Source organism: Halomonas sp. 707B3 (assembly GCF_024158645.1).
Classification (GTDB): Bacteria; Pseudomonadota; Gammaproteobacteria; order Pseudomonadales; family Halomonadaceae; genus Vreelandella; species Vreelandella lionensis.
This window is the reverse complement of record NZ_JAMZBE010000012.1, coordinates 1-43,162: the sequence shown is the minus strand read 5'-3', so window position 1 is coordinate 43,162 and position 43,162 is coordinate 1. Positions and strand designations below refer to the sequence as shown.

Here is a 43,162-nt window from a genome sequence, read left to right as displayed (position 1 = left end):
GCCTTTGCAGTTTGGCCGTTGTGGCTGGCCGCCGCTGGCTGGTTGCTGAACCTTTACTGGGTGACGCACTACCCGGAAAGCAGTCAGCAGTGGCAAGCCACTTCACGCCGTCTACTCATGGGCGTTTGGGTGCTGCTGCCGTGCTGGGTGGGTTTTAACGTGCTGCGTGATAGCGGGGTGGTGTGGCTGCTGTTTGTGATGCTGCTGGTATGGACGGCAGACATTGGCGCCTACTTTGCTGGTCGCCGCTGGGGTAAGCGAAAATTAGCCCCGCGGGTTAGTCCAGGCAAGTCCTGGGAGGGCGTGTATGGGGGGCTTGCTGCCACGATGCTGCTAGCCCTGCTGTTTGCCCTTTGGCAGCCCCTTGGAGTGATGGGGGGCGTGGCGCTGATCGTGATTACCGCAGTGGTGACGCTGACTTCAGTGCTTGGCGACCTGTTTGAAAGTATGTTGAAACGCTACCGTAATATTAAAGACTCCAGCCAGCTGCTGCCGGGTCATGGTGGTGTGCTGGACCGTATCGATAGTCTCACCGCAGCCATCCCCATCTTTGCGCTGTTGTATCTGCAGGTACTGTCACTTCAGGTGAGCGCGCTATGAGTCACGTCTCGGTTCAGTTGGTCACTGTGCTCGGTGCCACCGGCTCCATCGGTAAAAGCACCTTGGATGTCATCGCGCGCCATCCGGAGCGTTACCGCGTCTATGCCCTAACGGCGCATACCTCAAAAGAGGCGCTGCTTGACCAGTGTAAAGCGCACTCTCCCCGGTTTGCCGTGTTGGATGACGACGCCGATGCCCAGTGGTTGCAGCAAGGGCTCCTCCAAGCAGGCTCCAACACCGTGGCGCTGGCGGGGCAGGACGCGCTGTGCGAGGTCGCCCAAGCGCCTGAGGTCGACACCGTGATGGCGGCGATCGTCGGGGCGGCAGGCCTGTTGCCGTCGCTGGCGGCAGCCGAAGCCGGTAAGCGCGTGCTATTGGCCAATAAGGAGGCCCTGGTGATGAGCGGGTCGCTGTTTATGGATGCCGTTGCACGCTCCGGGGCGACGCTGTTGCCGATCGATTCTGAACATAATGCCATCTACCAGTGTCTACCCAGCGAGCATCGCGGCGGATTAGCCAAACACGGCGTGCGTCAGCTGCTTCTAACCGCATCGGGCGGGCCGTTTCGCGGCTGGTCGGCTGCCGATATTGCTAACGTAACACCAGAGCAGGCCTGCGCTCATCCTAACTGGTCCATGGGACGTAAAATCTCCGTAGATAGCGCCACGCTGATGAATAAAGGACTCGAATTAATCGAAGCGTGCTGGCTGTTTGATGCCACCCCCGAGCAGATTCAGGTCGTTGTTCACCCGCAAAGCGTGATCCACTCTATGGCAGCCTATGACGACGGTTCCGTGATTGCTCAGTTGGGTAATCCCGATATGCGCACACCGATTGCCTATGGGCTTGCTTGGCCAGAGCGCATTGATGCCGGCGTAGAAACGCTAGATCTGTTCCAAGTTGCGCGGCTCGATTTTGAAGCCCCGGATGAAACACGCTTTCCCTGCCTGCGACTAGCCCGAGAGGCGATGCAGGCAGGTGGGGCCGCTCCGGCGGTGCTTAACGCTGCTAATGAAGTTGCTGTTGAGGCATTTTTAGCGGAGAACATCGCGTTTGGTGCGATTCCGGACGTTGTCGCGAAGGTGATGGCCCTGCCGTATCCCGGTCAGGCGGATTCACTTGAACGCGTGCTTGCTGCGGACCGCTGGGCTCGAGAGCAAGCCGCGCACACCATACGCCAGTTAACCGCTTAGCCTCAGCTATTGTTGAGCAGCGTGTCGTGCAAAGGAGCAAAAAGTGGGCCTGATACAGAATATCTTAGCCGTCATCGTGGTGCTGGGGCTGCTGGTGACCTTTCACGAGTTTGGTCACTTTTGGGTTGCACGCCGCTGCGGCGTCAAGGTGTTGCGCTTCTCCGTAGGGTTTGGCAAGCCGCTGTGGTCAACGATTGATCGCCATGGCACCGAGTTCGCTGTGGCGGCCATTCCGCTGGGCGGCTACGTCAAAATGCTCGACGAGCGCGAAGCGCCGGTACCGGAAGAGCAGCTAGACCAAGCGTTTAATCGTAAAACCGTTTGGCAACGTATTGCTATTGTGGCCGCGGGCCCCATCGCTAATTTCCTGCTGGCTATTGTGGCCTACTGGGCGCTGTTTGTGGCGGGTACAACCACCGTAGCGCCAGTAGTTGGTGATATTACGCCTAACTCCCCAGCCGCAGAGGCAGGGTTGGAGCAGGGGAGTGAAATTACCGCGATTCAGGGCGATGCGATGCGCTCCTGGGAAGAGATCAATTTAAAACTGGTCTCCATGATTGGCTTCAGCGGTGATTTAACCATTGAGGTAGTGCCGGAAGGCGCTAGTGCCACCCGCAGCTATCAACTGCCGCTTAACAACTACATGGTTCGCCAGGATCCGCCACAGCCGCTGCAGAGCCTTGGCTTCTCGCCCTGGCGACCCGATGTGCCCGCCGTGCTTGGCCAAGTAGTGGATGGGCAAGCCGCCGCTGAAGCCGGGCTTCAAGCAGGGGATCGCATCGTCGCCCTTAACGGTGAGCCCATTAATGACTGGATGCAGTTTGTCGCGGTGATCCGCGATAGCGCAGGCGAGACACTGAGCGTTGGTTATCAGCGTAATGGCGAAGCAGGAACGCTTTCGCTCACGCCAAGACGTAATACGCTGGAGAGTGGTGCCGAGGTTGGGTACATTGGAGCTGGCGCGGAGCCATTTAGCTGGCCAGAAACGCTGCAACGGGAAATTCGTTACGGGCCGATTGAAGCGGTTGGACAAGCGCTGTCGCGCACTGGTGAAATGGTGCTGCTGACGGTCGACGCCATTCGCAAAATGTTAGTGGGGTTAATTTCTCCCTCTAATCTATCGGGGCCGATCACGATTGCGCAAATTTCCGGAGACTCTGCGCGTGCCGGGGTAGAAGCCTTTGTTGGTTTTTTAGCGTATCTTTCGATTAGTTTAGGTGTGCTGAATTTGCTGCCCATTCCCGTGCTCGACGGCGGTCATTTGCTTTACTATTTTGTCGAGGTCGTACGTGGGCGGCCGGTATCTGAGCAGACACAAGCGATAGGGCTGCGCATCGGACTTGCCATGGTTGGCACCCTGATGCTGATGGCGCTCTATTTCGATTTGATGCGCCTGTGGTAATAACGCGTGTAGCGCGCAGGATGCCTTGTCATCTGCCTGCACAAATGTATATGGTGCCTGTCTTAACCGACGGGCAGACCAACGCGAGCGAACTGACTGCATGAAAATCAAGACCCTTGGAATGGCGGCACTCTTGCTGGTAGGCGCCAGCGGCGCCCAAGCACAATCCTTTGATGTTTCAGACATTCGTGTGGAAGGACTGCAGCGGGTTTCCGCCGCCTCGGTCTTTAATGCGTTTCCCGTCAGCGCTAATGACCGCGTGGACGAGCAGCAGCTAGCCGCTGCCGCCCGCGATCTGTTCGCTACCGGACTGTTTGAAGATGTCTCGCTGGCCCGGGAAGGCGACGTGTTGGTGATCCAAGTGGTCGAGCGGCCAACCATCGCGCGCTTGAACATCGAAGGCAACGACCAGATTTCGGACGAAGACCTGCGCAACGGCCTGCGTGAGTCGGGCCTGTCGGAAGGTCAGGTACTGCAACTCTCTACCCTTGACGAGATTGAGCGCGAGCTTGAGGGCGTGTATCAGGCTCAGGGTCGCTACAGCGCTGGCATTAATGTTGAGGTGGAAGAGATTGATGAGGGCCGGGTCCAGGTCAACATCGATATCAATGAAGGTGAAGTCGCCAAGATCCGCCAGATCAATATCGTCGGTAACCAGGATTTCGACGATGAAACCCTGCGTGAAGTGTTCGAGCTAAACGACCGCCCTGGCCGTATCTTCGGCTGGTTCTCGAAAGATGAGTACTCCCGAGAAGCGCTCTCTGGTGATATCGAACGCCTACGCTCGTTCTATCTTGACCGTGGCTACGTCAACTTTGATGTTACTTCCACGCAAGTCTCTATCGGCCCTGAAAAGTCAGAAATCTTTATCACCCTGAATATTGATGAAGGCAACCAGTATCGCGTGGGCGATATTCGTTTCGCTGGCGACCTTCAAATCAGCGAGAACGAAGCTCGTAATCTGCTGGAAATCAACAGTGGTGATATTTTCTCTCGCGGAGAGGTGAACGCCTCCACAGAAGCATTGCGCCAGCGTTTAGGCGCCGAGGGCTTTGCCTTTGCCGATGTGCAGGGTGTCCCTGAAATGGCCGATGACGGTGAAACCGTCGATTTGGTCATTGCCGTTAATCCCGGCCAGCGGGCCTATGTTCGCCGCATCGAGTTCTACGGCAATACCACGACACAGGATGAAGTACTGCGTCGGGAAATGATTCAGCTAGAGGGCGCGCCCGCCTCCACCGAGTCTATTACCCAGTCGCGTCAGCGTTTGGAGCGGTTAGGCTTCTTCAGCCAGGTGGAAGTCGATACCCAGCCGGTTCCGGGTGAGCCGGATATGCTGGATGTGACCTATACCGTTGAGGAGCAGCCCTCTGGCTCGGTCTCAGCCAGCGTCGGTTTCTCTCAAAGTGCCGGGGTGATTTATGGGGTAGGTCTAGCCCAGAATAACTTCCTGGGTACTGGTAATCGTGTCAACGTTGGTGCCCAGCGCAGTGACACCTTTACCAGTGTCAACTTTGCCTTTACCGACCCTTACTGGACGCTAGATGGTATTTCCCGCGGATATAACCTGTTTTACCGGGAAACCGACTATGCCGACTCGGATATCTCGACCTTCTCTACCGATGCTTACGGTGCAGGTATCAACTTAGGCTACCCCATCAGCGAGCTGTCTCGCCTGAATTTTGGTGCCAGCGTTGAAGATGTGACGGTGAAAACCTACTTTGACACCGCCTCTGAGATTCGCCGCTATGTAGAAGACCAAGGTGAGAATGCGCAGAGTCTCAAGCTATCCGCTAGCTGGACGCGCAACAACCTGAACCGTGGCATTATGCCCACCGCCGGTAACTACCAGCGCGTATCGCTTGAAACCGGCGTGCCGGGCAGCGATGCGGAGTACTACAAGCTTCAGGCCCGTGCTCAGCAGCTATTCCCAATTAACGATGATGAAACCTGGGCGCTGAAGTTTAGCGGTAACTTAGGCTACGCCGACACCCTAGGCAGTAACGACCCTTATCCGTTCTATGAGAACTTCTACGCGGGTGGTTTAGGCTCGGTGCGTGGCTTTACCTCTAACACTTTGGGCGAGCGAACCACTCCTGCCCGCGAGGGTGGTCGTGACCGGACGATGGGCGGTAACGTTCTGGTAGAAGGTTCTGCGGAAGTGCTCTTCCCCATGCCGTTTGTGGAAAACCAGCGCTCGGTTCAGCCCTCGCTGTTCCTAGATGCGGGTAATACCTTCTTAAGCTCGTGCTACGACGTGCTGGAAGCAGACGCGGATCGTCAGCAGTGCAGCTCAGGCGTTGACTTTGGTGACTTGCGCTACAGTGTCGGTGTCGGTCTCTCTTGGCTGACGCCAGTTGGCCCGCTGACCTTCAGCGTGGCTGAGCCGCTGAACGACGAAAGTGGTGACGATACGCAGTTCTTCCAGTTCTCGCTGGGTCAAACGTTCTAATTTAAGGAGTATCACAATGATGCGTAAACTGACCGCCGCTGTGTGCCTGTTTGGGGCGATGACTCTACCTGCCTATGCTGCCGAAGTGGCCGTGTTGGATTGGCGCACTGCGTTGATGAATACCCAGTCGGCTCAGTCATCACTGAGCCAGTTGGAAGGACAAATTGGTAGCCAGCAGCGCGAAGCCGAAGCGTTGGGCGGCGAGCTGCAGCAACTGCAAACCCGCCTGCAGCAGGAAGGGGAGACTATGTCCCAGTCCGAGCGCGAATCGCTGATTGCCGAGCTTCAGCAGAAAGGCGGCCGCTTCGAACAGTTGCGCCGTGAAGTGCTACAGGCCCAGCAGACCTCAGAGCAACAGTTCCTAGAAGGGGCTGAAGCTAAGCTGGAACAGGCGGTAGAGCAGGTGTTAGAACGTCATAATATCGACGTGTTGGTTGAGCCTCAGGGCGTGCTGCACTCCTCGACGGACCTGCCCAACGTGACGAACGAAGTCACTCAGATTTTTGATTCGCTGAACTAATTTAATGATTACTGGTGCGGCTTAGCCGCACCACTGCTTCCTTGGGCTCTCATGACGCACGCTTCTCATCACCTCACCCTTGCGGATATCGCACGTCACCTGGACGTTGATTTCGAGGGCGACGCCGACCAGCCAATTCGTGGTTTGGCAACGCTCAAGGAAGCAGCGCCAGACCAAGTCGCATTTTTAGCCAACCGTGCGTACTTAAAAGATCTCGCTACCACCAAAGCGGCAGCGGTACTGCTGCACCCGGAGCACGGCAAGAACTGCCCTGTGCCGCGCCTAGAGATGGATAACCCCTACTTGGGCTACGCCAAGCTCTCCCAGCTATTTGATCCGCTGCCAGCGCGGGATGTACCGGGTATTCATCCCTCTGCAGTAGTCGCAGAGGGCGTGACGCTTGGGGCCGAGGTTTGCGTCCAAGCCAATGCGGTGATTGAGTCAGGCGTTGTCCTGGGCGACCGTGTAGTGGTTGGCGCCGGTAGCGTGATTGGCGCTGACTGTGTCATCGGTGACGACACGCGGCTGCATGCCAATGTCACCGTTTGCCACGGTGTGGTCGTGGGCAAGCGAGTGATTTTGCACAGCGGCTGTGTGATTGGTGGTGATGGCTTTGGGTTTGCCCATGATGGTGCGGGCTGGCACAAAATTGCTCAGCTTGGCGGCGTGGTGCTAGGTGATGATGTCGAAGTGGGCAGCTGCTCCAGTATTGACCGAGGCGCGTTAGGTGACACCGTCATTGGCAACGATGTCAAAATCGACAGCCAAGTGCAGATTGCCCACAACGTTACCATTGGGGACCACAGCGCGTTAGCAGGCTGTGTAGGGATTGCAGGCTCCACCAAAGTGGGCAAACACTGCATGTTGGGCGGTGGTGTGGGCCTATCTGGTCATCTCACAATTTGTGATGGCGTTCAGGTCACCGGCATGAGCCTAGTGACCAACTCAATTCATGAGCCGGGGGTTTATTCTTCGGGGACCGGGGCCATGAGCAACACCCAATGGCGTAAAAATGCGGTGCGCTTTAAACAGCTTGATGATATTGCCAAACGGTTGGCGCGGCTGGAAAAAAGCCAGCGCGACGGGTAAGGCGTCGGGTTGAGAAGGAAAGAATTACCGGGCAGATGGCTTGAGGCTTAATAGCAGCAGGTTATAATCCACTGCCTTTTTACCAGCAGGAATGCTGGTACGCGCCTGATACTGCTCAGGCCTTTTGTCATTTTAGAGGTCGTTACGATGGTTATGGATATCAACGAAATTCGCGAATACTTGCCCCACCGCTATCCATTTTTACTGGTGGATCGAGTCACGCAGTTAACCGTGGGCGAAACCATCGTTGCGTATAAAAACGTTAGCATCAACGAGCCGTTTTTCAATGGCCACTTTCCTCATCACCCGATTATGCCCGGGGTACTGGTTGTTGAAGCGCTGGCTCAGGTATGCGGTATTCTAGGCTTTAAAACGGTCAATAAGTTGCCCGCTGATGGCTATGTGTATTATCTCGTTGGCAGCGACAACGTGCGTTTTAAGCGCCCGGTCATGCCTGGCGATCAATTAACGCTTGAAGCGAATGTGATTCGCGGTAAACGCGGTATTTGGAAGTTTGCCTGCCGTGCCACGGTTGACGGCGAGCTGGCCTGCGAAGCGGAAATCATTTGTGCCGAGAGGAAGGTGGCTTGATACATCCTACTGCATTGGTCGACCCAGCGGCACAGCTTGCTGACGACGTTGAGGTCGGTCCGTTTAGCGTGATTGGACCAGATGTCACGATTGGCGCTGGCTCTGTCATTGGCCCCCATGTGGTGGTGAAAGGCCCCACGGTGCTAGGCGAGCGCACGCGTATTTTTCAGTTTGCCTCGGTGGGCGAAGATTGCCAGGACAAAAAGTACGCGGGCGAGCCAACGCGGCTGGTGATGGGTGACGATAACGTCATTCGTGAAGGGGTGACCCTCCATCGCGGCACTGTTCAGGATCGCAGCGAAACCACCATCGGTTCACGTAATCTGTTTATGGCCTACGTGCATGTAGGGCATGACTGTGTGATTGGCAATGACTGCATTTTAGCGAACCAAGTCACGCTGGCAGGCCATGTCACCCTAGGTGATCACGCTATTTTGGGCGGCCTGGCGGCAGTGCATCAGTTCTGTCACTTTGGCGATCACGCCATGGCGGGCGGCGGTTCGATTATCACTAAAGACACTCCTGCCTATGTGATGATTAACGGCAACCCGGCGGAAGCCCGTGGGCTTAACCTCGTGGGGTTGAAGCGCCGAGGGTTTAGCCGCGAAGCGATTGCTGCACTCAGCACGGCCTACAAGCTGGTTTATCGTCAAGGCTTAACCGTCGAGCAGGCAGTGAGCGAAATGCGTAATCGCTTTGATTTGCCTGAAGTGGCCCTGTTCGCTGACTCCATCGAGCGTTCAACACGCGGTATCGTTCGCTAATACTCATCTAACCGGCTCTCCCGTCACTATGACACTGCAGCGCGTATACCTTGTGGCAGGCGAACTCTCCGGCGATATCCTTGGTGCTGGGCTGATGCAGGCGCTGCGCGCCCGGCATCCCCAGGTGGAGTTTCGCGGTATGGGCGGCCCCCGCATGGAAGCCCAGGGGCTGGTTAGCCGCTTCCCTCTGGAAACCCTCTCGGTAATGGGACTGGTCGAGGTGCTTAAGCACCTGCCTGAACTGATCCGCGTACGCCGCACCCTGCGCGAAGAGGCGCTGGCCTGGCAGCCGGATATCATGATCGGCATCGACGCTCCCGACTTCAATATCGGCCTAGAGAAGCAGCTTCGCGCCGCTGGCGTCACCACTGCTCACTACGTGAGCCCCTCGGTATGGGCGTGGCGTCAGGGCCGGGTGAAGAATATCGCCAAAGCCGTGGATGCCATGCTCACGCTGCTGCCTTTTGAAGCCGATTTTTATCATCATCATCACGTGCCGGTTGCCTTTGTGGGTCACCCACTGGCCGACGAGCTGCCGCTGGAGAATGATCGTAACGCGGCTCGCCGTGAGCTGGGCTTAGCCTCAAACGCGCCGGTACTAGCGCTGCTACCCGGTTCCCGGGGTAACGAAATTCGCTTTATGGGCACCACTTTTTTGGACGCAGTCACGCTGCTGTGCCAGCGCCACGTGGGCTTACAGGTGGTGGTACCCGCGGCAACCGCTCAGCGCCATCAAGAGCTGCGCGAGCTGCTGGCAGGCTACCCCGCATTGGCCCAGCAGGTAACGCTTCTGGAGGGCCAAGCCCGTGAGGCGATGGTCGCCAGCGATGCGGTACTGCTGACCTCCGGTACGGCGGCGTTGGAAGCCATGCTGTGCCACCGCGCCATGCTCGTGGCGTACAAAATGGCGCCCGCGACCCATTGGCTCGCCAAACGGTTGGTGAAAACCCAGTGGATCTCGCTGCCAAATTTGATTGCCCAGGAGAGCGTGGTGCCAGAGCTGATTCAGCACGAGGCCACGCCGGAGGCGATTGCCGAGCAAATAGGCCAGCTACTTAGCGATGCCGAGATGCGTCACGGTCTGGAGGTGCGCTTTGCCGCAATGCATGCGACGCTGCAGCGTAATGCCAGCGAGCGTGCCGCGCAGGCCATTACCGCCCTGGTAGCAGGCGAGCTGCTGGAGGCTAAACCTGATGGCGGTTAAACCAGCGGACTTTCCACCGCTAGTCGTGGAGTATACCGGTGACTTCTTGGCCGGGGTCGATGAGGTTGGGCGTGGGCCGCTGGTGGGTAGTGTGGTGGCTGCCGCTGTGATTCTTGACCTCAAGGCCCCCATCGACGGTTTAACCGACTCCAAGAAGCTCACCGCTCGCAGGCGTGAGTCGCTGGATGTGCTGATTCGCGAGCGTGCGCTGGCCTTTGCAGTAGCGGAAGCGAGCGCAGAGGAGGTCGACTCGCTCAATATCTATCACGCGACGCATCTGGCCATGCGTCGTGCAGTGGATGCGCTAGCTCCCCAGGCGGAGTATCTGCTGGTGGATGGTAACCGGCTGCCGGGGCATGCGCTGCCGGGTCAGGCCGTAGTGAAGGGCGATGCCCGCCATCCGGCCATTGCCGCTGCGTCTATTTTGGCCAAAGTAGCGCGGGATGCACAAATGGCCGAGCTGGATCTGCGCTATCCTGAATACGGGTTTGCGCGGCACAAGGGCTACCCCACCAAAGAGCACCTGGCAGCGCTGGAAGCCCACGGGCCGCTGGCAGAGCACCGCAAAAGCTTCGCGCCGGTACAGCGCCAGTTAGCGCTGCTGTAGCCGTTCTATTTATTTTATTTAGCGTTTTATGCTGAGAGTCTCATGACGGTTCCGTTCGTTCATCTTCGTTTGCACAGTGAATACTCTCTGGTCGATGGCTTGGTCAAACTCAAGTCACTGGTCAGTACGACCGCTGAGCGCGGGATGCCGGCGCTGGCGCTCACCGATGAAGCCAACTTGTTTGGCTTAGTCAAATTCTACAAAGCCGCCCAGGGCGCCGGGCTGAAGCCGATTGTCGGCAGCGACCTCTGGCTGGCGAACCCCCACGACGAAGCCCACCCGTACCGCATTACGCTGCTGGCGATGAACGATGTGGGTTACCGCAATCTCACCGAGCTGATCTCCAAAGGGTGGACCGATGGGCAGCGCCAGGGGCGGGCGATTCTTGATAAGCAGTGGGTACTGGCACAAAGCGAAGGGCTCATCGCGCTGTCGGGTGGTCGAGAGGGCGAGATTGGCCGCCACTTGCTCTCTGAGCATGAGCGGGAAGCACGGCTGCTGCTGGAAGAGTGGCAGCAGGCGTTCCCTGATCGCTTCTACCTAGAGCTCATCCGTACCGGTCGCCCGCTGGAAGAGGCCTGTGTGCATGCCAGTGTCCAACTGGCTATCGAGACGAATACGCCGGTTGTCGCCACCAACGATGTGCGCTTTCTGGAACGGGAAGACTTCTGGGCCCACGAAACCCGCGTGTCGATTGGCGAGGGCAAGGCGTTGGACGACCCCCGCCGCGAGCGCCGCTATACCGAAGAGCAGTACCTAAAAAGCCCAGAAGAGATGGCGGCGCTATTTGCCGATATCCCTGAAGCACTGGAAAATAGCGTGATGATTGCCGAGCGCTGCAGCGTGAATGTGCGTTTGGGAGAGATCTTCCTGCCGGAGTTCGGCATCCCCGAGGGCATGACCCAGGATGAATTCTTCCGCAAGGTCTCCCATGATGGCCTAACGGAGCGGCTCGATTTTCTGTTCCCCGCCGAGCAGTATCCGCGCGATAGCGAGGCGTTCCGCGAGATTGATCAGCGCTACCGCGACCGTCTGGAGTTCGAGCTCAACGTCATCATTCAGATGGGCTTCCCTGGCTACTTCCTGATCGTGATGGACTTTATCCAGTGGGCTAAGGATAACAACGTGCCGGTAGGGCCGGGGCGTGGCTCCGGTGCCGGCTCTCTGGTGGCCTACGCGCAGAAAATCACCGACCTGGACCCTATCGGCTACGACCTGCTGTTCGAGCGTTTTCTTAACCCTGAGCGTGTCTCCATGCCCGACTTCGACGTCGATTTCTGTATGGAGAAGCGTGACAAGGTCATCGAGTACGTAGCCGACCGCTATGGCCGCAACGCGGTTTCTCAGATCGTCACCTTCGGCACCATGGCCGCCAAAGCGGTGGTGCGAGACGTGGCCCGTGCCCAGGGCAAACCCTACTCGCTGGGCGACAAGCTCTCCAAGCTGATTCCTTTTGAAGTGGGAATGACGCTAGCCAAGGCGATTGAGCAAGAGCCCGCGCTCAAGGACTTCATTGGCAACGACGAAGAGGCCGAAGAGATTTGGGAAATGGCCCTGAAGCTCGAAGGCACCACCCGCGGCACCGGTAAACACGCAGGCGGCGTGGTCATTGCCCCCACCAAGCTCACCGATTTTTCGCCGCTGCTGTGCGACGAAGATGGCTCTGGCTTGGTGGTGCAGTTTGATAAGAATGACATCGAAGACGCCGGGCTGGTGAAGTTCGACTTTTTGGGCCTGCGTACCCTTACCATCATCGACTGGGCGCTTGAGATGGTGGACAAGGTGCGTGACGTTAACGGCCAAGGGCCGTTGAATATTGACGCCATCCCATTGGATGACGGCAAAACATTCGAGATGCTCAAACGGGCAGAGACCACGGCAGTTTTCCAGCTCGAATCCCGCGGGATGAAGGAGCTTATTAAGCGCCTGCTGCCCGACTCCTTGGACGATATGATCGCCTTGGTGGCGCTGTTCCGCCCTGGCCCGCTGCAGTCGGGCATGGTGGATGACTTCATCAACCGTAAGCATGGCCGGGCAGAAGTCTCTTATCCACACCCTGATTACCAGCACGACCTGTTGAAACCGGTGCTGACGCCCACTTACGGGATTATTCTCTACCAAGAGCAGGTCATGCAGATTGCCCAGGTGATGGCGGGGTATACCCTCGGCCAAGCCGACATGCTGCGCCGTGCCATGGGTAAGAAAAAGCCCGAAGAGATGGCCAAGCAGCGGGCAGGCTTTATGGAAGGCTGTGCGGCCAACGGCATCGATAAAGACCTGGCGGGCAACATCTTCGACCTGGTAGAAAAGTTCGCCGGTTACGGCTTCAACAAATCACACTCGGCAGCCTACGCGCTGGTGTCGTATCAGACCGCATGGCTGAAGGCGCACTACCCAGGCCCCTTCATGGCGGCGGTGATGTCCACAGAGATGGACAACCTGGACAAAGTGGTGCCGCTGATCGAAGAGTGCCGCCACTTGAAGCTCACGGTGACACCGCCGGATGTCAACGTAGGTGGCTACAAGTTCACCGTGGATACGGAAGGCCGCGTGGTTTACGGCCTAGGGGCTATCCGTGGCGTTGGTGAAGGTCCGATTGGCGCGATTGTGGAAGCGCGACAAGCCGATGGCCCGTACAAAGATCTGTTCGACTTCTGCCGACGCATCGACCCAAAGCGGATGAACAAGCGTACGTTGGAAGCGCTTATTCGCTCTGGCGCATTGGACAACCTTGGGCCTAACCGGGCGGTGCTGTTTGCGGCGATGGAAGATGCGCTCAAAGCCGCCGCGCAGAATCACGCCAACCAGAACCTGGGTATGCAGGATATGTTTGGCGATGCCTTTGCTGCCGAGGAAGAAGCCAGCGATGTCTACGCCGAGTATCGCCATGTCCGTGAGTGGACCGATCGCGAGCGGCTCTCTGGTGAAAAAGACACTCTGGGGCTCTACCTGACCGGACACCCCATCGACGAGTACGAACGCGAACTCAAGCGCTTCGTGTCGACCCGTATCAGCGATTTGAAACCCTCTCGGGAGCCGCAGCGGGTGGCAGGCTTAGTGGTCGCCATGCGTACCATGAAGTCCAAGCGGGGTGACACCATGGCGTTTATCACCCTGGATGATCGCACTGGGCGCATTGAGGCATCGCTGTTTGGTGAACTCTTTGAGCAGCTACGTGGCCAAATTGAGTCAGACCAAGTCATTATCGTGGAGGGCGAAGTCTCCAGCGATGACTTCTCCGGCGGGCTGCGCCTGCGCGGTAAAGACGTGACGCCGATGGTGACCGCGCGGGTGCGCTACGGCCAGGCCGTTGAGCTGGCATTGGACGCCGGGCAGATTAACGGCCGGCTGGTCGAAAGCTTGCGGGATAGCTTGACACCCTACCGGGATAACACCGGCCTACCCGTGCGACTTCAATATCGCCACCCCGATGCTGTCGCTTGGCTGGAGCTGGCGGAGGAGTGGAAAGTCGCGCCTAGCGATGATCTGCTGCTCGCTCTGCGCGATGTGCAAGGGCAGGTGGGCGTCCAGTTACGCTACCGTTAATGAACAAGAGCGCAAGCGTCCTTGAAAGCGCTGGCGCTGAATTGAACGGGTAGTGCCTTGCGTGGCAGGGTCAGGGTGCGATAATGGCCCCATAGATGCTCGTTTCGACAAGGCTTATTTTTTATAGGCAGCTTACAGGCAGAGCCGATGAATCCTAACTATCTCGATTTTGAACAGCCCGTTGCCGAACTCCAGGCAAAAATTGAGGAGCTGCGTTTGGTGGGCTCCGACAGCCAGGTGAACCTCTCAGATGAGATTTCACGGCTGGAGGAGAAGAGCCGCAAGTTAACGGAATCAATCTTCAAAGATTTGACCCCTTGGCAGGTTTCCCAGCTATCGCGGCACCCCCAGCGCCCCTATACGCTGGATTATTTAGAACATATTTTTACCGATTTCGATGAGCTGCACGGTGACCGAAAATTTGCGGATGACGCTGCCCTCGTTGGCGGCGTTGCACGCCTAAACGATGCGCCGGTGATGGTAATTGGCCACCAAAAAGGCCGCGATGTTAAAGAGAAAGTGCGCCGTAATTTTGGCATGCCGCGCCCGGAAGGCTACCGCAAAGCGTGCCGCTTAATGGAAATGGCTGAGCGCTTTAAAATGCCCATTCTGACGTTTATCGATACTCCCGGCGCGTATCCCGGTATCGACGCGGAAGAGCGTGGTCAGTCGGAAGCGATTGCCTATAACCTGGCGGTGATGTCGCGCCTGAAGACGCCGATTATTTCCACCGTGGTGGGCGAGGGTGGCTCAGGCGGCGCGTTGGCGATTGGGGTGTGCGACGAACTGCATATGCTGCAGTACTCCACTTACTCGGTCATTTCGCCGGAAGGCTGCGCCTCCATTCTGTGGAAGAGCGCCGAAAAAGCCTCCGATGCGGCTCAGGCCATGGGAATCACCGCCGAGCGCTTAAAAGAGCTGGGCTTTGTAGATTCGCTGATCAAAGAGCCGTTGGGCGGCGCCCATCGTCACCCGATAGACACCGCAGCGCGGGTTAAAGACGCGCTCTCTGCCAGCCTTGAGCGCCTGCAAGCGCTGGATAGTGATGCCCTGCTTGAGCGCCGCTATGAGCGCCTGATGAGCTATGGCGCCCCAGCCGCCTAAACGGCTTTTGCGCTTGCTTCACGACGCCCTGGCGGAAACCCCGCCGGGGCGTTGCATTTGGGTCGCGCTCTCCGGTGGCTTGGACTCGTCGCTGCTGCTGATGCTAGCCGCGGAGGCCTGCCAAGACAGCGGCCAATTGCTACGCGCCCTACATGTTAATCACGGCCTACAGGCGGCGGCGGCCGACTTTGAAACCCACTGCCAACAGCTGTGTCAGCGCCTTGGCGTGCCGCTAACGGTTGAGCGTGTGGCGATTGAATCGCGAGGCGAAGGGGTAGAGGGCGCTGCTAGGCGCGCTCGCTACGCGGCCTTTGCGCAGCATGTGAAGCCGGGTGACGCGCTATGGCTTGGTCAGCATCAGGATGATCAAGCGGAAACCCTCTTACTGGCAGCGCTGCGGGGGAGCGGTATTCGTGGGTTGGCGGGCATGCCATATCAACGGGAGTGGCAAGGCATTACGCTTGTGCGCCCTTGGCTCAGCGTCAGCCGCCAAACTCTGGCCGATACGGCCCACGCTATGGCACTGACTTGGTGTGAAGACCCCACCAATCGCGATATTGAATTTGATCGCAACCGTTTGCGCCACGAAGTGCTGCCAACGCTGACTCAGCGCTGGCCTGATGCGGTACGTTCGTTGGCCAAGAGCGCTGGCTTGGCCGGTGAGGCCGACACGCTCCTTGCCAGCTACGCCGCCGAGGAGTTGGCCGTGCTTACGTTGGGAACGGGCTGTCTCGATGCGTCGGCATTGGCCGCGTTGCCGTTACCCCGTCAGCGGCTGCTCGTTCGTACGCTGTGTCAGCAGCTAAGGCTGCCAACGCCTCCACAGGCGCGTCTGGCCAGCCTGCTCGGCCAGCTTACCGCCGCCCAGGATGCCCAGGTGCTAGTAGAGTGGCCCGGAGCCCAGGCGCGGGTGTGGCGGCGCAGGCTTTATCTTATGACGCCGTTGGCTGCGTTGCCGGATTGGCAAGCGCCTTGGAACGGAGAGCCAGGGGTGAGTACTCCTTTTGGGCCGCTACAGCTTCGCCTGGAACGCGACACCTACTTAGCAGAACCGTTCATGCTGCGCTGGCGGCAGGGCGGGGAAGTGCTCGTATTGCCTGGGCGTGGCCGACGCGACCTCAAACGCTTGCTGCAAGAACGGGCGCTTCCGCCTTGGGAGCGGGAGCGGCTGATTGTTGTGATGGTCGGAGAGCGCTGTCTGGGCGTGCTCCAACCGCCTGCCAACGTTCTGTGGCAGGCGGAAGGGGCGACGTTTCATCGCGAGGGTTAGGAAGGCGTATTCAGGTTGAACGCAAACCCGGCGTTGGCCATAAATGCCTGCTCCTGCTCTAAATCGGTGCTGAGCAGCGTGGGTTCATCGCTGGGGGGCAGCGTAATGGTGAGCGCGTCGCCGTTGCTGTCAGCAGCAATTTTGGGCGGCATGGGCGCGCCTTCAGGCCGCGAATGATTAATCAGCACGGCGAGGCGTAGCAAGCGGGCAAGCTTAGCCGCGCTTGGCTGCTGTGAGGCAGGCAGCGCTTGCCACTCCTTAAGCGGGAATTTACGCCGGTGAGCACGCACTAAAAACGCCAACAAGCGCTGCTCGGGGCGAGAAAACCCGGCTAGGTCCGAATGCTCTAATAGATACGCGCCGTGGCGGTGGAACTGGCTATGGGAGATGGCTAGCCCAATTTCATGCACATGGCTTGCCCAGCTCAAATAGTGGCCCTGTTCGGCGGTTAAGCCCCACGGCTGCTTCACTACGGCAAACAAGTGCTTGGCGGTTTCCGCCACATTTTCTGCTTGCCGGGTATCTACGTCATACACTCGCTTGAGCATGTCGAGGGTTTTGGAGCGGGTATCTTCGGCGCTGTTGCGCCCCGCCATGTCATAGAGCACGCCTTCACGCAGTGCGCCGTCGGCAAAGCGCATTTGGTGAAGGTCGAAGGCTTCAAAAATGGCGCTCAAAATGGCAATGCCCGCCGGAAATACCCGAGCCCTATCGGGTTTGAGGCCGTCCAGCTCGACCTTTTCCAGATGTTTGCATTTCAACAGGCGCTCGCGCAGTTTTTTCAAGCCGCTGCGGGTAATCACCCCCTCTTGGGGCGTGTCGCCGTAAGCGTGCAGCACGCTGGCAGCGGCCTTAATCGTGCCGCTGGAGCCTACCGGATCATCCCATCCTAAGCGCTGGTAAGGGCGCTGGATGTTGGCCAGCTCTGAAAGCGCTGCCAGCTCGGCGCGGCGCATGCGCTTTTCGGTAAGTTCGCCATCGGCAAAAAAGCGTCCGGTAAACGTGACACAACCCATGCGCAGGCTTTCCAGCGCTTTGGGCTCAAAGGCTTCACCGATAATAAACTCGGTAGAGCCGCCGCCAATATCGACAATCAAGCGGCGGCCGCTTTCGGCCAGGGCGTGGGCGGCACCCAAATAAATTAGGCGGGCTTCTTCGCGCCCGGCAATAATCTCGATGGCGTGGCCAAGCTGGGCTTCCGCGCGCTCGATAAACGTTTGGCTGTTGTGGGCGTCGCGTAGGGCGTTAGTGCCCACCACGCGAAGGTTGGGACCTTCAATATCGGTTAAAAACGGCGCAAAACGGCCCAAGCAGTCGAGCGCGCGCTGCATGGCGGCTTCACTGAGGTAACCGTTCTCGTCAAGTCCTGCCGCCAGTTGGACCTTTTCACCTAGTCGTGCCACTACTTGTAAACGTTCATTTTGGTAGTTGGCAACCAGTAGGTGAAAGCTATTGGAGCCAAGGTCAATGGCGGCTAGGCGCTGCGGTTCACCGCTCTCAAATTCGGCAGTGGGTGCGGCGATGGGGAGCGAAATGTCCTTGGGCATGAGCTATCCTTCAAATTGGCTATGCCAAGGTTGCGGTGACCTCTGACTATTGTCAATTGCCAAAGGCTTGCGTTTGTCGCGGGCCTTGACTACCATCGAGCTACTGGCTTGATCCGAGTTGGCTTGTTCGTCTAACAAGCGCACTGACTCGGGCACCCCGAGCAGTACGTATCCAGATGGCATCAGCCAGATGTCCAAGTCGTCAGATAACCCGCTGAAACAGCATTTTTCTGTGCCAATCAGATTAACTAGTTTGTTTGCACCCTCACGCCAAGCAGTCATTGATGTCATTGTTATGCTTTAGGCATTGTTACAGCGACTGCCCAGCTTTCACCACTCGAGCGTGTGCCTAGATGGGGTTCTGAACGCATCACTCGGCGCTTAGCCCTATATTTAGGCCAAGCCTCCTGTCTTATTCCCGGCGCCTAGCGCCTAGCTTTCATGAGCAATTTTCTAACACACCGATGAATCTCACTGAACTCAAGCAAAAAACCGTTCCCGAGCTGCTCGATATCGCCCGCGAAATGGGTATCGACAACTTAGCCCGTTCGCGCAAGCAGGACATCATTTTCGCCATCCTCAAGAAACACGCCAAAAGCGGCGAGGATATCTATGGCGACGGTGTGCTGGAAATTCTTCAGGATGGCTTCGGCTTCCTGCGTAGCGCCGACAGCTCGTACCTCGCTGGACCGGACGATATCTACGTATCGCCCTCACAGATTCGTCGTTTCAATCTGCGCAAAGGCGACTCCATTTCCGGCAAAATCCGCCCGCCCAAAGAGGGCGAGCGCTACTTTGCCCTGCTCAAAGTTAGCCAGATCAACTTTGACCGCCCGGAAAACGCCAAGCATAAGATTCTCTTTGAGAACTTAACGCCGCTGTTCCCGGACGACCGTCTGCGCATGGAGATCGGTAACGGGTCTACTGAAGACCTCACTGCTCGGATCATTGATCTGACCGCGCCGATTGGTAAGGGTCAGCGTGGCCTGCTAGTGTCTCCGCCGAAAGCGGGTAAGACGCTGATGCTGCAGAACATCGCGACGTCTATCACGCGTAATAACCCCGAGTGCCATCTGATCGTGCTACTGATTGATGAGCGCCCGGAGGAAGTCACCGAGATGTCCCGCACCGTACGCGGTGAAGTGGTCGCCTCTACCTTCGACGAGCCGCCCGCCCGCCACGTTCAGGTGGCCGAAATGGTCATCGAGAAAGCCAAGCGTTTGGTTGAGCACAAAAAAGACGTGGTGATTCTGCTCGACTCCATCACCCGTTTGGCGCGTGCTTACAACACCGTGGTGCCTAGCTCTGGCAAAGTACTGACCGGTGGTGTGGATGCCCACGCCCTTGAGAAGCCGAAACGCTTCTTTGGTGCGGCGCGTAATATCGAAGAGGGCGGCAGCCTGACGATTATTGCCACTGCGCTGGTCGATACCGGCTCGAAAATGGACGAAGTCATCTTCGAAGAGTTCAAGGGCACCGGCAACATGGAAGCGCACCTTGACCGCAAGCTGGCTGAAAAACGCGTCTTCCCTGCGATCAACATTCGTCGCAGCGGCACTCGTCGTGAAGACCTGCTGGCCTCTGAAGAAGAAATGCAGCGCATGTGGATTCTACGCAAGCTGCTTAACCCGATGGAAGATACCGCAGCGACCGAGTTCCTGATTGATCGTCTGAAAGATACCAAGACCAATCTGGAATTCTTTGAAGCGATGAAGCGTCGTTAAGGCGCTGCATCTACTGCCATGCGTTTGCAAGAGCAGCGTCTGACAGCCGGGTTGAGGAGAGTGCTTTGAAGTATAACGACTTGCGCGATTTTATTGCGGCGCTTGAAGCCCAGGGTGAGCTAAAGCGAGTTAAAGCGGAAGTTGATCCTTACCTAGAAATTACTGAAATCTGCGACCGTACGCTGCGCGCCGGTGGCCCTGCACTGCTGTTTGAAAATGTAAAGGGCCACGATATGCCGCTACTGGGCAACCTGTTCGGCACCCCGAAGCGGGTAGCGCTGGGTATGGGCCAGGATTCAGTAGAAGCGTTGCGTGAAGTGGGGAAGCTGCTGGCATTTCTGAAAGAGCCAGACCCGCCCAAAGGCCTGAAAGATGCCTGGGATAAGCTGCCGATCTTTAAGCAGGTGCTCAGCATGGGGCCCAAAAGCGTTAAGCGCGCGCCTGTGCAGGAAGTCGTTTACGAAGGGGAGGAAGTGGATTTAGGTCGTTTGCCGATTCAGCACTGCTGGCCCGGCGATGCGGCACCGCTTGTCACTTGGCCGCTGGTCATTACCAAAGGCCCGCATAAAAAGCGCCAGAACCTGGGGATTTATCGCCAGCAGAAAATCGCCAAGAATCGCCTGATTATGCGCTGGCTCTCCCACCGCGGTGGAGCGCTGGACTTTCTTGAGTTTCAAAAAGCCCATCCCGGTGAGCCCTTTCCCGTTGCCGTGGCGCTAGGCGCTGACCCGGCGACTATTTTAGGCGCGGTCACACCGGTGCCCGATTCGCTCTCAGAATACGCCTTTGCTGGCCTACTGCGCGGTTCGCGTACCGAGTTGGTGAAATGTGGTCACGCAGATCTGGAAGTCCCTGCCTCCAGCGAAATTATTCTGGAAGGCTTTATTTACCCGGACGATATGGCACCGGAAGGGCCGTTTGGTGACCATACCGGTTACTATAACGAAGTGGATCATTTCCCTGTGTTTACCGTGACGCGGATGACCATGCGCCGTGATGCCATTTATCACTCTACCTATACCGGTCGTCCACCCGATGAGCCCGCCATTTTAGGCGTAGCGCTTAACGAAGTGTTCGTGCCCATTCTGTGCAAGCAGTTCCCCGAGATCGTCGACTTCTATTTACCGCCGGAAGGCTGCTCCTATCGTATGGCGGTTGTGACGATGAAGAAGCAGTACCCCGGCCACGCGAAGCGCGTGATGATGGGGGTTTGGAGCTTCCTGCGCCAGTTTATGTACACCAAGTTCGTCATCGTGCTGGATGATGATGTGGATGCGCGTAACTGGGAAGACGTGATGTGGGCGATTACCACGCGCATGGATCCTGCCCGCGACACGGTGATGGTGGAAAACACGCCTATCGACTACCTCGACTTCGCCTCACCGGTATCCGGACTTGGCTCCAAGATGGGGCTGGATGCAACGAACAAGTGGCCCGGCGAAACCGACCGGGAGTGGGGCACTCCCATCGTGATGGATGAGACGGTGAAAGCCCGCGTTGACGAGCGTTGGGATGAGCTGGGCATTGATATTCCGCTACCCACACCGCGCCACGGTTAATCGGCCGTATGGGCCGAACGATTTTCCATAAAGAGGCTTTCATGAGCGCTAGGACGTTAACGTGTAAAACGCTAACCTGCCAAGTCACCGCCGTCGAGGATCTTAATCCTGACGTATTTAAAGTCACGCTTGCCGGTCGCGCTGAAGCAATGCAGCACGCCCCTGGTCAGTACCTTGAACTAATGCTAGACGAGGCCACTTGGGTGCCTTTCTCGATTGCTAGCTGTGACCGTGGCGATGGCACGCTGGAGCTGCAAATTCAGCACTGGCCCGAGCGTGATAACTCCCAGCGGCTGCGCCAACTGTTGCAGGTAGCCAACCAGCTAACGGTGCGCCTGCCCAGCGGTGATTGCGTGCTGGATACGCAAAGTGAGCGCCCGCTGCTGTTGATTGCCGCAGGGACCGGCTTTGCCCAAATGAAGGCCATCGTCGAAGCCGCGCTTCGTGACCAGCCCGCACGGCCCATTTCACTATGGTGGGCGAACCGTGAGCACCGCGATTTGTATGCGGAAGACCTTGCCTGCGAGTGGGCGCAGCAGTATGAAAACGTTGCGTTTCATGCGGTCACCGAATTTCCGCTGACCGAGCCGCTGGCACCAGGCGAGCGCATTGCCCACCATCAGGGGCGCGTTGATTTGGTGTTAGAGGGCGAGCTGTCGAATGCGCCGATCACGCCCAGCGACTGCGATATCTATCTTTCAGGCTCGCCGGGCATGGTATATGCCTGCGTAGATGTTCTGGAGCGCCTTGGGGTCAGCAGTGAGCGAATGTTCTCGGATGTATTTGCCTACGCACCCCGCCCTCACTAAAATGGTCGGCCACTCTCTGACGTACGGCATACACCGTAGATACTACTGATCACTAGGAGGCTTTCATGGCCCATCACGACGATAATTTTAAAGACGATTCCGGCATTCTGCCGATTATTCTCGGTATCGTGGTATTGGTAGGTATGAGCGCACTGCCTGCCACTATTGGCTGGATTCAGGCGTTTAGCAGCTAATACTCGTCGCTAGGAAATTGAACGCTCTGCGGTAATTGCTAGTTGCCATTTAGCGCGCAGGCAGGCAGGATTAGGTCATTACGTAGTACACACGTCATATTGAGGAAGTAACCATGCCACATGGCAAGCCTTTACAGCGCACTCACACCAAACCGGAAACGGTGGTTGGGGCCTGGGCGAAGGTGGGTACTTCCTATAGCTTTAACTATGCAGCGTATTGGTTTAGCCACGGTGTGCCCCTGGCCGACGCCTAGCGTCGCGCCAACAGGCACACCGCCCCGGTTGCCTGCCGCATGCAAAGAAGCCTCGGTGGGTAACCCCACCGAGGCTTCTTTCGTTTTATTAACCCTCATTTTTCATAGGTAGATTATTAAGGAGCTGCACCATGTCTTATCGCGCCCACTCAATCGCTAGCCCCAACGCCATCCGTTATCTCGGCTATGGCTGGCGATTTAGCGACGCGCGTTCGGTGCAAGCTGCCACCTCCGATCGTGCCCACCTGGGTGGCAAGTTGATGATGCGATGTCACGCGTTATGTCATACGAATTCGGAGAGTTAACCCTATGAATGCCCCAATCAACACCGCTTGTTCCTCTACTGCCCAGGCCTCCACGCTTATGACTGCGACGGCGCTGCCGCTACCCGCTGAGCTGCGCCAGCGTGTGGCGGTGAATAGCACGCTTAGTGCACAAATCGACCAGCAGCGCCAAGCGGTACAGCATATCCTTAACGGGCAAGATAACCGCCTGCTGGTCGTAGTGGGTCCGTGCTCAATCCACGACCCGGATGCTGCCTTGGAGTATGCGGACCGGCTAGCAGCGCTCAGCGATGAGGTGAGCGAGCAGATTTTGCCAGTGATGCGAGTGTACGTTGAAAAGCCGCGCACCACGGTCGGTTGGAAGGGGTTGGTCTACGACCCTGATCTTGATGGCAGTGGCGACATGCCGCGGGGAATCGCGCTTTCCCGTGAGCTAATGCACGCCGTCGCCTCCCGCGGCCTGCCGGTGGCCACCGAGCTGTTACAGCCCATGTTAGCCCCGTACCTGGATGACCTGCTGAGCTGGGTAGCGATTGGGGCGCGCACGACGGAATCCCAGCTGCACCGTGAGCTGGCCAGCGACCTCAGCGCTGCCGTAGGATTCAAAAATGCCACCAGCGGCGATGTGCAGGTGGCCATTGATGCTATGCAGGCTGCCGCCCACTCCCATCAGCGTTTCGCCATGGATCGCCAGGGCCGCCCTATCATGCAGGAGACCGCAGGCAACCCGCACACCCACGTGGTGCTACGCGGCGGCCACGGCGAGCCCAACTACCAAGCCCACCATGTACGCAGCGCCGTTAATACACTGCGCGAAGCAGGCCAGAATCCGCGTTTGATGGTGGACTGCAGCCACGCCAATGCCCGCAAAGATCACCGCCGCCAAAGCGAAGTAATGCTGGATGTATTAGCCCAGCGTCAAGAGGGCGATGCCAACTTGGTCGCGCTGATGTTGGAGAGTCACCTGTTCGAAGGCAAGCAAACGCTTGCCCCCAACGCGCTGCGTTACGGTGTATCGGTCACCGACGCTTGCGTAAGCTGGGAAACCACTGAGCGACTGCTAAAAACTGCCGCTGAGCGTATTGCTTAGTTTTCGTACAAATCCTAGTGCGTTGACTGCCCCGGCCAGCCCCGTATCATAAGAGTTCCTTTTGATCACGAGGTTGGCCATGGCCTTTTCCCTTGAACAGCACGATCCCGAAACGTACCGGCGTAAAGCTCGCATTATCAGCGTAGCGATGGCCGGACAGTTGATTATTTTTGGCCTGCTGTTTTCCATGCTCCTCACCACTACCTTTGGCAGCAGCGTCTGGCTGAACGCGCTGGGCGTATTGTTGGGCCTGCTTGCCACCAGCGCTATGTTCGCTGCGTTAAGAGAGCGCCCATGGATGACTGAGATGCGCTATGTTTGGCAGCTCAAGCATCACCTGTCGCGCATCAGTAGCTACTTACAGCCACTGCGCCGCGAGGTGGAGCAGGATAATCGCCTAGCGCTGGATATTCTGACCTTTTACCATCAGGGCATGGCCCAGCTTGCCGAGCTAAATGGCCGCACCACCGACGACGATGCCGAGCGTTTAGCGGAAAAAATGCAGGTTAAAGTGAAGCGTGAAGCGTTGGGCCTACCCAAAGAAGTCACCACGTTTGACCCGCATGACTTGAGCGCTTTCAAACAAAAGTAAGTCGCGCGCAAGGGTATTACCGATGAGGGATTAACAGGGAGCGTATTCAATGAGTGCTAATGTTACGTCACTACGATTCGCCACGGTGGTGGCTGCCGGTTTACTGCTAGCGGGCTGCGCGACCAGTGCGCCCGCCCCGGAGCAGCCGGTAAAAACCACCGTGCAGAGCAGCGCACCATTGTTGCCTTCGGTGCTGTTTCCCGGTAGCGCTGAGCGCTTTCAAGCTTGGAACTGCCAACCAGCCAATCAAGACTTAGTGACGGCCGTCAATGGTGAGGAGTTACGGCTGTGGTCGCTACATGGCGCGTGGCGACTGCCTCAAGCCGTGGTGGCCAGCGGTGCCCGCTATCAAAATGGCGATATCAGCTTCTGGAACCGCGGCGATCAGGCGCAAATTGAAACGCCCCGTGGGCAATTGCAGTGCCAGCAAGGGGTTGACCGGGAGATTGCGACCCGGTCAAGCCACCCAGGCGTGATGTTGTTAGCCCGCGGCAACGAGCCGGGTTGGACGATTGAACTGGCGAACGATGCGCCAGTAATGACCTGGACTACCAACTACGGCAGCGACACCACCACCATGCCTTATATGGTCAGCGTGATGGACAACGAGGCAGGCAGGGTAGTGATCGAGAACGCTAACGCCGAGCAGTTTTTCCGCGTACGCATTGAATCGGGTGCCTGCTTCGATGACATGAGTGGCGAGCCTTATCCTGCTCGCGTCACGCTCACCATCGGTGGCGAACAGTACAAAGGGTGCGGCCAGGGCATCGCGCCCTAGCCATCATGATCTAGCATCTCAGCCACTAGCAGCGGTACAGAAACGGCTCTGCGCGCCACTGCGGTTCCACGTAATCGCTGGCGCACAGAGCTGATACATCGCCACCCGCTCGCGCGGCAAGCCGCGCCAGCGTGGCCATGTGTAATCCTCTCGGGCTGTCTACTTCTTCGCTAACGGCCACCGGCATCCAGTGGTCGCCCTCACGGGTTGCCAAGGTGAAGTTGAAGGGGTGAAAGCCTGGGAAGCCCAACCGAATGTCGGTGGCGATCAGCGTCTCTTGGCCATTGATATCACGGGTTTCGAAACGTAAAAACGGCCCGGTGAACCACGTCAGCCGCTGCCCTAGCGGTCCCTCCAAAGCGCTGGCCTCCAGTTCGACGTTACGACGCAGCGGTTCCAGTGCGAGGACTCGGTCACGATCGAATACACTGATCAAACTCTCGTAATAGCGGTCTTCATCGATGACCGTTGCCCGCCATAGTGCGATATTGAACGGCGTGGGTTGGATGAGTACGGGGGCTGCTTGTAAGTCCGCCTCGGCTAGGGCTGGCGTTAGGCGCTGCTCGACGCTCCATTTGGCACCTGCGGCCATCATGAGGTAAGCGCAGGAGATGACCAGCCCCGTGCGGCAGGCACTGCGTACCTTGCCCGACACGCTGCCGATGATCAGCGCCATAAGCAGCGGTAGCGTGTAGAACGGATCGATGATGAAGACGATAGGCCACGCGGCGGGCGGTGCGTCTAGCGGCCAGAGCAACTGCGTGCCGTAGGTGGTCAGCGAGTCGAGCAGCGGGTGAGTCACTAATATCAACGTAAAAAAGCACCACCAGCGACCCAACGAGATGTCCCGTGCTGGAGCAAAGCGGGCACTCAGCACGGCCAGCAGCGTGCCAAGACCCGTCAGTACGAACAGTGAATGGCTAAACCCGCGATGCTCCGTGACATTGGCAATGGCGTCGCCATAATCCAGCGCGACGTCCAGATCGGGCAGGGTGCCTAGCAGCGCACCGATCAGAATGGCCTTGCGGCCCAGGCGCTTACCTAACACGGCACCACCTACCGCTGCGCCAAGCGCCGCTTGCGTAATCGAATCCACAGACCTCTCCTCGACGTGCTGATAGCGAATCGTGATTGTCACTGAAGAGTGACACACTAGATGAACAGCCGTGACGCCATTATACAACGTGTCTACTTTCTATTTTACTGTCGCACTATTGTCTATGTTTTAATGGTGCTACGTGACCGGCTCGGCACCGCACTCGGCGGTAGCACGGGATATAATTACCATTCTTCAATGAAGAGGAAATGACATGCAGTTTTTACACACCATGGTACGTGTCAGCGACTTAGACGCCTCGCTTCACTTTTATTGTGACCTGCTCGGCCTGAAAGAAGTGCGCCGCAAAGAGAACGAAAAGGGCCGTTTTACGCTGGTGTTCCTGGCGGCTCCTGAAGATGAAGCGCGCTCCGAGCGCCTCACGGCCCCTGAGCTTGAGCTGACCTACAACTGGGACCCAGAGGAGTACACTGGCGGTCGTAATTTTGGACACCTAGCCTACCGTGTCGACGACATTTACGCCCTTTGCCAGCATCTGCAGGATAACGGCGTCACCATCAACCGCCCGCCCCGCGATGGTCACATGGCCTTCGTGAAATCGCCAGACGGTATCTCCGTGGAGCTGCTGCAAAAAGGCGATGCGTTGGCCCCCCAGGAGCCCTGGGCTTCCATGGAAAACAGCGGTAGCTGGTAAAACTACTCTCGGTGGCGCTCTTTATAGATGTCGCCACTGAACTCCATATGGAGTTCAACCACCTCGCCATAGGGGTTCATTGCGCGTAGCTCCACATGGCGAGGCTTGTACTCGACGCCGCCCAGCGGTTGATAACCCGCCTGCTCGGCGCGCTGCATAAAAAAAGCATCACTATTAGGCCGCTCGGTGAGCGGAGGCGCGGAGATTGGGACGGAGCGGTTCAAGCGGTCGCCGGGTAAGCGAGACGCGTAGGGCTCCTCCACTTCTACGAGCGTTTCACCGATCAACAGCCAGCGAGCCTGCATGCGCTGGCCCGTCGGCAGGCCAAACACACCGATCTCATCACCCGCTGTCGCAGTGAGTGCTGAACGCCCCTCCGGCCAGGTATCGACTAAGACGCGACCGCTCTCATCTTCAAGAATGAAGCTATTACCGAACCGCTCGCTAATGCGGCCTTTCAAGTAAACCCCCGCGCTTTGCGCAGTGGCAATCGGGGTGGCGGGCGTCTCCAGAGACGGTGGTGCCGCAAGCACCGGTAAGCCCAGCAGCGGCAGCGTGAGTGTACACAGCAACAAGCCGCGCATCGTGTTCACCCAGGGTAACCAAACACGCCGCTTTAGCAGTACGATAGAGAAAATCATAGGTCGGGCCTCACTTAGCGCCAATGTGTCGAGTATACGAGCTTAAAGCTGACGGTAACTTGAATGGCTCGTTTGTTCAGTCAAGGTTAAGGCGCTTCCCGTTATAGTGTTGGATTACTCTTAGAGTATGGCGTTTGCCAGGAGTCTTTTATGAACAGTGGCCATCGTGGCAGCGTGCTTCGCTGCGCCCTGCTGAGCACACTCTTGTTCGTCAGCGTTCCTACGCCGGGGGTCGCTCAATCCGCCCTGACGGTGGATGACGCCATCGCCGTGGTACAGCAGCGCTATGAGGGCGAACTACTCGATATCGAAATGAAAAGCGGACGTGGCTGGGAAAATAGCGAGCAGGTGTATGAGCTGCGTCTGCTGACGGCCCAAGGCAACGTACTCAAAATTCGCATTGCCCGCGAAGATGGTCGTTTTCTAGAAATTGACGGCAGGGGCCAAATTGAGGCGCGTTTGCCGCCTACCAGCGATAACGGCGGAGCCTAATAATGCGAGTGTTAGTGGTAGAAGATGAGCAGCATCTCGCGGCTCAAATGCGTGAAGCGCTTGAGGGTAATGGTTTCGTCGTCGATGTCGTCAACGACGGTAACGAAGCCGTGTACATGGGCAATCACGAGACCTATGACGCGGCGGTGCTGGATCTGGGTCTGCCTGGGCGGGATGGCTTAAGTGTTCTGCACGATTGGCGACAACATGGCCGCACGCTACCGGTGGTGATTTTGACCGCCAGGGATGGCTGGAGTGAGAAGGTGCAGGGGTTCCGCGCCGGGGCGGATGACTACGTCACCAAACCCTTTCGCATGGAGGAGATTATCATGCGGCTGCGTGCGCTGATTCGCCGTGCGTCGGGCCACGCTGATGTGATGATCCGCAGCGGCGAGCTAGAGTATGACACTCAGCTAGGTACCTTCCATCTCGCTGGCCTGCCGTTAAAACTCACCGCCTTTGAACATCAGCTACTCGTGTATCTGATTCATAACGCTGAGCGGGTGGTCAGCCGTACCGAGCTCTCCGAACATCTCTACTCTTACGATAACGATCGTGACCATAACTCCCTCGAAGTGATCATCAGTCGGTTGCGGCGCAAAGTGGGGGCAGAGCGTATCGAAACCCTGCGTGGTCAGGGGTATCGGCTGTGCGACCGCTCGTGAAACTCTCACTGCGAGCGCGTCTGCTAGGATCCGCTGGCCTATGGAGTGCCATTGCGTTAGTGGGCGTGGGGCTATTTATCTACTGGCTGTTCAAAGATCACGCCGAGCGCACCTTTGACGCCCGACTGGACGCCAACCTACTGGGGCTGATGGCCTCTGTAGAGTTCAATGAGCAGGGTCAGTTGATCAAAACCCGTGATATTGGCGGCCCTCAGTTCGATCGCGCCTACTCGGGTTGGTATTGGCAAATTGCCCACGACGATGAGGTGCTGATTGCCTCGCGTTCGCTGCTGAATGCCAGCCTGCCCGCGCTGACCAGCGATGTTTCTCAGGCGCTGGCGCTCACCGGGCCAGAGGGCGAAGCGCTACGCGCCCGAGGCCGTCACTTCTCAGCCCCAGGCAGCGGCCCGCCGTTGAGTATCACCGTGGCCGGCCCACAAAACGAAATTGATGATGCCCTGTCGCGCATCGTCCTTCCTTTAGTGGCTTCGCTGGCGCTGCTGGGAATCGGGCTAGCGGTGGCGGTGTGGTGGCAAGTTCGCTGGGGGTTAAAGCCGCTCACCCGGCTGCGTCGCGACCTTCTTGCGGTACGCCAGGGGTACCCGCGAACAGTTAGCCCACGCCACGGTGGAAGAGCTACAGCCGCTGGTGGATGAGATCAATGCGCTGGTGACCCATAACCGAGAGGTGATTGCTCGCAGTCGTCAACACGTGGGCAACTTAGCTCACGGCCTCAAAACGCCCCTCGCCATGTTAGCCAACAGCCTATCGGCTCAGCAGACACACGACGCCACCACCGAGGAGGCATTGTCGCGTCTGCAGCGCTTGGTCGACCACCATTTGCGCCGCGCTCGGGCCGTCGGTGCGGGTTACCACATGGGCGAGCGCACCCCGGTAGCAGCCACGCTAGAGGGGCTAGTGAGCGTGATGCGCCATGTATACGCCCGCGGCCCCGCACCACTCCATATCAGCGTTCATTGCGATGATGCGTTAGCGTTTCGAGGTGAGTCCCAGGATCTCGATGAGCTGTTGGGCAACCTGCTGGATAACGCCTGCAAGTGGGCGCGTCAGCAGGTGATGATCGAGGTATGCCTGGTATCGCCAGAGCAGTTGACCGTGGTGATTAGCGATGACGGCCCGGGTATGCCCGAACCCCAGCGGCTAAAAGCCGTGGAGCGAGGCGAGCGCTTCGATGAATCGACCCCGGGCGATGGCTTGGGGCTTGCCATTGTGCAGGATCTGGCGCGGCTTTACGGGGGGCACCTGGCGCTTGCCGCCAACTCGCCCAGCGGGTTACGCGTCGAGCTGACGCTACCCGCCGCCGAAAGGCCGCCCAAGGGCGACCTTTCAGGTACATCGTAACGCCAAAAGAGCGGTGAGTTTATTCAGCGGGCCACGCGGGGAGGCGTTTTTCGCGGTAAACGTCGCCGCGGTAGTCCACATGCAGTATGACCTGCTCTTCGGCGTCATTCTGCGCCATCCACTCCATATGGCGGCCCTTGAAGTCGACCAGGGCGGCATTACGGTAGCCCTGGTCGCTCAGCGCGTTCTCCACGTCACTCTGCTCTAGGTTCGACAGGCTCTCATCACGGTGAGGCCGGTCATGCCCAGGACGTTTGATGTGCCATTCCAGTAACTCACCGTCCGGTGAGAAGAGGCTGTGAACGTCGTAGCCTTCCTCATTAACGCTAGTAATGCGATAGACGTCGTCGCGGCGCTTCAGCTCCACCATTTCACCAAAGCCCTGTGCTTCAAGCTGGCGCTGTAGATTTTCGACATTGGGTGCTACGACGCGTCTTTGTGGCTGCTCACCGTTGCCTGGCTCATCTGCCGAGCCGCGCAGCGACGCGGCGGTGACGGTATCGCCTTCCAAGCGGCCTTCCACCATAATATCGTCGCCTATTTGGAAGCGCTCGCCGCTGTTGCCTCGCGGGCGAACCAGCAGACGACGGTCGCCTTCATCGACCACGAGCAGGTCATTGAAGCATTCGACCACTTCGCCGTTGATGCGCACCTCTTCCTGCGCCGCCAGCGGAGCGGAGAGGGCAAGGGTGCAGATGGCAGCAGCCAGGGCTTTTAATGGAGTCGGTTGCATAGTGGTTTCCTCTTGTTGGCAAGTTGGGGCAAGCTTGTGAAGAGTTAGCCCCGCAAGTGACAATGCCAAGCCTACGCAACCGCTGCTGAACCGAGACTAAATCATCGGTTCAAGTTTGATTCAGGATTAACGAGCTAATCGGATAAGGGAGTCGATATGAAACCAAAGGGCATAAAGGGATGGCTAGCCGCGCTAAGCATGGTCACGCTGGCGGGCTGCAGCAGCGCACCGCAGCAAGAGCGAATCGACGCGCCGCAAGGCGGCACGCTCTCTGGGCCAGTGGTCGAGCAGCGCTGGAACTTGCTGTTGGTAGGGACCGATGAACGGCTATCAATGCCCGAGACGCCGTTTTTCCGCATCGGCCGCGACGGCAAGGTTAGCGGCTCGGATGGCTGCAACCAGTTCACCGGCAAGGTGAGCCTGGGCGAAAGCCAGCGCATTGAGTTCAGCGAACTGGCCTCCACCCGAATGGCCTGCCCCAATATGGAAGACGCCAAGCGGGTCACCGATATGCTGGATACCGCGTATCGTTACTTGATCGACCACGACCGTTTGGTGTTCTTCGGACCGGATAGCCGTGTGCTCGGCGGCTGGCGGGAAGCTAACTAAGCCGCTATCGGCTTAGTCATTAAAAGGCGGATTGAAGCGAGCGATAAAGCGCGCATCAATCCGCTTTTTCCATTGCCATACCCAGCGCCCCGAAAAGCCAATCGCTCCACGGCTGGCAATGGCGTGACCGTCGCCGGTGCCAATCAGTGCCAGCACGCGACGCGGAGGCTGCCACGAGGTGAGCTGTTTGCCGTGACAGGCAGCCCGTAAATTCTCTGCCAATACGGGCCCCATGCGCACCGCATAAACGCCTGCCTTAGGCAGCGGTGACGAGCGCAGCGCAGCGCAGTCGCCAGCGGCAAAGATGCCCGGTTGGCCGATGACCTCAAGTGACGTATCCACCGGGATAAAGCCTTGCTCATCCAACGGCAGCGCCGTTTGCTGCAGCCACGTTTGGCCCACGGCTCCGGTCGCCCAGAGCACGATATCCGCGGCGATGTGGTTGCCGGTGTCGGTTTGCACGCCGCCGGGTACCAAGGCGTGCCCTCGCACGCCTGTATGGACGCGCACGCCCGCACGTGTGAGCGCTCGCGCCGTTAACCAGCGGGGCAGCCAGCCAGCGCCGGGCAGCAGCGTTTTGGCGGCGCTGATCAGCTCGCCTTGCCAGTGAATGTCCGGGCGCTGCTGGCGAAGCTGCGCCAAGACGCTCATCAGCGTCTCGCAGCCTGCTGCGCCGCCGCCTACGCTCACAACGTTCTGATGCGCTCCTGCTGGCAGTTTGGCCACCTCTTCGCGTAATGCTTGCCAACGGTGGTGCAACGAGCTGAGCGGGCGCATGGCCAGCAGCGTGGGCAGCGTATTCTCCTCAATACCTTTTGGCCCGATCGCCTCATCGCTTTGCGGGGCAATAACTTGCGGTAACGCGAGCGTCGAGCCGACGTTGAAGGAGGCCACGTCAAACGCAATCACGCTGCCATCCGCCAGCGTTACCTGACGCTCGCTCGTGCATAACGCCACAGCTGGAGATGCAATAAGGCGAGCCCCTGCCCGCAGGCAGAGCGCCGCGATATCCATCTGAGTTTCCCGCAGCGTGCACTCCCCAGAAAGCCACGCAGGCACGCTGCCCGAGTAGGCGGCAAATGGGTTGTCACTTACGACGGTGATCGACACCGCTTTATCCGGGCGCTGAGCAAACGCCTCCAGCACGAAGGCGTGGGCGTGACCCGCGCCGATGAGCAGTAGCTGCCGTGTCATTGGCCCTCACCGCGCCGCCAGCTAAAGTACTTCTGCAGCAGTGCCAGCACTCGTTCTGGCTTATGGGCGTTTTTCCAAACGCCTGCGGTGGCTTTGGCGGCTTCGCCTAGTGTGGGGTAGGGGTGAATGGTGCCGAGCAGTTTATTCAGCCCCAGCCCGTGCTTCATGGCGATGGTAAACTCACCCAGCCACTCCCCTGCGTTCTCCGCGACGATCGTCGCCCCCAGAATTTTGTCTTTGCCGGGCACGGTAAGCACTTTGATAAAGCCTTCGGGCGCGCCTTCGGCAATGGCGCGGTCGCTTTCGCTCATGACGTAGCGGGTCACTTCAAAGGCGACACCTTTCGCGGTGGCCTCTTTTTCGTTGAGACCCACTCGCGCTACTTCCGGCTGCACGTAGGTAACGGCAGGCATAAAGCGGTAGTCCACCGCGAAGCTTTTCAGCTCGCCAAACAGCGCATTCACGGCGGCGTGCCACGCCTGATGGGCGGCCGCGTGGGTAAGTTGGTAGGGGCCCGCTAAGTCGCCGCAGGCCCAGATGTTAGGCAGGCGCGTTTGCAGCCGCTCGTTGAGGGCCAGCGTGCCGCCGTCGGTGGTGGTAATCCCTAGCGCCTCCAGTCCTAACCCTTCCACGTTGGCCTGACGGCCCGCGCTCACCAGTAGATAATCAAACGCTAGGGTGCTGCGCTCACCCAAGTGTTCAATAACAAGCTGATGCTCCCCGTCGACTTGGTTTACCTCCAGCGCTTTCGCGCCGGTCATCACCGTCACGCCCTCTTGAGTGAGCGTACGCTCTACGTGCTCGCCAACTTCATTATCTTCCCGGCCCAGCAATTGCGGCGCGCCCTCTACCAAGACGACATGGCTACCTAAGCGGGCAAAACTTTGGCTCAGTTCGCAGCCAATCGCACCGCCACCCAGCACCACCAGCCGTTTGGGCAGCTCTGTGAGCGACCAGAGGTTTTCAGAGGTGAGCAGCGGCGCGTGCTCGATGCCGGGCAAGGGCGGCACGCGAGGGCGCGCTCCGGTGGCCAGCACGATATGGCGAGCGGTGAGGGTTTGATCGCCCACGCGAATTTCCCATGGTGAAACGAGGGTGGCGTGCTCTTGATACACCTCCACGCCGAGCTTGGTGTAGCGCTCGACGCTGTCGTGGGGCTCGATATCGCGGATGGCCTGATGCACATGCCCCATCACCTTGGCGAAATCCACGCTGGGCTCGCTGGCGCTCACGCCAAAGCGGTCTGCTGTGCGAATTTCATGGGCCGCGCGGGCAGCCCGAATCAAGGCTTTGGAAGGCACGCAGCCAGTGTTAAGGCAGTCGCCGCCCATCTTGTGCTTTTCGATGAGAGCCACCTTGGCTTTCACGGCGCTGGCGATATAGCTGGTCACCAGCCCCGCCGAGCCGCCGCCAATCACCACGATGTCGTAGTCAAAACGGCTAGGGCGAGTGAAGCCTTTGTAGGCGTTGCGCTTTTGCACCATCAGTGCAATGCGCCGGGCCACCCAGGGGAACACCGCCAGCAGCGCAAACGAGGCGATGAGCCCAGGCGAGATAATGCCGCTCAGGCTTTCCAGCTCGCCGAGCTGGCCGCCCGCATTCACGTACACCGCCGTGCCGGGCAGCATCCCGAGCTGGCTCACCCAGTAAAACGTGGTGGTTTTAATCCGCGTTAGCCCCATCACCAGGTTGATCATGAAAAACGGGAAAATGGGCACCAAACGCAGGGTGAACAGATAAAACGCGCCATCTTTCTCGACGCCCCGGTTCACCGTGTGGAACTGGCGGGGAAAGCGTTTTTCGATGGGCTGACGAAACAAAAAGCGTGAGAGTAGAAAGGCGAGCGTCGCGCCGATGGCGCTGGCAAATGAGATGATCACTAGCCCCCAGCCCAACCCAAACAGCGCGCCGCCTAGCAGCGTTAACAGCGACGCGCCGGGCAGCGAGAGTGCAGCCATCGCCACATACACCGCAAAGAAAATGCCCGCCACCTGCCAGGGCGACTGCTGGAACGCTGCCTGAAAATCGCTGCGGTAGGCCTGCAGGGTATCCAGAGTGAAGAACGTATGGGCGCCGCTAACGTAGAAGCCAATCACGGCCAGTAGCAGTAGGGCAAACATCAGCAGGCGCTGACGGTTCATGGCAGGCTCCTTGGAAAAGGTGTTCGTACTCAGTGCTAAAACGGAACGTTTCCTTACACGCTGGCGTGACGCAACTGCTGCCAGCGCTGCCAATCTTCGGGGCGGTCGATGTCCCACATGGTATCTGGGTAGGCGGCTTCCAGGCCCAGCGCCGCCAGGCGCGCTTGCGTCACGCTCAATACCTGTTCGGTGCCCCAGGGAATGTCTTCAAACAGGCTGGGGTGATCCTGGTGGCTGCCAATCAGCCCGTAGCCGCCATCCTCAGCCGGTAGAATTACCACGGCAAAGGTGCTCAAGGCTGCTCGGCAGCGTTTGAGCATGGCGCTGGTAATGCTGGGGCAGTCGGTGCCCATCACCATGGCGGGGCCGTCGGTGCTGTTCAGTGCATGGCGAACGCGCCTGCCCACATCGCCCTGCTCTTGGGCGGCCAAGGCCATGCCGTGTTGGGCCTGAAGCTCTAAAAATAGCGGGTGGTGGTGGTCTAACGAGGTCCACAGCGTGACATTCTCCGCCCCCAGCGCTTCGCAGCCGGTGGCAACACAGTGGCGCACCATGGCGGCGTGGGCTTCGGCGGCGCCCTCTGCGCCCAAGCAGGGGATCAAACGCGTCTTGGCCTGCCCCGGCAGCGGCGCTTTGGCCAGCAGGTGCAGGTGGGGCGCGGCGAGCTTAACGTGCATCGCGGTACTCCTTAGCCAATTGAGTGGCGCTGACACCGCGCCAATAGCGGTAGCGTAGCCGCCACATGAGGCGAATGGTGGGCCAAGCGCCGAACTCGTCCCAGCGCCTGCCCGAGCTTATCACCTTCTGGCGCAGGCAGGCGGGGGGCGAATGCGCCTTCAGGCGTTTGCTGAGTTCGATGTCTTCCATCAGCGGCTGATTGGGAAAACCGCCCAGCGCGCAAAACGTATCGCGGCGCACAAAGATGCCTTGGTCGCCGGTCGCGATACCGCTAATCCGCGAGCGCAGGTTCATCAAGCTCGCGACCACCGGCAGCCAATGGCTTCGCCCCGCGAGCTGAATATCGAATCGCCCCCAAGCGTGTTGGGCCAGCGCCTTTTGTAGATCTACCACCGCACGCTGCTCTTCGCCGGGGGGCAGTTGGGTATCGGCATGCAAAAAAAGCAGCGCCGGGGCGTGGGCGTGCTGCGCACCCAGGTTCATTTGCCGTGCTCGTCCGGGGGCGCTGCTGAGTACCGCATCGGCCAGCGGTGCTGCGAGGGCCACGCTGGCATCGGTGCTGCCACCATCCACGACGAGGAGTTGAACGCCTGAGGCGCGCAGCGGTTGCAGCCGCGTGAGCGTTGCCTGAATACCCGCTGCCTCATTGAGCATGGGAATGATGATGCTCAGGGACGCAGGCGCGGGGTGTGGATCAGCCAAGGGCAATGATCGGCCCTCCTGCAGCGGTGGCATCGGCTTCGTCATGGGTAACGAGCAGGGCAGGCAGGCCCGCCTCCCGCAGTTGGCCGAAGACCAGGGCGCGCATCTCTTGGCGCAGCGCCGTATCGAGTTTGGAGAAGGGTTCATCCAGCAGCACGGCGCGGGGCTGGGAGAGCAGCAAACGCATCAACGCCACCCTAGCCTGCTGCCCGCCAGAGAGCGTGGCCGGGTCGCGGGCTTCAAACCCCGCAAGTCCTACCTGCTCGAGCGCTTTGGCAATCTGTGCGCTCTTTTGCGAGCTTCGATGGGGCAGGCCAAAACGCAGGTTGCCGCCGACGCTCAAGTGGGGAAACAGCAGCGGGTCTTGAAACAGCAGGCCAACGCCGCGCTGCTCGGCGGGCAGGCTGAGTACGTCGGTGTCGCCAAGGCGAACCTGCCCTTGGGCGGTGAACGTGCTCTGTAAAAAGCCGGCGATAAAGGCCAGCAGTGTCGATTTGCCGGAACCCGAGGGGCCCATCACGGTGAGCACGTCGCCGGGGGCCACCGTGGCGTCCACATGCAGTAGCGGGCGGCCAGCTAAGTGAATGCTTACTTGCTCTAGGGTCAGGGCATTGGCAGCGTTATTCACGGGGTTCCTTATCCACAGGGCGTCTTAACCTTGGCGTTGAACGTTGAGAGGGGCACGGCGTGGAGCGCCTAGCCACCGGGGCAGGGCGACGGCGGCCATAAAGCCTACAAGCGGCAGGCCCGCTTGCACCAGCGCCCACACGCCGATTAAGCGGCGGTTTCCTCCAGAGGCCAGCGCCACGGCTTCAGTGGTCACTGTTGGTACTCTGCCTGCGCCTAATAGTTGGGTGGGTAAATATTGGCCAATACTCACCGCCAAACCCACCGCCACGGCGGTAAGCAGCGGGGCGAGTAGGAGCGGCAGCCGCACGCGCCAAAACGCCCGGCGGCGCGAGACGCCCAGCGACTGCGCAATGTAGAGCCAGCGAGGATCTAAGCGGCGGTAGGCCTCGGCTAGCGAGAGATACACATAAGGCAGCACGAACAGCAGGTGGCCCGCCACCACCAGCGCCAGCTGGGGGCGAATGCCCAGGCGCTCGGCGGCCACCACTAAGCCATATAAAAATGCGATTTGCGGCACCAGCAGCGGCAAGTAGAGCAGCCAGAGCGAACGGGTAGGGTGAATCTGCTGGCGCTGCTCGTTTTCAAGAGTGGCGACGACCAACACGGCCGCCAAGCCGGTCGAGAGCAGCGCAACCAGCGCGGTATTCACCAGCGGCCCGGCCAGCATGTCGGCGCTGCGCTGCCAGTGGTCGAAGGTAAACGACTGCGGCAGCAGCTCAGGAAAACGCCAAAACCCGGCCACCGAGAAAAGCCCTAACCCGATCAGCGCGGCCAGCGCGGCTAGGCTTGCCAGGGTTAGCCCCGCTCGGCCTGTTACGGTGAAGAGGGCCTCTCCCCGCTGCCGGTCGCCGTTGGTCAGCCAGCGCTGGCTAAGCCTGCGGGCTAGCTGCTCTAACAGCCACCAGCTCAGCAGTGCGGCCAGCGTCACGCCCAGTTGCAGCACCGCGGCGGCAGATGCCATAAAGCGGTGGGTGATGTCCGGGTCGCTAAACCAGCCAAGAATCGAGACGCTCAAGGTGGGCGGCAAGCGTGGCCCCAAAATCAGCGCCATATCCACCACCGACGTGGCGTAGGCAATGACCGCGTAGATGGGTAGGCGTATCAATGGATAGAGCGAAGGAAGCACTACTTTGAGCCAGGCAAGCGTGGGCGAATAGCCCAGCGACCGCGCCAGTCGCAGGCGCTGTTCCGCCTGTAATTGGGGCAGCGCCGCCAGGCTCATCAACAAGAGAAACGGGGCTTCTTTGAGTACCAGGCCAAAGGTGAGCGCCAACCCCCAGGGGTCGTTGACGATCAGCGCATCTGGGGGTGCTTCCCAGCCGGAGAGCCAAGGGGAGATGAGCCGTGCCATCAGCCCGGAAGGCGCGATCAAGAACGCAAAGCCGAACGCCACCGCCGCGTGGGGGATCGCCAGCAGGGGCGATACCAAGCGGCGTAGGCTGCGGTCCAGCCAAGTGCCTTGGCTGGCGGCTAAAAACAGCACGACGATCAGCAGCGCCAGCGCCGTACTGGCCAAGCCGCTGGCAAAACTCACCGCCACCGAGCGGCCAAGCCCCGGCTGGGCGAACAGCATTTGCCAAGCGGAGAGATTGGCCTGCTCGCTCCCCAGTACCGGCAGGTAGCCAAACGCAGGCAGCAGCACCATGCCAAGCCCTGCGGTGACGGGCATCACCAGCAGGGCAATGATCACAATAGGCGCTAGCCGCAGCATGGTTCAGTGAGTCGCATGCGGGTGTAAGTCGTGCGTTTAGTTGACACCGTAACGCTCAAGCCAAGCATCCTGTAGGGCGTTCATCCAACTGGGGTGGGGTTCGGCGAGGGTTTGCGAGAGCGCATCGGCGGGCAGCGCTGCTGGGTGGCTCTCGCCCTGCTCGAAGAGCGCTTGGTCGCTCGGCTCAAGCTGCTGGATCGCTAACACGCTGCGGTCGCCCCACATGCTGAGCGACTGCTTCTGGGCTTGCGCTTCCGGGGAGAGCAGGAAGTTGGCTAGCGCCATTGCACCCGCTTTATGGGGTGAGTTGTAGGGAATCGCCACGAAGTGCACATTGCCCAGGGTGCCGCCTTCCAGCACATAGCTACGCACGCTTTCCGGCAGCTCATACTCCATCACCGCCACGGCGGCATCGGTGGGGTAGAACGAGAAAGCGAGGCTGAGTTCGCCGTCGCTCATTAGCGTACGAAGGTTGGGGCCGGATTCGGGAAAGCTACGGCCGCTGCGCCATAAATGTGGGTGAAGCTCGTCCAAGTAAGCCCACAGCGGTGCGGTGATCTCCTCGAAATCGGCGTCTTCGACCGGCGCGTAAAGCGCTTCATCTTGATCGGTCAGTTCGATCAGTGCCTGCTTGAGGAACGTGCTGCCAGTGAAATCGGGGATACGCGGATAGCTGAACTGGCCGGGATGCTCTTTGGCCCAGGCGAGTAGTGCCTCAATGCTTTGAGGCGGCGTGTCGGTTTGGGCACTGTCGTAGTAGAAGGTGATTTGCGCCTTGCCCCAGGGGGACTCGTAGCCCTCGGTGGGCAGGGTGAAGTCGGTGACGACTTCGAGATTCTCGTCAGGATAGGTGAGGGCGAAGTTCGGCAGCGATTCCGCAAAAGGCCCAAACAGCAGGTCTTGCTCGCGCATGGCGGCGAAGTTTTCGCCGTTGATCCAAATCAAGTCGATGCTGCCCTCGCTGTCGTTACCCGCCTGCTGCTCACCCAGCACCCGCGCCACGGCGCTGCTGGTATCGTCGAGTTTCACGTGCTCCACGCGAACGCCATAGCTCTCCTGCATCTGCTCTGCGACCCAGGCAATGTAGCGATTGGTGCGTGCATCGCCGCCCCAGGCATTCCAGTACACGGTTTGGCCATTGGCGGCGTCCAGTACGCTCTCCCACTCTTGCGGGTCGGGAGCGGCGACCGCAGGGGCGGTGAAGGTGACTAGAGCAAGCGCCACGGCGGTGGCCAGAGCAGAGCGTGGTTTCATCGCACACCTCATTAAATCAGTTGGTTATAGAGCGGTTTGTAGGCACTGAAGTTCACTGTGGACGTGTTCGATAATGGGCAGCGAGAGGTAGTGCTCGACACGGTCGCGCACGTGGTCGATCACGACCGCATCGGTCAGCTCGGCCGACCAATCCTCGCCCCGGCGCTCGTCATCCTGGCGATGCAGGTGCTGAGCGCGCCACTTGGCACACCAGGTGAGCGACCACAGCCAGGTGGCGCGTCGGCAAGCAATCAGCGTATCGACACTTGGCAACGTAATCTCAGGCGCTGTGGCCATCGCAGCCTGCCAGCGACGATAGAACCCAACGACATCATCCAGGCTGAGTACCGCTTGGCTGTTGAGGTCCCAAGTGGTCGAGGTGTAGAGCGAGGTGTGGGCCAAATCGATGCCCGGCAGGCCATAGCGACACTTCTCGAGATCCACCAGCACCGCCCGGCCATCGTCGGTGATTAAAAAGTTGCCGGGGTGCGTATCGAAGCTGATCAGCGTAGGAGCGGCGTCGTCCAGCGTGCGGGGCAGTAAATCCAGCTCCTGCTGAATACGCAGGTGAATGCCGCTGGGAAGCTGGGCATCGCTCAACCACTGGGCCTGCTGAGACACTTCCTCCACCATGGCCTGCCAAGGTGATTTGGGGGCCAGCAGCGGCGGGCGTTGGCGAGGCAGCGGCTGGCGGTGCAGGCTGGCGAGTGTGTCGGCAATGGCAGGCAGGTCCTGGGGGAGTTCGGCCAAGCGTCCGCGAATCGCCTCGACCAGCAGCGCGCCGCGTGGCACCGCTTCGCTGGGCGGCAGTACACCGTGTAGGCGTGGCGTGTGCCCGCCTTGGCTGGCCCGTTCGTAGCAGGCGGCCTGATACGTCAAGTTTTCCGCTGGCGGCAGGTTCATCTGGCTCTGCTTGGGCAGTCGCGCCACCCAGTCGTCCCCTTCGCGGTGAATCCACACGTGGTCATGGGCCAGGCCGGTATCGGCCATGGGCGACAGCGATTGGTAGTCGATCTCCGCTTGCTGCAGGGTCGTGTCTAATGCCTGCAGTTGAGCCTCAGAGAGTGTGGACATAGCGCATTCCGTAGTGTGAGAAACGGTAGCCGAATTAACGATGGCTGAACCTTTGGTGTTGCCATTCAGTGGCAGAATCATGACCAACCTTACACGGTTCATCATAAAAAACGATGACGCTGCGCGCAGCGGCTGGGATTGCGAAGCGCATTAACGACAACGGCACCCCAGGGGGTGCCGTTGAACTACTGCCGTTAGCGCTGACTTACATTGCGGCGATCTTCGCCTGCTGCTCTTCGAGTAGCTTTTTGGCGGACTGGAATTCCGCCAGTTTGCCGCGCTCTTTCTCGATCACGGCGTCGGGGGCTTTGGCGATAAAGCCTTCATTGCCCAGCTTCTTCTCGATGCCACCGATGAGCTTGTCCTGTTTCTCGATCTCTTTGGCGAGGCGAGCAAGCTCCGCGTCTTTATCGATCAGGTCCGCCATCGGCACCAGGACTTCCATATCGCCGACCAGCTGCGTGGCTGAAAGCGGGGCGTCTTCTGGGTTGGCTAGCCACGTCACGCTTTCCAGTTTCGCTAGCTTGGCCAGGAAGCGGCGGTTCTGTTCCAGGCGCTCGGCATCTTCGGGCTGGCCTTTGGTCAGCAGCACATCCAGCGGCTTACCGGGGGCGATGTTCATCTCGGCGCGGATGTTGCGCACCGCGATGATCACGCCTTTCAGCCACTCGATGTCGCGGGTGGCCTGCTCGTCGATCTTGCTCTCGTCGGCTTCCGGCCACGCTTGATGCATGATGGAGGCATCGTCGCCCACATAGGTGCCCGCCAGCGGTGCCACGCGCTGCCAAATCTCTTCAGAGATATAGGGCATCATCGGGTGAGCCAGGCGCAGAATGGTTTCTAGTACCCGCACCAGGGTGCGGCGGGTGCCGCGTTTGGCTTCGGCGCTGGCCGCTTCGTCCCACAGGACCGGCTTGGAAAGTTCCAGGTACCAGTCGCAGTACTCGTTCCAAACGAACTCGTACAGCGCTTGGGACGCGTGGTCGAAGCGGTACTCGTCCATGGCCTTGGTGACTTGCGCTTCGGTTTTCTGTAGCTGGGAGATGATCCAGCGATCGGCTAGCGACAGCTCCACCTCTTCGCCGCTGGTGCCGCAATCTTCGCCTTCGGCATTCATCAGCACATAGCGCGAGGCGTTCCACAGCTTGTTGCAGAAGTTGCGGTAGCCGTCCAGGCGGTTCATATCAAACTTGATATCGCGCCCGGTGGTGGCCTGGGAAAGGAACGTAAAGCGCAGCGCATCGGTGCCGTGGGGCTCGATGCCGTCTTTAAATTCTTCTTTGGTGGCTTTGGCAATCGCTTTGGCCTGCTTGGGCTGCATCATGTTGCCGGTGCGTTTTTCCAGCAGGTCATCCAGCGTGATGCCATCGATCAGGTCGATAGGGTCCAGCACGTTGCCCTTGGATTTGGACATCTTCTGACCCTGGCCGTCGCGCACCAGGCCATGTACGTAAACGGTTTTGAAGGGCACTTCGCCAGTGAATTTCAGCGTCATCATGATCATCCGGGCGACCCAGAAGAAGATGATGTCAAACCCCGTTACCAGTACGCTGGAGGGGTGGAAGGTTTCCAGCTCCGGGGTTTTTTCCGGCCAGCCCAGGGTGCCAAATGTCCACAGGCCCGAGCTGAACCAGGTGTCCAGCACGTCTTCGTCTTGGGTCAGCGCCACGTCAGCGCCCAGGCCATGCTTCTCGCGGGCTTCCTCTTCGCTTCTGGCCACGTAAACATTGCCGTCGGCGTCGTACCAAGCCGGAATGCGGTGGCCCCACCACAGCTGGCGAGAAATACACCAGTCCTGCAGGTCGCGCATCCAGGCGAAGTACATGTTCTCGTAGTTCTTTGGCACGAACTGAATGTCGCCGTTCTCCACCGCCTCGATGGCGGGCTTGGCGAGGCTCTCTACGGCCACGAACCACTGATCAGTGAGCAGCGGCTCGATGACATCGCCGGAGCGGTCGCCGTAGGGCAGGGTGTTGTTAACGCTCTCTACCTGCACCAGCAGGCCGAGGGCATCCATATCGGCGACGATCTGCTTGCGTGCTTCGAAACGATCCAAGCCCGCGTATTTGGCCGGCAGGCTGGCGTCTTCATCGGGCTGCGGCTGACCTTTTAGGTCGAAGATTTCCGCCTGTTCAAGAATCGTCGCATCTTTGGTGAAGACGTTGATCAGCAGATGGTTCTGGCGCTTGCCGACTTCGTAGTCGTTGAAGTCGTGGGCCGGGGTGATCTTCACGCAGCCGGAGCCTTTCTCCATATCGGCGTGCTCGTCCGCCACGATAGGAATACGGCGACCCACCAGCGGCAGTTCGATGAATTTGCCCACCAAGGAGGCGTAGCGCGGGTCTTCCGGGT

Annotated in this window: 40 protein-coding genes; 27 read left to right on the top strand and 13 right to left on the bottom strand. The window is 59.1% G+C overall.

From position 1 onward, the window contains the following. From BIS10_RS03265 to tilS, 13 genes are all read left to right on the top strand, one after another. Positions 1-600 (top strand): phosphatidate cytidylyltransferase (locus BIS10_RS03265; RefSeq protein WP_253502400.1); only part of this gene is annotated, 600 nt, incomplete at its 5' end. Continuing rightward, positions 597-1,793 (top strand): 1-deoxy-D-xylulose-5-phosphate reductoisomerase, encoded by a 1,197-nt coding sequence (ispC, locus tag BIS10_RS03260; RefSeq protein ID WP_253502397.1) that lies wholly within the window; start codon positions 597-599, stop codon positions 1,791-1,793. The genes BIS10_RS03265 and ispC, both read left to right, overlap by 4 nt. A gap of 43 nt (positions 1,794-1,836) precedes the next feature. Further along, the gene (gene rseP / locus BIS10_RS03255; RefSeq protein ID WP_253502394.1) at positions 1,837-3,195 is read left to right on the top strand and encodes a sigma E protease regulator RseP; all 1,359 of its coding nucleotides are present in this window, start codon (positions 1,837-1,839) and stop codon (positions 3,193-3,195) included. A 100-nt stretch (positions 3,196-3,295) separates the two neighbouring features. Continuing rightward, positions 3,296-5,647 carry an outer membrane protein assembly factor BamA gene (gene bamA, locus BIS10_RS03250; protein ID WP_392567146.1) on the top strand — a complete coding sequence of 784 codons (2,352 nt, stop codon included), beginning with the start codon at positions 3,296-3,298 and terminating at the stop codon, positions 5,645-5,647. 19 nt (positions 5,648-5,666) lie between these two features. After that, positions 5,667-6,167, top strand: a complete 501-nt coding sequence (locus BIS10_RS03245; RefSeq protein WP_083023188.1) for an OmpH family outer membrane protein — start codon at positions 5,667-5,669, stop codon at positions 6,165-6,167. 51 nt (positions 6,168-6,218) lie between these two features. Then, positions 6,219-7,256, top strand: a complete 1,038-nt coding sequence (gene lpxD / locus BIS10_RS03240; protein ID WP_253502391.1) for a UDP-3-O-(3-hydroxymyristoyl)glucosamine N-acyltransferase — start codon at positions 6,219-6,221, stop codon at positions 7,254-7,256. 147 nt (positions 7,257-7,403) lie between these two features. Continuing rightward, entirely contained in the window at positions 7,404-7,847 is a 444-nt protein-coding gene (gene fabZ / locus BIS10_RS03235) for a 3-hydroxyacyl-ACP dehydratase FabZ (protein WP_044629712.1), read from the top strand. Next, positions 7,844-8,611 (top strand): acyl-ACP--UDP-N-acetylglucosamine O-acyltransferase, encoded by a 768-nt coding sequence (lpxA, locus tag BIS10_RS03230; RefSeq protein WP_058579686.1) that lies wholly within the window; start codon positions 7,844-7,846, stop codon positions 8,609-8,611. The genes fabZ and lpxA overlap by 4 nt, the downstream gene beginning before the upstream one ends. 28 nt (positions 8,612-8,639) lie before the next feature. Then, positions 8,640-9,815 carry a lipid-A-disaccharide synthase gene (gene lpxB / locus BIS10_RS03225; protein WP_253502388.1) on the top strand — a complete coding sequence of 392 codons (1,176 nt, stop codon included), beginning with the start codon at positions 8,640-8,642 and terminating at the stop codon, positions 9,813-9,815. After that, positions 9,805-10,422: a ribonuclease HII gene (gene rnhB / locus BIS10_RS03220; protein ID WP_062373289.1), complete on the top strand. Its 618-nt coding sequence runs from the start codon at positions 9,805-9,807 to the stop codon at positions 10,420-10,422. Before lpxB ends, rnhB begins: the two co-directional genes overlap by 11 nt. 42 nt (positions 10,423-10,464) lie before the next feature. Then, a complete protein-coding gene (dnaE, locus tag BIS10_RS03215) occupies positions 10,465-13,968 on the top strand; it encodes a DNA polymerase III subunit alpha (RefSeq protein ID WP_253502385.1) in 3,504 nt (1,167 codons plus the stop codon). Between the two features lie 147 nt (positions 13,969-14,115). Then, positions 14,116-15,072 carry an acetyl-CoA carboxylase carboxyl transferase subunit alpha gene (gene accA, locus BIS10_RS03210; protein WP_253502383.1) on the top strand — a complete coding sequence of 319 codons (957 nt, stop codon included), beginning with the start codon at positions 14,116-14,118 and terminating at the stop codon, positions 15,070-15,072. Next, positions 15,053-16,342, top strand: a complete 1,290-nt coding sequence (gene tilS / locus BIS10_RS03205) for a tRNA lysidine(34) synthetase TilS (RefSeq protein ID WP_253502380.1) — start codon at positions 15,053-15,055, stop codon at positions 16,340-16,342. Before accA ends, tilS begins: the two co-directional genes overlap by 20 nt. Here tilS and ppx read toward each other — a convergent pair. Next, a complete protein-coding gene (gene ppx / locus BIS10_RS03200) occupies positions 16,339-17,889 on the bottom strand; it encodes an exopolyphosphatase (protein WP_253502377.1) in 1,551 nt (516 codons plus the stop codon). The genes tilS and ppx overlap by 4 nt on opposite strands. A 464-nt stretch (positions 17,890-18,353) precedes the next feature. Between ppx and rho the strand changes: the two genes are divergently transcribed. From rho to BIS10_RS03165, 8 genes are all read left to right on the top strand, one after another. Next, entirely contained in the window at positions 18,354-19,613 is a 1,260-nt protein-coding gene (gene rho / locus BIS10_RS03195) for a transcription termination factor Rho (RefSeq protein WP_054640799.1), read from the top strand. 65 nt (positions 19,614-19,678) lie between these two features. Continuing rightward, positions 19,679-21,172, top strand: a complete 1,494-nt coding sequence (ubiD, locus tag BIS10_RS03190; protein ID WP_253502374.1) for a 4-hydroxy-3-polyprenylbenzoate decarboxylase — start codon at positions 19,679-19,681, stop codon at positions 21,170-21,172. A gap of 41 nt (positions 21,173-21,213) precedes the next feature. After that, entirely contained in the window at positions 21,214-21,981 is a 768-nt protein-coding gene (locus BIS10_RS03185) for an NAD(P)H-flavin reductase (protein WP_083023141.1), read from the top strand. A 65-nt stretch (positions 21,982-22,046) separates the two neighbouring features. Then, the gene (locus tag BIS10_RS18865; RefSeq protein WP_279384626.1) at positions 22,047-22,175 is read left to right on the top strand and encodes a hypothetical protein; all 129 of its coding nucleotides are present in this window, start codon (positions 22,047-22,049) and stop codon (positions 22,173-22,175) included. A gap of 113 nt (positions 22,176-22,288) precedes the next feature. Continuing rightward, positions 22,289-22,429: a hypothetical protein gene (locus tag BIS10_RS03180; protein WP_161491459.1), complete on the top strand. Its 141-nt coding sequence runs from the start codon at positions 22,289-22,291 to the stop codon at positions 22,427-22,429. 309 nt (positions 22,430-22,738) lie between these two features. Continuing rightward, positions 22,739-23,803 carry a 3-deoxy-7-phosphoheptulonate synthase gene (locus BIS10_RS03175; RefSeq protein ID WP_253502371.1) on the top strand — a complete coding sequence of 355 codons (1,065 nt, stop codon included), beginning with the start codon at positions 22,739-22,741 and terminating at the stop codon, positions 23,801-23,803. A 79-nt stretch (positions 23,804-23,882) separates the two neighbouring features. Further along, entirely contained in the window at positions 23,883-24,395 is a 513-nt protein-coding gene (locus BIS10_RS03170; RefSeq protein WP_083023145.1) for a DUF3087 family protein, read from the top strand. Between the two features lie 49 nt (positions 24,396-24,444). Next, the gene (locus tag BIS10_RS03165) at positions 24,445-25,173 is read left to right on the top strand and encodes an MliC family protein (protein ID WP_083023146.1); all 729 of its coding nucleotides are present in this window, start codon (positions 24,445-24,447) and stop codon (positions 25,171-25,173) included. A 25-nt stretch (positions 25,174-25,198) separates the two neighbouring features. Here the strand turns inward: BIS10_RS03165 and BIS10_RS03160 are convergent, their stop codons facing one another. After that, complete coding sequence (locus tag BIS10_RS03160) at positions 25,199-26,269, bottom strand: metal-dependent hydrolase (protein ID WP_253502368.1); 1,071 nt, start codon at positions 26,267-26,269, stop codon at positions 25,199-25,201. A 214-nt stretch (positions 26,270-26,483) separates the two neighbouring features. On the opposite strand from BIS10_RS03160, the gene gloA reads away from it, so the two are divergent. Next, positions 26,484-26,924, top strand: coding sequence for a lactoylglutathione lyase (gene gloA, locus BIS10_RS03155; protein WP_253019098.1), 441 nt, complete (start codon positions 26,484-26,486; stop codon positions 26,922-26,924). 2 nt (positions 26,925-26,926) lie between these two features. Here gloA and BIS10_RS03150 read toward each other — a convergent pair whose 3' ends face one another. After that, positions 26,927-27,565 carry a hypothetical protein gene (locus BIS10_RS03150; protein WP_083023151.1) on the bottom strand — a complete coding sequence of 213 codons (639 nt, stop codon included), beginning with the start codon at positions 27,563-27,565 and terminating at the stop codon, positions 26,927-26,929. Between the two features lie 150 nt (positions 27,566-27,715). Here BIS10_RS03150 and BIS10_RS03145 point away from each other — a divergent pair, with 150 nt between their 5' ends. The 4 genes from BIS10_RS03145 to BIS10_RS03130 are packed head-to-tail and all read left to right on the top strand — an operon-like array spanning position 27,716 to position 30,084. Further along, positions 27,716-28,057: a hypothetical protein gene (locus tag BIS10_RS03145; RefSeq protein ID WP_253502365.1), complete on the top strand. Its 342-nt coding sequence runs from the start codon at positions 27,716-27,718 to the stop codon at positions 28,055-28,057. Positions 28,058-28,059: 2 nt separating this feature from the next. Next, positions 28,060-28,722 (top strand): response regulator transcription factor, encoded by a 663-nt coding sequence (locus BIS10_RS03140; RefSeq protein ID WP_159341058.1) that lies wholly within the window; start codon positions 28,060-28,062, stop codon positions 28,720-28,722. Then, positions 28,719-29,378, top strand: coding sequence for a hypothetical protein (locus BIS10_RS03135; protein ID WP_253502362.1), 660 nt, complete (start codon positions 28,719-28,721; stop codon positions 29,376-29,378). Before BIS10_RS03140 ends, BIS10_RS03135 begins: the two co-directional genes overlap by 4 nt. After that, entirely contained in the window at positions 29,305-30,084 is a 780-nt protein-coding gene (locus BIS10_RS03130) for an ATP-binding protein (RefSeq protein WP_253502359.1), read from the top strand. Before BIS10_RS03135 ends, BIS10_RS03130 begins: the two co-directional genes overlap by 74 nt. A gap of 19 nt (positions 30,085-30,103) precedes the next feature. Here BIS10_RS03130 and BIS10_RS03125 read toward each other — a convergent pair whose 3' ends face one another. Then, a complete protein-coding gene (locus tag BIS10_RS03125; RefSeq protein ID WP_253502356.1) occupies positions 30,104-30,817 on the bottom strand; it encodes a hypothetical protein in 714 nt (237 codons plus the stop codon). Between the two features lie 156 nt (positions 30,818-30,973). Between BIS10_RS03125 and BIS10_RS03120 the strand changes: the two genes are divergently transcribed. Then, positions 30,974-31,426 (top strand): META domain-containing protein, encoded by a 453-nt coding sequence (locus tag BIS10_RS03120; RefSeq protein WP_253502353.1) that lies wholly within the window; start codon positions 30,974-30,976, stop codon positions 31,424-31,426. A 12-nt stretch (positions 31,427-31,438) separates the two neighbouring features. On the opposite strand, the gene BIS10_RS03115 is transcribed toward BIS10_RS03120, so the two are convergent. The 9 genes from BIS10_RS03115 to BIS10_RS03075 form a co-directional block, all read right to left on the bottom strand. Then, positions 31,439-32,620, bottom strand: a complete 1,182-nt coding sequence (locus tag BIS10_RS03115) for an FAD-dependent oxidoreductase (RefSeq protein WP_253502350.1) — start codon at positions 32,618-32,620, stop codon at positions 31,439-31,441. Then, a complete protein-coding gene (locus tag BIS10_RS03110) occupies positions 32,617-34,761 on the bottom strand; it encodes an FAD-dependent oxidoreductase (protein WP_253502347.1) in 2,145 nt (714 codons plus the stop codon). The genes BIS10_RS03115 and BIS10_RS03110 overlap by 4 nt, the downstream gene beginning before the upstream one ends. A gap of 53 nt (positions 34,762-34,814) precedes the next feature. Next, positions 34,815-35,438 (bottom strand): TIGR04282 family arsenosugar biosynthesis glycosyltransferase, encoded by a 624-nt coding sequence (locus BIS10_RS03105; protein WP_253502344.1) that lies wholly within the window; start codon positions 35,436-35,438, stop codon positions 34,815-34,817. Then, entirely contained in the window at positions 35,428-36,147 is a 720-nt protein-coding gene (locus BIS10_RS03100) for a TIGR04283 family arsenosugar biosynthesis glycosyltransferase (protein ID WP_301281944.1), read from the bottom strand. The genes BIS10_RS03105 and BIS10_RS03100 overlap by 11 nt, the downstream gene beginning before the upstream one ends. After that, on the bottom strand, positions 36,134-36,769 hold the full coding sequence (locus BIS10_RS03095; protein ID WP_083023159.1) for an ATP-binding cassette domain-containing protein: 636 nt from the start codon (positions 36,767-36,769) through the stop codon (positions 36,134-36,136). The genes BIS10_RS03100 and BIS10_RS03095 overlap by 14 nt, the downstream gene beginning before the upstream one ends. 24 nt (positions 36,770-36,793) lie before the next feature. Next, positions 36,794-38,482 (bottom strand): ABC transporter permease, encoded by a 1,689-nt coding sequence (locus BIS10_RS03090; RefSeq protein WP_253502340.1) that lies wholly within the window; start codon positions 38,480-38,482, stop codon positions 36,794-36,796. Positions 38,483-38,518: 36 nt separating this feature from the next. After that, positions 38,519-39,736: an ABC transporter substrate-binding protein gene (locus BIS10_RS03085; protein ID WP_253502337.1), complete on the bottom strand. Its 1,218-nt coding sequence runs from the start codon at positions 39,734-39,736 to the stop codon at positions 38,519-38,521. Between the two features lie 24 nt (positions 39,737-39,760). After that, positions 39,761-40,810 (bottom strand): aminoglycoside phosphotransferase family protein, encoded by a 1,050-nt coding sequence (locus BIS10_RS03080; protein WP_083023162.1) that lies wholly within the window; start codon positions 40,808-40,810, stop codon positions 39,761-39,763. Between the two features lie 205 nt (positions 40,811-41,015). Further along, on the bottom strand, positions 41,016-43,162 hold a 2,147-nt coding region (locus BIS10_RS03075; protein ID WP_253502334.1), incomplete at its 5' end, for a valine--tRNA ligase.

Excerpts from the sequence above, each read along its gene's own strand:
- BIS10_RS03120 (WP_253502353.1), top strand. The coding sequence starts at position 30,974 with ATGAAACCAAAGGGCATAAAGGGATGGCTAGCCGCGCTAAGCATGGTC.
- BIS10_RS03245 (WP_083023188.1), top strand. The coding sequence starts at position 5,667 with ATGCGTAAACTGACCGCCGCTGTGTGCCTGTTTGGGGCGATGACTCTA.
- BIS10_RS03185 (WP_083023141.1), top strand. The coding sequence starts at position 21,214 with ATGAGCGCTAGGACGTTAACGTGTAAAACGCTAACCTGCCAAGTCACC.
- bamA (WP_392567146.1), top strand. The coding sequence starts at position 3,296 with ATGAAAATCAAGACCCTTGGAATGGCGGCACTCTTGCTGGTAGGCGCC.
- BIS10_RS03085 (WP_253502337.1), bottom strand. The coding sequence starts at position 39,736 with ATGAAACCACGCTCTGCTCTGGCCACCGCCGTGGCGCTTGCTCTAGTC.
- BIS10_RS03170 (WP_083023145.1), top strand. The coding sequence starts at position 23,883 with ATGGCCTTTTCCCTTGAACAGCACGATCCCGAAACGTACCGGCGTAAA.
- BIS10_RS03125 (WP_253502356.1), bottom strand. The coding sequence starts at position 30,817 with ATGCAACCGACTCCATTAAAAGCCCTGGCTGCTGCCATCTGCACCCTT.
- BIS10_RS03115 (WP_253502350.1), bottom strand. The coding sequence starts at position 32,620 with ATGACACGGCAGCTACTGCTCATCGGCGCGGGTCACGCCCACGCCTTC.
- fabZ (WP_044629712.1), top strand. The coding sequence starts at position 7,404 with ATGGTTATGGATATCAACGAAATTCGCGAATACTTGCCCCACCGCTAT.
- BIS10_RS03180 (WP_161491459.1), top strand. The coding sequence starts at position 22,289 with ATGCCACATGGCAAGCCTTTACAGCGCACTCACACCAAACCGGAAACG.
- gloA (WP_253019098.1), top strand. The coding sequence starts at position 26,484 with ATGCAGTTTTTACACACCATGGTACGTGTCAGCGACTTAGACGCCTCG.
- ispC (WP_253502397.1), top strand. The coding sequence starts at position 597 with ATGAGTCACGTCTCGGTTCAGTTGGTCACTGTGCTCGGTGCCACCGGC.
- BIS10_RS03110 (WP_253502347.1), bottom strand. The coding sequence starts at position 34,761 with ATGAACCGTCAGCGCCTGCTGATGTTTGCCCTACTGCTACTGGCCGTG.
- BIS10_RS03145 (WP_253502365.1), top strand. The coding sequence starts at position 27,716 with ATGAACAGTGGCCATCGTGGCAGCGTGCTTCGCTGCGCCCTGCTGAGC.
- rho (WP_054640799.1), top strand. The coding sequence starts at position 18,354 with ATGAATCTCACTGAACTCAAGCAAAAAACCGTTCCCGAGCTGCTCGAT.
- BIS10_RS03140 (WP_159341058.1), top strand. The coding sequence starts at position 28,060 with ATGCGAGTGTTAGTGGTAGAAGATGAGCAGCATCTCGCGGCTCAAATG.
- BIS10_RS03080 (WP_083023162.1), bottom strand. The coding sequence starts at position 40,810 with ATGTCCACACTCTCTGAGGCTCAACTGCAGGCATTAGACACGACCCTG.
- dnaE (WP_253502385.1), top strand. The coding sequence starts at position 10,465 with ATGACGGTTCCGTTCGTTCATCTTCGTTTGCACAGTGAATACTCTCTG.
- BIS10_RS03090 (WP_253502340.1), bottom strand. The coding sequence starts at position 38,482 with ATGCTGCGGCTAGCGCCTATTGTGATCATTGCCCTGCTGGTGATGCCC.
- BIS10_RS03150 (WP_083023151.1), bottom strand. The coding sequence starts at position 27,565 with ATGATTTTCTCTATCGTACTGCTAAAGCGGCGTGTTTGGTTACCCTGG.
- ppx (WP_253502377.1), bottom strand. The coding sequence starts at position 17,889 with ATGCCCAAGGACATTTCGCTCCCCATCGCCGCACCCACTGCCGAATTT.
- BIS10_RS03105 (WP_253502344.1), bottom strand. The coding sequence starts at position 35,438 with ATGCACGTTAAGCTCGCCGCGCCCCACCTGCACCTGCTGGCCAAAGCG.
- lpxD (WP_253502391.1), top strand. The coding sequence starts at position 6,219 with ATGACGCACGCTTCTCATCACCTCACCCTTGCGGATATCGCACGTCAC.
- tilS (WP_253502380.1), top strand. The coding sequence starts at position 15,053 with ATGGCGCCCCAGCCGCCTAAACGGCTTTTGCGCTTGCTTCACGACGCC.
- lpxB (WP_253502388.1), top strand. The coding sequence starts at position 8,640 with ATGACACTGCAGCGCGTATACCTTGTGGCAGGCGAACTCTCCGGCGAT.
- BIS10_RS03175 (WP_253502371.1), top strand. The coding sequence starts at position 22,739 with ATGAATGCCCCAATCAACACCGCTTGTTCCTCTACTGCCCAGGCCTCC.
- accA (WP_253502383.1), top strand. The coding sequence starts at position 14,116 with ATGAATCCTAACTATCTCGATTTTGAACAGCCCGTTGCCGAACTCCAG.
- BIS10_RS03165 (WP_083023146.1), top strand. The coding sequence starts at position 24,445 with ATGAGTGCTAATGTTACGTCACTACGATTCGCCACGGTGGTGGCTGCC.
- rnhB (WP_062373289.1), top strand. The coding sequence starts at position 9,805 with ATGGCGGTTAAACCAGCGGACTTTCCACCGCTAGTCGTGGAGTATACC.
- BIS10_RS18865 (WP_279384626.1), top strand. The coding sequence starts at position 22,047 with ATGGCCCATCACGACGATAATTTTAAAGACGATTCCGGCATTCTGCCG.